General features: G+C 58.9%; 52 protein-coding genes (1 of these 52 running past the window's edge). 30 read left to right on the top strand and 22 right to left on the bottom strand.

Annotation, left to right across the window (positions count from 1 at the left end):
* From glpB to G5221_RS18765, 11 genes are all read left to right on the top strand, one after another.
* Nucleotides 1-755, top strand: partial view of a glycerol-3-phosphate dehydrogenase subunit GlpB gene (gene glpB / locus G5221_RS18815; RefSeq protein WP_421263700.1) — the 3' portion only. Its footprint begins 511 nt before the window's first position; only the last 755 of its 1266 coding nucleotides appear in the window; its start codon lies beyond the left edge, outside the window; the stop codon is at nucleotides 753-755.
* Nucleotides 756-806: 51 nt separating this feature from the next.
* Nucleotides 807-2009 carry an anaerobic glycerol-3-phosphate dehydrogenase subunit GlpC gene (glpC, locus tag G5221_RS18810; RefSeq protein WP_040069181.1) on the top strand — a complete coding sequence of 401 codons (1203 nt, stop codon included), beginning with the start codon at nucleotides 807-809 and terminating at the stop codon, nucleotides 2007-2009.
* Between the two features lie 625 nt (nucleotides 2010-2634).
* Nucleotides 2635-4080: an ammonia-forming nitrite reductase cytochrome c552 subunit gene (gene nrfA / locus G5221_RS18805; RefSeq protein ID WP_307895009.1), complete on the top strand. Its 1446-nt coding sequence runs from the start codon at nucleotides 2635-2637 to the stop codon at nucleotides 4078-4080.
* Nucleotides 4081-4133: 53 nt separating this feature from the next.
* Nucleotides 4134-4733, top strand: a complete 600-nt coding sequence (nrfB, locus tag G5221_RS18800; protein WP_421263699.1) for a cytochrome c nitrite reductase pentaheme subunit — start codon at nucleotides 4134-4136, stop codon at nucleotides 4731-4733.
* Nucleotides 4730-5422, top strand: a complete 693-nt coding sequence (gene nrfC / locus G5221_RS18795; RefSeq protein WP_421263698.1) for a cytochrome c nitrite reductase Fe-S protein — start codon at nucleotides 4730-4732, stop codon at nucleotides 5420-5422. The genes nrfB and nrfC overlap by 4 nt, the downstream gene beginning before the upstream one ends.
* 87 nt (nucleotides 5423-5509) lie before the next feature.
* Nucleotides 5510-6463: a cytochrome c nitrite reductase subunit NrfD gene (gene nrfD / locus G5221_RS18790; RefSeq protein WP_421263697.1), complete on the top strand. Its 954-nt coding sequence runs from the start codon at nucleotides 5510-5512 to the stop codon at nucleotides 6461-6463.
* 149 nt (nucleotides 6464-6612) lie between these two features.
* Nucleotides 6613-8580, top strand: coding sequence for a heme lyase NrfEFG subunit NrfE (gene nrfE, locus G5221_RS18785; RefSeq protein ID WP_421263696.1), 1968 nt, complete (start codon nucleotides 6613-6615; stop codon nucleotides 8578-8580).
* The gene (locus G5221_RS18780; RefSeq protein ID WP_421263695.1) at nucleotides 8577-9179 is read left to right on the top strand and encodes a DsbE family thiol:disulfide interchange protein; all 603 of its coding nucleotides are present in this window, start codon (nucleotides 8577-8579) and stop codon (nucleotides 9177-9179) included. The genes nrfE and G5221_RS18780 overlap by 4 nt, the downstream gene beginning before the upstream one ends.
* Complete coding sequence (nrfF, locus tag G5221_RS18775; RefSeq protein ID WP_421263694.1) at nucleotides 9176-10381, top strand: heme lyase NrfEFG subunit NrfF; 1206 nt, start codon at nucleotides 9176-9178, stop codon at nucleotides 10379-10381. The genes G5221_RS18780 and nrfF overlap by 4 nt, the downstream gene beginning before the upstream one ends.
* Before the next feature lie 91 nt (nucleotides 10382-10472).
* On the top strand, nucleotides 10473-11102 hold the full coding sequence (locus G5221_RS18770; RefSeq protein WP_021231308.1) for a DUF2268 domain-containing putative Zn-dependent protease: 630 nt from the start codon (nucleotides 10473-10475) through the stop codon (nucleotides 11100-11102).
* A 54-nt stretch (nucleotides 11103-11156) separates the two neighbouring features.
* On the top strand, nucleotides 11157-11609 hold the full coding sequence (locus G5221_RS18765) for an NUDIX hydrolase (protein ID WP_201987750.1): 453 nt from the start codon (nucleotides 11157-11159) through the stop codon (nucleotides 11607-11609).
* 98 nt (nucleotides 11610-11707) lie between these two features.
* On the opposite strand, the gene phnX is transcribed toward G5221_RS18765, so the two are convergent.
* From phnX to phnW, 3 genes are read right to left on the bottom strand one after another with little or no spacing between them, the layout of a single operon-like run.
* Nucleotides 11708-12547 (bottom strand): phosphonoacetaldehyde hydrolase, encoded by an 840-nt coding sequence (gene phnX / locus G5221_RS18760; RefSeq protein WP_421263693.1) that lies wholly within the window; start codon nucleotides 12545-12547, stop codon nucleotides 11708-11710.
* The gene (locus G5221_RS18755; protein WP_421263692.1) at nucleotides 12540-13979 is read right to left on the bottom strand and encodes an aspartate aminotransferase family protein; all 1440 of its coding nucleotides are present in this window, start codon (nucleotides 13977-13979) and stop codon (nucleotides 12540-12542) included. The genes phnX and G5221_RS18755 overlap by 8 nt, the downstream gene beginning before the upstream one ends.
* Entirely contained in the window at nucleotides 13976-15118 is a 1143-nt protein-coding gene (gene phnW / locus G5221_RS18750) for a 2-aminoethylphosphonate--pyruvate transaminase (protein ID WP_421263691.1), read from the bottom strand. Before phnW ends, G5221_RS18755 begins: the two co-directional genes overlap by 4 nt.
* Before the next feature lie 265 nt (nucleotides 15119-15383).
* Here phnW and phnR point away from each other — a divergent pair, with 265 nt between their 5' ends.
* The 8 genes from phnR (at nucleotide 15384) to G5221_RS18710 (ending at nucleotide 24098) form a co-directional block, all read left to right on the top strand.
* Nucleotides 15384-16091 (top strand): phosphonate utilization transcriptional regulator PhnR, encoded by a 708-nt coding sequence (gene phnR, locus G5221_RS18745; protein ID WP_005300236.1) that lies wholly within the window; start codon nucleotides 15384-15386, stop codon nucleotides 16089-16091.
* 120 nt (nucleotides 16092-16211) lie between these two features.
* Entirely contained in the window at nucleotides 16212-17231 is a 1020-nt protein-coding gene (locus tag G5221_RS18740) for a putative 2-aminoethylphosphonate ABC transporter substrate-binding protein (protein ID WP_421263690.1), read from the top strand.
* 272 nt (nucleotides 17232-17503) lie between these two features.
* Nucleotides 17504-18598 (top strand): putative 2-aminoethylphosphonate ABC transporter ATP-binding protein, encoded by a 1095-nt coding sequence (locus tag G5221_RS18735; protein ID WP_421263689.1) that lies wholly within the window; start codon nucleotides 17504-17506, stop codon nucleotides 18596-18598.
* Nucleotides 18595-20331, top strand: a complete 1737-nt coding sequence (locus tag G5221_RS18730; RefSeq protein ID WP_421263688.1) for a putative 2-aminoethylphosphonate ABC transporter permease subunit — start codon at nucleotides 18595-18597, stop codon at nucleotides 20329-20331. The genes G5221_RS18735 and G5221_RS18730 overlap by 4 nt, the downstream gene beginning before the upstream one ends.
* A gap of 18 nt (nucleotides 20332-20349) precedes the next feature.
* Entirely contained in the window at nucleotides 20350-21756 is a 1407-nt protein-coding gene (locus tag G5221_RS18725; RefSeq protein ID WP_421263687.1) for an FAD-dependent oxidoreductase, read from the top strand.
* 241 nt (nucleotides 21757-21997) lie between these two features.
* Nucleotides 21998-22186: a hypothetical protein gene (locus G5221_RS18720; RefSeq protein WP_421263686.1), complete on the top strand. Its 189-nt coding sequence runs from the start codon at nucleotides 21998-22000 to the stop codon at nucleotides 22184-22186.
* A gap of 552 nt (nucleotides 22187-22738) precedes the next feature.
* A complete protein-coding gene (locus tag G5221_RS18715) occupies nucleotides 22739-23386 on the top strand; it encodes a DarT ssDNA thymidine ADP-ribosyltransferase family protein (protein WP_421263685.1) in 648 nt (215 codons plus the stop codon).
* Nucleotides 23387-23393: 7 nt separating this feature from the next.
* On the top strand, nucleotides 23394-24098 hold the full coding sequence (locus G5221_RS18710) for a DarT1-associated NADAR antitoxin family protein (RefSeq protein ID WP_421263684.1): 705 nt from the start codon (nucleotides 23394-23396) through the stop codon (nucleotides 24096-24098).
* Nucleotides 24099-24243: 145 nt separating this feature from the next.
* Here G5221_RS18710 and sucD read toward each other — a convergent pair whose 3' ends face one another.
* From sucD to sdhC, 8 genes are all read right to left on the bottom strand, one after another.
* On the bottom strand, nucleotides 24244-25116 hold the full coding sequence (gene sucD / locus G5221_RS18705) for a succinate--CoA ligase subunit alpha (protein WP_005346088.1): 873 nt from the start codon (nucleotides 25114-25116) through the stop codon (nucleotides 24244-24246).
* Nucleotides 25116-26282 (bottom strand): ADP-forming succinate--CoA ligase subunit beta, encoded by a 1167-nt coding sequence (gene sucC, locus G5221_RS18700; RefSeq protein WP_005361097.1) that lies wholly within the window; start codon nucleotides 26280-26282, stop codon nucleotides 25116-25118. Before sucC ends, sucD begins: the two co-directional genes overlap by 1 nt.
* Nucleotides 26283-26453: 171 nt before the next feature.
* The gene (gene odhB / locus G5221_RS18695) at nucleotides 26454-27644 is read right to left on the bottom strand and encodes a 2-oxoglutarate dehydrogenase complex dihydrolipoyllysine-residue succinyltransferase (RefSeq protein ID WP_421263683.1); all 1191 of its coding nucleotides are present in this window, start codon (nucleotides 27642-27644) and stop codon (nucleotides 26454-26456) included.
* 33 nt (nucleotides 27645-27677) lie between these two features.
* Nucleotides 27678-30488, bottom strand: a complete 2811-nt coding sequence (sucA, locus tag G5221_RS18690) for a 2-oxoglutarate dehydrogenase E1 component (RefSeq protein ID WP_421263682.1) — start codon at nucleotides 30486-30488, stop codon at nucleotides 27678-27680.
* Nucleotides 30489-30603: 115 nt separating this feature from the next.
* Nucleotides 30604-31320 (bottom strand): succinate dehydrogenase iron-sulfur subunit, encoded by a 717-nt coding sequence (locus tag G5221_RS18685; protein ID WP_335844470.1) that lies wholly within the window; start codon nucleotides 31318-31320, stop codon nucleotides 30604-30606.
* Between the two features lie 16 nt (nucleotides 31321-31336).
* Nucleotides 31337-33103, bottom strand: a complete 1767-nt coding sequence (sdhA, locus tag G5221_RS18680; RefSeq protein WP_013723668.1) for a succinate dehydrogenase flavoprotein subunit — start codon at nucleotides 33101-33103, stop codon at nucleotides 31337-31339.
* A 1-nt stretch (nucleotide 33104) separates the two neighbouring features.
* The gene (gene sdhD, locus G5221_RS18675) at nucleotides 33105-33449 is read right to left on the bottom strand and encodes a succinate dehydrogenase, hydrophobic membrane anchor protein (protein WP_216953466.1); all 345 of its coding nucleotides are present in this window, start codon (nucleotides 33447-33449) and stop codon (nucleotides 33105-33107) included.
* On the bottom strand, nucleotides 33443-33820 hold the full coding sequence (gene sdhC / locus G5221_RS18670) for a succinate dehydrogenase cytochrome b556 subunit (RefSeq protein WP_005346101.1): 378 nt from the start codon (nucleotides 33818-33820) through the stop codon (nucleotides 33443-33445). The genes sdhD and sdhC overlap by 7 nt, the downstream gene beginning before the upstream one ends.
* Nucleotides 33821-33884: 64 nt before the next feature.
* On the opposite strand from sdhC, the gene G5221_RS18665 reads away from it, so the two are divergent.
* From G5221_RS18665 to G5221_RS18655, 3 genes are all read left to right on the top strand, one after another.
* The gene (locus G5221_RS18665) at nucleotides 33885-34073 is read left to right on the top strand and encodes a hypothetical protein (RefSeq protein WP_216953465.1); all 189 of its coding nucleotides are present in this window, start codon (nucleotides 33885-33887) and stop codon (nucleotides 34071-34073) included.
* Between the two features lie 189 nt (nucleotides 34074-34262).
* A complete protein-coding gene (locus G5221_RS18660; RefSeq protein WP_421207145.1) occupies nucleotides 34263-35549 on the top strand; it encodes a citrate synthase in 1287 nt (428 codons plus the stop codon).
* A gap of 92 nt (nucleotides 35550-35641) precedes the next feature.
* Nucleotides 35642-35962, top strand: a complete 321-nt coding sequence (locus G5221_RS18655) for a DUF4377 domain-containing protein (protein WP_127006559.1) — start codon at nucleotides 35642-35644, stop codon at nucleotides 35960-35962.
* 78 nt (nucleotides 35963-36040) lie between these two features.
* Here G5221_RS18655 and G5221_RS18650 read toward each other — a convergent pair whose 3' ends face one another.
* A complete protein-coding gene (locus G5221_RS18650; protein ID WP_421263681.1) occupies nucleotides 36041-36481 on the bottom strand; it encodes an acetyltransferase in 441 nt (146 codons plus the stop codon).
* Nucleotides 36482-36538: 57 nt separating this feature from the next.
* Entirely contained in the window at nucleotides 36539-37384 is an 846-nt protein-coding gene (locus G5221_RS18645) for a DUF5718 family protein (protein ID WP_368191805.1), read from the bottom strand.
* Between the two features lie 338 nt (nucleotides 37385-37722).
* On the opposite strand from G5221_RS18645, the gene G5221_RS18640 reads away from it, so the two are divergent.
* The 3 genes from G5221_RS18640 to G5221_RS18630 all read left to right on the top strand — a co-directional run bounded on the left by G5221_RS18640 (nucleotide 37723) and on the right by G5221_RS18630 (nucleotide 40129).
* The gene (locus G5221_RS18640; protein ID WP_201973355.1) at nucleotides 37723-38115 is read left to right on the top strand and encodes an NUDIX hydrolase; all 393 of its coding nucleotides are present in this window, start codon (nucleotides 37723-37725) and stop codon (nucleotides 38113-38115) included.
* A gap of 91 nt (nucleotides 38116-38206) precedes the next feature.
* Nucleotides 38207-38713: an N-acetyltransferase family protein gene (locus tag G5221_RS18635; protein WP_368191807.1), complete on the top strand. Its 507-nt coding sequence runs from the start codon at nucleotides 38207-38209 to the stop codon at nucleotides 38711-38713.
* Between the two features lie 297 nt (nucleotides 38714-39010).
* Nucleotides 39011-40129, top strand: a complete 1119-nt coding sequence (locus G5221_RS18630) for a glycerol dehydrogenase (RefSeq protein WP_421263680.1) — start codon at nucleotides 39011-39013, stop codon at nucleotides 40127-40129.
* A 106-nt stretch (nucleotides 40130-40235) separates the two neighbouring features.
* Here the strand turns inward: G5221_RS18630 and pdxY are convergent, their stop codons facing one another.
* The 3 genes from pdxY to G5221_RS18615 all read right to left on the bottom strand — a co-directional run bounded on the left by pdxY (nucleotide 40236) and on the right by G5221_RS18615 (nucleotide 42696).
* A complete protein-coding gene (gene pdxY, locus G5221_RS18625; protein WP_019446110.1) occupies nucleotides 40236-41099 on the bottom strand; it encodes a pyridoxal kinase PdxY in 864 nt (287 codons plus the stop codon).
* Nucleotides 41100-41272: 173 nt separating this feature from the next.
* Nucleotides 41273-42049 carry a DUF429 domain-containing protein gene (locus G5221_RS18620; RefSeq protein WP_421263679.1) on the bottom strand — a complete coding sequence of 259 codons (777 nt, stop codon included), beginning with the start codon at nucleotides 42047-42049 and terminating at the stop codon, nucleotides 41273-41275.
* An 83-nt stretch (nucleotides 42050-42132) separates the two neighbouring features.
* Nucleotides 42133-42696 carry a VC2662 family protein gene (locus G5221_RS18615; RefSeq protein WP_368191813.1) on the bottom strand — a complete coding sequence of 188 codons (564 nt, stop codon included), beginning with the start codon at nucleotides 42694-42696 and terminating at the stop codon, nucleotides 42133-42135.
* 260 nt (nucleotides 42697-42956) lie between these two features.
* Between G5221_RS18615 and ybcJ the strand changes: the two genes are divergently transcribed.
* Nucleotides 42957-43190, top strand: a complete 234-nt coding sequence (gene ybcJ, locus G5221_RS18610) for a ribosome-associated protein YbcJ (RefSeq protein ID WP_421263678.1) — start codon at nucleotides 42957-42959, stop codon at nucleotides 43188-43190.
* Nucleotides 43191-43223: 33 nt separating this feature from the next.
* On the opposite strand, the gene G5221_RS18605 is transcribed toward ybcJ, so the two are convergent.
* The 4 genes from G5221_RS18605 to G5221_RS18590 all read right to left on the bottom strand — a co-directional run bounded on the left by G5221_RS18605 (nucleotide 43224) and on the right by G5221_RS18590 (nucleotide 50318).
* Nucleotides 43224-43697, bottom strand: coding sequence for a DUF4442 domain-containing protein (locus tag G5221_RS18605; RefSeq protein WP_368191815.1), 474 nt, complete (start codon nucleotides 43695-43697; stop codon nucleotides 43224-43226).
* 165 nt (nucleotides 43698-43862) lie between these two features.
* The gene (locus G5221_RS18600) at nucleotides 43863-45614 is read right to left on the bottom strand and encodes an ABC transporter transmembrane domain-containing protein (RefSeq protein ID WP_421263677.1); all 1752 of its coding nucleotides are present in this window, start codon (nucleotides 45612-45614) and stop codon (nucleotides 43863-43865) included.
* Complete coding sequence (locus G5221_RS18595) at nucleotides 45611-47347, bottom strand: ABC transporter transmembrane domain-containing protein (protein ID WP_421263676.1); 1737 nt, start codon at nucleotides 47345-47347, stop codon at nucleotides 45611-45613. The genes G5221_RS18600 and G5221_RS18595 overlap by 4 nt, the downstream gene beginning before the upstream one ends.
* Before the next feature lie 166 nt (nucleotides 47348-47513).
* Nucleotides 47514-50318 carry a response regulator gene (locus G5221_RS18590; RefSeq protein ID WP_421223189.1) on the bottom strand — a complete coding sequence of 935 codons (2805 nt, stop codon included), beginning with the start codon at nucleotides 50316-50318 and terminating at the stop codon, nucleotides 47514-47516.
* Between the two features lie 167 nt (nucleotides 50319-50485).
* Between G5221_RS18590 and trxC the strand changes: the two genes are divergently transcribed.
* Both trxC and G5221_RS18580 read left to right on the top strand, forming a co-directional pair.
* Nucleotides 50486-50920 (top strand): thioredoxin TrxC, encoded by a 435-nt coding sequence (gene trxC, locus G5221_RS18585; protein WP_421263675.1) that lies wholly within the window; start codon nucleotides 50486-50488, stop codon nucleotides 50918-50920.
* A gap of 161 nt (nucleotides 50921-51081) precedes the next feature.
* Nucleotides 51082-52467, top strand: coding sequence for an SLC13 family permease (locus G5221_RS18580; RefSeq protein ID WP_266134832.1), 1386 nt, complete (start codon nucleotides 51082-51084; stop codon nucleotides 52465-52467).
* Between the two features lie 366 nt (nucleotides 52468-52833).
* Here the strand turns inward: G5221_RS18580 and G5221_RS18575 are convergent, their stop codons facing one another.
* Both G5221_RS18575 and G5221_RS18570 read right to left on the bottom strand, forming a co-directional pair.
* Entirely contained in the window at nucleotides 52834-55308 is a 2475-nt protein-coding gene (locus G5221_RS18575) for a glycogen/starch/alpha-glucan phosphorylase (RefSeq protein ID WP_216978915.1), read from the bottom strand.
* 375 nt (nucleotides 55309-55683) lie between these two features.
* Entirely contained in the window at nucleotides 55684-55881 is a 198-nt protein-coding gene (locus G5221_RS18570; protein WP_005333612.1) for a DUF4250 domain-containing protein, read from the bottom strand.
* Nucleotides 55882-56111: 230 nt separating this feature from the next.
* Here G5221_RS18570 and G5221_RS18565 point away from each other — a divergent pair, with 230 nt between their 5' ends.
* Both G5221_RS18565 and G5221_RS18560 read left to right on the top strand, forming a co-directional pair.
* Entirely contained in the window at nucleotides 56112-56597 is a 486-nt protein-coding gene (locus G5221_RS18565) for a cell division inhibitor (RefSeq protein ID WP_257690327.1), read from the top strand.
* Between the two features lie 412 nt (nucleotides 56598-57009).
* The gene (locus G5221_RS18560) at nucleotides 57010-57444 is read left to right on the top strand and encodes a YcgN family cysteine cluster protein (protein WP_005361134.1); all 435 of its coding nucleotides are present in this window, start codon (nucleotides 57010-57012) and stop codon (nucleotides 57442-57444) included.
* Nucleotides 57445-57671: the final 227 nt, after the last annotated feature.

Below are 57671 nucleotides of genomic sequence, written 5' to 3'. Positions count from 1 at the left end.
GCCTGCCCCAGCTGGCCGAATTCAGCCGCAATCCCCACGAGTTTCGCTCAGCCGACATCGCGCGCCTCTGTGACAAGCATCATCTGGTGGCCGATCTGGCCCGCGAGATCAGCCGCATGGTGCAGGAGAGCGGTGTACCCGGCTGCCGCCATATCGTGCTGCCCGCCTGCCTGTCGCTGGGGCTGGTAGGCCCGCGTCTGGCGGAGCTGGAGCAGCGTACCGGCTGTACCATCAAGGAGGTGGCCACCATGCCGCCATCGCTGATCGGGATGCGGATGCAGGAGGCGCTCAAGCGCCGCTTTATGGCCCTTGGTGGCACCTTCCTCACCAGCGAGCGGGTACTGGGAGCCCGTTACGAAGGTGACCGGGTGGTCGGCGTACATACCCAGAATGGCGATGATCAGCTGTTTGAGGCGGACAACTTCGTGCTTGCCTCCGGCAGCTTCTTCAGCCGCGGACTGGAGTCCCGTCTGCGCGGCATTCGCGAGCCCATCTTCGATGCCGATGTGTTGAGTCTGGAAGAGCGCGATGCCTGGGCCGGTCGCCGTCTGTTCGACCACCACCCTTTCATGGGCTTCGGGGTCAAGACCGACGACAAGCTCAGAGTGCTGCGTGGCGGCAAGCCGCTCGCCAACCTCTATGGCACGGGCAGTGTCTTGGCCCATTACGACCCAATTCGTGAAGGTTCCGGCTCCGGCGTTGCCGTTGCCACCGGCTGGCAGGCTGCCGGCCATATTCTGGGCGCGGCCCAATGATTACTACGTCCCATATCCCGTGTCTTCATCATCGCCGGGAGGAGAACTGACATGCTACTGGATCACGCCAACCAAACTTTCGATCAGTGCATCAAATGCACCGTCTGTACCGCCTACTGCCCGGTGGCCAAGGCCAACCCCGCCTACCCCGGCCCGAAACAGGCGGGCCCGGATGGCGAGCGGCTGCGCATCAAGAGCCCGGAGCTGTTCGATAGCGCCCTCAAGCACTGCACCAACTGCAAACGCTGCGAAGTAGCCTGCCCGAGCGGGGTGCGCATCGGCGACATCATCGCCAAGGCCAAACACCAGTACAGCGGCTTCAAACCGGGGATCCGCGAGTTCGTGCTCTCCCACACCGATCTGATGGGCAGCATGTCTACCCTGATGGCGCCGGTGGTCAACTTCACCACCGGCCTCAAGCCGATGAAACTGGTGCTGGACAAGGCGCTGGGGGTCTCATCCCACCGCGACCTGCCCAAATACTCCCAGGGCACCTTCCGCGGCTGGTACAAGAAGCAAAAAGAAGCGCAGGCCCGTTATGAGCGCCAAATAGCCTATTTCCACGGCTGCTATGTCAACTACAACCATCCTCAGCTTGGCAAGGAGCTGGTGCAGGTGCTCAACGCCATGAACATCGGCGTGCAGTTGCTGGAGCGGGAGAAGTGCTGCGGCGTACCGCTGATTGCCAACGGCTTTATGGACAAGGCCAAGCAGCAGGCGGCCTTTAATATCAAGCAGATGGAAAACTCCCTGCTGGGCAACGAGATGCCGCTGCTGGCCACCTCCTCCACCTGTGGCTTCACCCTGCGCGATGAATACCCCCACCTGCTGGAGCAGGACAACCACAAGGTGCGGGATCGCATCTCGCTGGTGACCCGCTTCCTGTGGAACGAGTTCTACAAGGGCAACAAACCGGCGATGAAGCCGCTCAATCTGCACATCGCCTACCACACCCCCTGCCACATGGAAAAAATGGGGGGCGTCATCTACACCCTCGAATTGCTGCGCGCCATTCCCGGGGTCAAGGTAACGGTACTGGAGTCCCAGTGTTGTGGTATCGCCGGCACCTACGGCTTCAAGTCAGAGAACTACCAGACCAGCCAGACCATCGGCGAGGGGCTGTTTGATCAAATCAACCGCCTCTCCCCCGATCTGGTGATCACCGATTGCGAGACCTGCAAATGGCAGATCGAGATGAGCACCAGCTTCCGCTGTGAGCATCCCATTCATCTGCTGGCCCAGGCTCTGGCATAAGATGAGCGTGACCATATCCGCTGGTGTAAACCCCGAAGCCGGGGTATTCGTTGGTTCACCACCATGCCTTTGGGGCTGCAACCCAAACAGTATCTGATCACGATAAGACCTGAGAGGAGCCGGCATTGCCGGCTTCTCTCATTGATGTTGCCGACCATCTCGCCCATCGGCGGAACGCCCGGCCCGTACAGACTGTAACCGACAGCCCTCTCAAAAAAAGAATATTTATTCATTTGTTATTTTTGTACCCATAAATAGATAATTGATATGACAGATAACCCTGCATGCCTTGCCAAATAACACAGGCATACCTCAGGTGTCGCTCCGTCCCGCCACAGAGACTCATTACACTTCCAATATTCTGACTTTCTTAATAATTTAACCGGGATCTCATTTCTGTCTGTTGGTGCTCTCGGTAATTGATCTAGCGCAAGCCCCCCTCTGATAAATCATCATTCTTTTTACCCATTTGGTAATATCCAGCTCGAGCAATCGCATAAAAAACATGGGTTTTATTCACTAATAACAATGAAGCGGCCTGCCTGCTCCTGCTTGGCGGGGGCGAACCAATGCCCACATACAGGATGGAACTGTCAGGTCTGGCAATGAGATCGATTAGGGAGTGATGATCGTGAGTTCACGCAACAGACAGATCAAGCTGGGCCTCGCCGCCCTGCTGCTGACTACCAGCCTTGGCACCAGCGGCTGGGCACAGGCAGCCGATGAGACGCAACCCAAAGGCAAGATAGAGGCGCGCAGCGAGCTGTTCGCCAAGGATCACGCCGATCAGTTCACCAGCTGGCAAGCCACCAGCGAAAGCAAGGAGCGCACCGACGCGCTGGCGGAAGATCCCAATATGGTGGTGCTGTGGGGCGGTTACCCCTTCGCCAAGGATTACAACAAGCCGCGGGGCCACTTCTATGCCCTGACCGATGTGCGCGAAACCCTGCGTACCGGCGCCCCGAAAACAGCCGAAGATGGCCCCCTGCCGATGGCCTGCTGGAGCTGCAAAGGCCCGGATGTGGCCCGCGTCATCGACGAAAGAGGCGAGGATGGCTACTTCAAGGGGATGTGGGCCAAGGGTGGGCCAGAAGTAGTCAACACAATCGGCTGCGCCGACTGCCACGACACCGCCTCGAAGGAGTTCAAGGAGGGTAAACCGGCCCTGCACCTCTCCCGTCCCTATGCCGATCGGGCCATGACCGCCATCGGCAAGCCGTTCAAGGATCAGGGGCGCTTTGATCAGCAGTCCCAGGTGTGCGGCCAGTGCCACGTGGAATACTACTTCAGCGGCCCCACCAAGGCGGTCAAATTCCCCTGGGACAAGGGCACCACGGTTGAGCAGATGGAGGCCTATTACGATGAAATCGGCTTTGCCGACTGGACCCATGCCCTCTCCAAAACCCCCATGCTGAAAGCCCAGCATCCCGAGTACGAAACCTGGCGCGCAGGCATCCACGGCCAGAACAACGTCGCCTGTGTCGACTGCCACATGCCCAAGGTGCAGAACGAACAGGGCAAGGTCTATACGGATCACAAGGTGGGCAACCCCTTCGATCGTTTCGAACAAACCTGCCGCAACTGTCACACCCAGAGCAAGGAGATGCTGCAAGGGATCGTCAAGCAGCGCAAAGAGGCGGTAATCGAGACCAAGCTGAAGGTCGAGAAGCAGCTGGTACACGCCCACTTTGAAGCCAAGGCGGCCTGGGATGCCGGCGCCACCGAGGCAGAGATGAAGGATATTCTGCAGGACATCCGTCACGCCCAGTGGCGCTGGGACTACGCCATCGCCTCCCACGGAGTGCAGATGCACGCCCCCGAAGTGGCACTCAAGGTACTTGGCAGCGCGTTGGATAAAGCCGCTGACGCCCGCACCAAGCTGGCGCGCCTGTTGGCCAGCAAGGGGATCAGCCACGAAATCGCCATCCCCGACATCTCCACCAAGGAGAAAGCGCAAGCGGCTCTTGGCATGGATATGAAGCAGTTCAACAGCGACAAGGCCCAGTTCCTCAAGACCACGGTCCCCGCCTGGGATGCCGAGGCCAAAGCGGCCGGACGGCTGGCACAGTAACGGCGCCTGCGGGTCCGGCGCCAAGTCGGGCCCGCAGCGGATGGAGGCTTCCTATGGGTGATTTAACGATGGATTTTTTACGACTGATGCTGATGGCAGCCATGCTGCTCACCAGCCTGCAGAGTCAGGCGGCCGAGCCGGCAGCAGCCCCTGTTCCAGCTACACATGAGGTGGAATTTTTACGCAATCCCGACAAGGCCTGTACCGACTGTCACAAGGAGCAGAGCGAGGGGATGCACGGCAAGCATGGTCAGGCGACCAATCCCAACAACCTGGCACCTGTCACCTGCACCAACTGCCACGGCCAGCCCTCCCCCCAGCACCGGGAAGGGGTCAAGGATGTGATGCGCTTTAGCGACAGCTTCAATAACAAACAAAGCACCGAGAGCTACCCCATCGCCGAGCAGAACGGGGTCTGCATGAGCTGCCACGAGCCCAAAGTGCTTCGCGAGGCGCTCTGGGCCCACGATGTGCACGCCTCCAAGCTCACCTGCACCAGCTGCCACCAGTTGCATCCGGTCAAGGAGCCCATGGTGGGGATCCCGGAAAAATCCCGCATCAAGCTCTGCGTCGACTGTCACAGCAAGCAACATGAGGCCAGCAAGGCCCGGCAGGAGCAGTCCAAATCGGCTACCGGCAAGGAGGCATCATGAGCTGCTCTCGCCGTCACTTCATGGCGGGGATGAGCGCGGGGGCCCTCATCATGATGACGGGGGCTGCTCGTGCCAACACCCGATCCCTTGCCACCACCCTCGCCCACAGCCAGACCATCGACGGGATACGCTATGGCATGATCCACGATGAGACGGCCTGCATCGGCTGCACCGCTTGCATGGATGCCTGCCGGGAAGTGAACAAAGTGCCAGAAGGGGTCTCGCGCCTCGAGATCATCCGCTCAGGCCCCATCGGTGAATTTCCAGACGCCGAGTACCGCTTCTTTCGCAAGTCCTGCCAGCACTGCGACAACGCCCCCTGCGTGCATGTCTGCCCCACCGGCGCCTCCCATATCCGCAAGGAGGATGGCATCGTCGATGTCGACGCGGATCTCTGCGTCGGTTGCATGTATTGCCTCGCCGCCTGCCCCTATCAGGTGCGCTTTATCAACCCTGTGACCAAGGTTGCCGACAAGTGCGACTTTTGCCGCAAGACCAACCTGGCGGCGGGCAAGGAGCCAGCGTGCGTGGAATCCTGCCCCACCAAGGCGCTGGTGTTCGGCAATCTGGATGACCCGGACAGCCCCATCGCCAAACGGCTGGTGAAGGAGACCACCTATCGCTACAAGCAGGCGCTCGGCACCTCCCCCAAGATGTACCGCGTGCCCAAAGGGGAGATAACGTCATGACCATACAAGCGGCATTTCACTTCCCTTCCCTCGTGTGGGGATTTGTCCGATCGCCATCTACCGCAGTAACAGAAGGAGGAATGGATCATGTTGCATGACGCATTTCACTTCCCTTCCCTTGTCTGGGACTGGCCCATCGCTATCTATCTCTTTCTGCTCGGCATCTCCGCTGGGGCCACCACCCTCTCGGTGCTGTTGCGCCGCAAGGGAGCAGGCAGCGAGAGCGGCATCATCAAGGCGACCGCCATTCTGGCGCCGGTGAGCGTGGTGCTGGGGTTACTGATCCTTATCTTCCATCTGGCCCGCCCCTGGACCTTCTGGAAGCTGATGTTCCACTACCAGTTCGACTCAGTGATGTCGATGGGGGTCATGCTGTTTCAGTTCTATATGGCGGTGTTGTTCGCCTGGCTGGCGGTGGTGTTTCGGGCCGAGATCGAGACAATGCGCAGCCGGTTGCTGAAAGAGAAGTTCGCTTTTGTGGATGGGCTGATTGGCGGGCTCGCCCGCATCGAGCGGCTGCTGGCGCCGCTGTTGCTGCTACTTGCCGTGCTGCTGGGGGCCTATACCGGCTTTCTGCTCTCGGCGCTCAAGACCTATCCGCTCTTGAACAACCCGGTGCTGCCGGTGCTGTTTTTGGTCTCGGGCATCAGCTCAGGTATCGCCTCCACCATCTTGCTGGCGGTGACGCTCTTCAAGGAGAACCATCACAGCCAGGGGGTGAGCTTCGTGCATCGCTTCGAGCGGCCGGTGCTGGCGGTGGAGGTGCTGCTGCTGGTCTGCTTCTTTACCGGCCTCTACTTCGGTGGCGGCCAGAAAGAGGTGGCCATGTGGGCCGCCATCGGCAGCGGCTTCTGGGCTCAGGTGTTCTGGGTCGGCGTAGTGGGCATCGGCATGCTGCTGCCCCAGCTGCTAGCTCTGCTGACCCCGGCGCCGCTGCGGGAGCGAAACGGCCATCTGGTGCTGGTCTGCAGCCTGACCCTGGTGGGGATCCTGCTGCTGCGCTACTTCGTGCTCTACGCCGGCCAGATGACGGTCGTATAACGGTATGATCACCAGCGCCAGCCACCCTCGGGTGACTGGCGCTTATTTGTTGCGATTGGTTATTTCTAGAAATGTGGATGTTATCCCCCAGCGCCGGTACGGTGCAGACGCTGCGGCATAACATAGACGAATGATTGACTGGAGGTTGTGTGCTGGCGGAGCTCGGCTATCTCTCACTGTTGCTGGCGACCGGGCTCGCCCTGCTGCAAGGCACCCTGCCCTGGCTGGGGCTGCGGCTCGCCTCACGCCCGCTGCTCGGCTGCGCAACGCCGCTGGGCCTCCTGGTCGCGATCCTGCTCGGGGCCGCCCTGCTGCTGCTCGCCAGCTGTTTTGGCCTCGATGACTTTACCCTGGTCTATGTGGCCCAGCACGCCAACAGCGCCCTGCCGCTGGGCTTCAAGCTGGCGGCGGTGTGGGGCGGCCACGAGGGCTCCATGCTCTTCTTCGTCTTTGCGCTGGGGCTGTGGGGCGCCCTGGTGGCCCTTTGCTCCAGGCGGGTCGATCCGCTGATTACAACTCGGGTACTGGCCATCATGGGGCTGATCGTCGGGCTGTTCGGCCTCTATACCCTGATCTTCTCCAGCCCGTTTGACCGTCAGTTCCCGGGGCCGCTGGAGGGGCGCGACCTCAACCCCATGCTGCAGGATATCGGCCTCATCATCCACCCGCCCCTGCTCTATCTCGGCTATGTCGGCTTTGCGGTCAACTTCGCCTTCGCCATGGCGGCGCTGCACTCGGGTCGGCTCGATGGCGCCGTGGCCCACTGGAGTCGCCCCTGGGCACTCGGCTCCTGGGTCTTTCTCACCGCCGGTATCGTGCTGGGCTCCTGGTGGGCCTATTACGAACTGGGCTGGGGCGGCTGGTGGTTCTGGGATCCGGTGGAAAACGCCTCCCTCTTACCCTGGCTGCTCGGCACTGCATTGCTGCACGCCCTGGTGGTGTGCGAGAAGCGCGGTGCTTACGGCCATGCCGTGCTGCTGCTCTCCATCTTTACCTTTTCGCTGAGCCTGCTCGGTACTTTTGTGGTGCGCTCCGGGGTGCTCACCTCGGTGCACGCCTTTGCGGTCGACCCCAGCCGCGGCCTCACCCTCTTGCTGCTGCTCGGTTTGCTATTGACCTGCGCCCTCACCCTGTTTGCCCTGCGGGCAGACATTCGCGCCCCCTATGCCCGCTTTGGCTTGCTGTCAAAAGAGGGGCTGCTCGGCGCCACTATCCTGCTGCTTTGCGTGGCCTGCGCCAGCGTGCTGCTCGGCACTTTCTACCCCATGGTATTCCAGTCGCTCCATCTGGGCTCGCTGTCGGTGGGCGCCCCCTATTTCAATACCATCTTCGTGCCGCTGGCCCTCTGCCTGATGGGGCTGATGACCCAGCTGCCGCGCCTGCGCTGGCAGGAGCTTGCGCCACATTCCCGACTAAACGTTCTGTTACCACCGCTGTTTGGCCTGCTTGGCGGCGGGCTGCTTAGCCTTGCCTATCTGGAACAGGGAGCGGTTTCCGGTAGCTGGATTGGCATCCTCGCCAATATGGTGAGCCTCTGGCTGATAGCCAGCCTGCTGCTCCCGCTCTTGCAACCGACGTCGCTGCGCGAGCTCACCCTCAATCGGCTCGGCAGCCTGCTGGCCCACCTCGGGGTGGCGGTGTGCGCCCTCGGCATTGCGCAGGTGAGTCACCACAGTCAGGAGGGGGGCGCCGTGCTAAGTGCCAACCAGCCCTACCAGCTCGGTGCGTTCGAATTTCGCTATGAGGGACGCGAGCCGGTGATCGGCCCCAACTACACCGCCGAGCGGATCACACTTAGCGTGCACAAGAACGGTAAAGAGGTGGCACAGCTGACGCCTGAGCGGCGCCACTACAGCGTGCGCACCATGAACATGAATGAACCCGGCATCGCGTGGGGAATGCTCGGCGATCTCTACGTGGTGCTGGGTGAGAAGATGGGACCAGATGCCTATGCCATGCGGCTGCACTACAAGCCACTGGTGCGCTGGATCTGGCTCGGCGGCCTGTTGATGATGGCGGGCGGCACCCTGCGCCTGCTCGCCCGTCGCCCCTTGCTTGCCTCCCGTCCCGTTGAGGTTGGCACCTCCCATCCCCGGCTCGAACAGGAGGCGTTATGAGATCCCGCCTGCGCCTCTTTCTTCCACTGCTGCTGACCCTGGGCCTCGGCGCCCTGCTTTGGCTCGGCCTTGGCAACAACCCCTACAGCCAGGATGAGGCGACGCTCGGCCGTACCCTGCCTGCGTGGCAAAGCGACAATCTGCTGGATGGGAGCCAGATCCAGACCACCAGCCTCAAGGGGGAGCCCTTTGTGCTTAACGTCTGGGCCAGCTGGTGCGCCAACTGCCGCGCCGAGCATCCGCTGCTCAGCGAGCTCGCGGGCACCGTGCCCCTCTACGGTCTCAACTACCGGGACAAGAGGGATGCCGCCCGCGCCTGGCTTATCCAGGCGGGCAACCCCTATCGCGCCGTACTGGCCGACCCCGACGGCAAACTCGCGCTGGAGCTCGGCGTCTACGGCACGCCGGAGACCTATCTGTTTGATGCCGATGGTGCCCTGCTCGCCCGCCACACCGGCGAACTCACCAAAGGGATCTGGCAACGCCAGTTTGCCCCCCTGCTCGACAAGGCGCGAGCGGATGGGCAGATAAAGGCCGCCACAACGTTACCCACGATTGCGCCATCTATTGCAACATCAGCTCAGGGGACACAGCCATGATGTGCCGTTCTCTTGCCTGCACCCTGCTGGCCCTCGGCATGCTGCTGAGTGCAACTGCATATTCCAGCGGGGTCGATACCTATCAATTTCGCCATCCCGAGCTGCAAAATCGGGCGCAAGAGCTGGCCCGCGCCCTGCGCTGCCCCCAGTGCCAGAACCAGAACCTGGTGGAGTCCAACTCCCCCATCGCCCGGGATCTGCGGCTAGAGGTCTACCGCTGGGTGGACGAGGGGCAGTCTGATGAGCAGGTGATCGCCCGCATGACGGAGCGCTTCGGCGATTTCGTCCGCTACGATCCCCCCTTCAAGAGCAGCACGGCGCTGCTGTGGGGCGGCCCCCTGCTGCTGTTGGGGCTGGCACTGTTGATCCTGTTTCACCGCCTGACACGCACAAAGGCGCACCCCATCCCTGCCGTTAAGGCCATCGATGAGGCCCCCCCTCAACCCGCCGCCGATCCGCGCAGCGAATTGAATTTGCTGATCATGTACGGGGAGCAGGCAGGCCTCTCCCCCGACCAACCACTCTACAGGAAGCTGAGCGCCGCCCGTTTGGCCAACGCCATCCCGGCGGCTGAGCTGGCCCTGCGCACGCAACTGGCCAGCCAGCGTGACAATCGCGGCCGCAATAACCAGCACGGGCGGACCTTGTTGCTGCTTGGCATCATGGCCATCGCGGCCGTTGCCGCTGTGTATTTCAGCAGCGGCCGCTATCAGGCATGGCAGGATTATGCATCCCGTCCCGATCCGCTGGCGGGGTTGAGCCCGCGGGATCTTCAGGACAAGGAGCTGGGGAGTCTGCATCAGAAGCTTCAACGCAGCCCCGCCGATCTCGACAGCTGGGCGGCGCTCGGCCAGCTCTATCTCTATCGGGGTGAATATGACAACGCCCTGCTCGCCTACCAACGTCTCGCTCTGCTGGAGGGAGGCGCCAGCGCGGCGACCCAGGCCGCGCAGGCCACCGTGCTCTACTATCAGGCGGGCCAGCAGCTGACTTCCGAGGCAACACGCCTGCTGGAGAGCGCCCTCAAGCAGGACGCGGGGGAAGTGAGCGCCCTGATGCTGCTGGCCTCCGATCACTTCCTGCATGGTCGCTACAGTCAGGCCATTGCGCTGTGGCAGCAACTGCTCGATGGCGAGCGCCCTCGCATCAACCGGGCTGCGCTGATTGAGGCGATCCAGACGGCAAGCATAATGGGCGGGTAACCCCTTGATTGAAGGAGGGTAATCGTGGTGATATGGCGCCGCGACCACGCAAGTGGCTCAGCACTCTCTTTCAATAGACAAGGATGTCTGGATGCAACTCACCCTGTTAAACGACTCGGGTAAATTCGATGGGCTCGATGACACCATTAGGCACGTTTTTGCCGAGACGGCGCACAAATTGAATGCCTTGTTCGATCTCTCCCAACTGGATGTCACCTTCAGCCCTTTTGCCGAGGGGGATGCTCCCGATTCGGGTATCGGTGGCTGGGCCATCAACATGTATCGGATAGAACTCCAGCTTGATCTGGAACGGCCCGATATCAAAGAGGTGATCATCACCGAATTGCCTGCCGTGCTGGCCCACGAAGTCCACCATATCGTGCAAAAGAAGAACAAGGTGGAAGCAGAAACACTGGCCGAAAACCTGATTTTTGAAGGGCTGGCCTGCTACTTTGAGCAGAGGTTCAATGGCGGCACCCTCCCCTCGCTGTTCAAGGAGTCTCATCACCATGACTGGCAATCGCTCCTGGCAGAGATGACGCCCCATCTATCCAGCAAGCAGTTCAACTATTTAGACTTTTTCTACTGCCGTGATAACCGGCCATTTCCCAAATATGCCGGTTACTGGGTGGGGTTCAATCTGGTGGCCAACTATCTGGCCAAAAATGGCCTGAATGAAATAGAGGTCATGGGCCTGCCCGCCGAGGCGTATTTCAATTAACACGCCTTCACACTGTTCGTGGCTATCACAGAGCCCAAATCCTGAGAGAAGATCATGATCCCCATTCGCTGCAAGGCCGTCTCTGGCGTTGCCCTTACCACTGTCGATGGCGAAACCAGATTGCTGGTGATGAAACGGGTCAAGGGGGGCTTCTGGTGTCATGTGGCAGGCACGGTGGAGGCGGGTGAAAGCGGCTGGCAGACCATTATTCGGGAGTTTGGCGAAGAGACGGGGATCCGGGTCACCGAGCTCTACAACGGCCAGTATCTGGAGCAGTTTTACGATGCCGCCTTGAATACGGTGGAGGTGGTACCGGTTTTTGTGGTCTATTGCCCGGCCAATCAGGCGGTGACCCTCAACGATGAGCACACAGACTATCGCTGGTGTTCCCTGGCCGAAGCCAAGGCGCTGGTGAGTTTCCCCGGCCAGAAGGCGCTCTACGACCATATCTGGCACCACTTTGTCGACAACGCCCCCTCTCCCCTGATGCGGGTCGATATCCGCTGACCGCACACGGCTTCCCCCTGTAAATGCAACACGCCCCCGGATGGGGGCGTGTTGTATCTAAAGCCAGTCAAGCGCTTTTGTTAGACCAAGCAGATGGCCTATGGCCGCTCGCCAGCGGCCAGACGGCGGTTGATATCGGCGATAACCGAGGCGATGTCGGCCAGGGTATCAATCACATAGTGTGCCCCCGCCGCCCGCAGTTTGGCCTCGGCCGGTGCGCGCCGGGCGGCGATCTCCGCCTCGCTCATGGCGGCAAACTCTTCCCAGGTGGCACCAAATTCGTTGCCGGAAACCGACAATCCCACCGTCCACATGCCCGCGTTAAGCCCTTCGCTGATACCCGGCACGGCGTCATCCACCTTGATGCAGCGATGCACCGCGCTCACTCCCAGCTCAATTACGTTGGCCAGCGCCATCCAGGGACCGGGGCGACCACCAGCCTTGAGATCGTCGGTGGCGACCCAGTGATCCGGGCGGTAGCCGTGATCGGCCGCAGCAGGTACCAGCGCCTCCATCACCGGACGGGGATAACCGGAGCAGGAGCCGATTTTCATCCCCTGCCCCCGCAGAGCGTCCAACATCGCCAGCACACCGGGGATGGGGGCGGCAAAGCGGGTCACGGCGGCAATCTGCAGCGGCATAAAGGTGTGATAAATGTGGTCCACCTCGGCGTGGCTCATAGGATGGCCGAAGCGAGCCTGCCAGCGCGCATCCACCGAGGGCAGACGGCCCAGCGCGGCGATATGATCCCACTTGCCAAGACCCATGGGCTGGCGCGCTTCGTCCAGGGTCACTGGAAAGTCATAGGCGCGGGCGAAGGCCTCGACGAAGATGGAGGTGGGGGCGAAGGAGCCGAAATCGACGACGGTGCCGGCCCAGTCGAGGATCAGCGCCTCCACGTCGGTGGTCGGGTCTACAACAATCTGCAAGTCAGTCATGGTGATGTTCCTGTTTCGGTGAAAGTGCGATCTCGCCGAGGGCGCGATCGAGAATGGCGATGGCGCGCACTAGATCGGCGCGGGCGATATTGAGCGGTGGCGAGAGCTGGATGACGTTCCCTTGGGAGACCTTGAAGCTGAGCCCCAGCTCCAGACAGCGGTAGAGCAGCCGCTCGGCGGCCTTGCTATTGCGGGTGCGACTCTGGTGATCGACCACCAGATCGAGTGCCCAAAGCATACCGATACCGCGCACCTGCCCGATCAGCGGGTGACGCTTAGCCAACTTGCCGAGCTCGGCCGCCATAAAACGGCCATCCTCCTGCGCTTTTGCCAGCAATCCCTCTTCACGGATGGTCGCGATGGTAGCGAGCGCCGCCGCGCAGCCGATAGGGCTCTTCTCGTGGGTGTAGTGACCGAGCGAAATAGCTGCGGCCTGATTGAAACGGTCGCGGGTAATGAGCGCGGCAAACGGTACCACCCCGCCCCCCACCCCCTTGCCCAGACAGATGATGTCAGGCTCGATGCCAAACTCTTCAAAGCTGAACCAGTGGCCGGTGCGGCCCAGAGCATTGGGGATCTCGTCGACGATCAGCAGCACCTTGTGGCGATCGCAGATCTCCCTTACCCGCTGCCAGTAGGCCTTCGAGGGCACCTGCACATCGGTGTTGCGGATGGGCTCGGCGATAAAGGCGCCTATTCCTCCCTCCTTCTCGATGACGTACTCCAGATAATCGGCGTAGTGCAGGTCATCCCCCTCCCCGCGGTACCAGACGCCGCGATAACGGGTGGGCGGTGGAATGCGCTCCACGCCGGCCATCAGCGGGCCCATACCAGCGCGAAAACAGGCCTCGCCGCCAACCGAGATGGCATCGAGGGAGGCGCCGTGAAAGGCATCCCACAGGGACACCACTTTGCTGTTGCCGGTGATGAAACGGGCGAGCTTCAGGGCAATCCCCACCACCTCGCTGCCGCCGGGGGCGAACAGCACCCGGTTGAGATCGCCGGGAGCCAGTTCAGCCAGGGTGCGGGCGCAGTCGATGGCAACCTGATGGGTGTAGCGGCGGGGTGCAAACGGCAGATCGGCGAGTTGCTGCTGCACCGCGGCCACCACCCTGGGGTGACCGTGACCCAGCTGATGAACGCTGTTGCCGTGAAAATCGAGGTAACGCTTGCCCGATACACTGGTCAACCAGCTCCCCTGCGCGCGCTCAAGCAGATCCAGACAGGGGGTAGAGAGTGCCTGATGGAGAAAGTAGCGGCTATCCTCCGCCAATCCGGCCTGCACATCTTCGCTCTGGCCCGCCCACCAGCGCGCCCGCCCCTCGCCGAGGTTAATATCCCCTTCGCTGTCGGCGCGGCCGCTGCCGTGCAGCTTATGGTCATGCAAATCGCGGCCACGCAGATCACGACCCTGAGCCAGCATGCTGGTCATCGCGCGTCCCCTTGCCAGTAGCAAGCGCTGGCCATGGCGGCGAGCAGATCGCGCACCCGCACCGGGGTCACGTCGCCGATATTGCCAATCCGGAAGCAGTCGGCCTGGGAGACCTTGCCCGGGTAGATGACAAAACCCTGTGCCTTGAGCCGCTGGTAGAAGTCGGCGAAGCGGTAATCAGGGTGGGTCGGAGAGTAGAAGGCGGTGATGATGGGGGATTGCCACTGTTCTGGCAGCAGCGGCGCAAAGCCAAGCGCAGCCATCCCCGCCACCAGGGTGCGCTGATTTTCACTGTAACGCTGATGACGGGCTTCAATGCCCCCCTCTTCGTCCAGCTCGCGCAGGGCCTGGGCAAAGGCAAGCACGGTATGGGTGGGCGAGGTAAAGCGCCACTTGCCCCCTTGCTGCTCCATGGTCTGCCACTGAGCATGCAGGTCGAGGGAGACCGAGCGAGCACGACCGGCGCAGGCCGTCAGTGCGGCGCGGCGGGCGATGACAAAGCCAAAACCCGGCACCCCCTGAATGCACTTGTTGGCCGAGCTGATGAGAAACTCGATGCCAAGGTGTCCCATGTCGATGGGTATACCGCCAAAGCTGCTCATGGCATCGACGATCAGGCGAATGCCGCGGCGCTGGCAGAGCGCAGCCACCTCCTCAAGGGGGTTGAGCATGCCGGTGGTGGTCTCGCAGTGCACCATGGCCAGATGGGTGATCTCGGGGTGGCGCGCCAGCATCGCCTCGATGGCGGCGGGCTCCGGGCGGGTGGTCTCGCCGCAGTCCAGCTCGTGGTGGCGCAGGCCAAGGCAGCGGGCCATCTCCCCCATGCGGGCACCGTAAGCGCCGTTGTTGATGATCAGCAGACACTCGTCGACGCCGATCGCCGAGCCCAGCACACTCTCCACCACATAGCTGCCGCTCCCCTGCAGCAAGACGGCACTGTAGTCACTCTCATATTCAGGGCCGGTGGCGAGGCGCACCAGCTCGCGGCGGATGGGCTCCACCACGCCCTGGTTGTAGTCCGCATCCCAGGTACAGCTGTCTTGCAGCATGGCGGCGCGCACCGTGGCTGTGGTCGAGAGGGGGCCAGGGGTCAGCAGCAGGTAATCGACGGCGGCGGGGGCCGCAGGAATATGGGTCATGATCTCGCTCCTATTGGTATATACCAGAATGAGCGCATTGTGGGTAACTGCCCCGCCAAGGTCAAAGGGGTGGCGCTACGTGCAACAAAAAATTCATTTTCAGCGCCGGGATCGCGATAATCTAGGAAGCCTGAACAACAGGGGCGATGCTGGTATCTACCAATGCATGTTGATGTTGCCCTTTAACGACCGGGCAGGTGTCCTGCCCTGTGCCCAGCCCATTGCCCAACTCATTGCACAACTTATTGCACAATCAGGGATTTTCATGAGCAAACCGCAATATCTGCAGATCAAGGATGCCCTCGCCAACCAGATCCTGGCAGGGGGGCTGGCCCCCAACGACAAGCTTCCCTCCGAGCGGCTGCTGGGGGAACTCTATGGCACCACAAGGGTCACCATTCGCGAGGCACTGGTTCAGCTGGAGGCAAACGGCCTTATCTATCGGGAGGATCGCCGCGGCTGGTTCGTCACCCCGCCGCGCTTTCGCTTGAACCCCAGACGCACCTCCAACTTTCACCAGATAGTGCGGGAGCAAGGGGGTGAGCCGCGTACCGAGCTGCTGGAGAAAAGCCGCCAGGCGGTGCCGCCCGCGTTGATGGCGCAACTGCAGCTCAAGCCGTTCGACAGCCTGTTTCTGCTAAAACGGCTGCGCTACGCCAACGGGCGCGCCATCTGCTACTGCGAGAACCACTGCCTGCCTGAACGAGTACCCGGCCTGCTGGAGCTGGATCTCAACGGCAGCCTGACCGAGATCTATCAGGCCCATTACGATCTTCATTATGCCCGCATGCAGGTACGTTTCTTCCCCACCGCCCTGCCGGACGAGGTAGCCAAGGCGCTGGGGGCCACCGCCGGTCTGCCCGCCCTGCGCCTCGAGCGACTCAACTTCGATCAGCATGGCCGGGTGCTCGACTTCGATCTGGAGTACTGGCGCCACGACAGTCTGGAGATCGAAGTGGATACCCAAGATTAGTCACGGACAAATCAGGGACGGCAAAACGTCACGGGGCTGTCACGGTCACGTCATAAAGATCCCCTAGCCTCTCTCTCGACCAATCTGGTTTATACCAAACCAATTTAACTGGAGAAGAGGATGAAACAGGGAACCCATCTGCTGGCCGCCGCCGTGCTGGCTGCCATGACCGCCCCGGCACTGGCCGCGACCGATCTCACCGTCTACACCGCCTTCGAACCGGAGCAGCTCAACGAGCTGAAAACCGCGTTCGAACGCCAGCATCCGGATATCAACATCAAGTGGGTGCGTGACTCCACCGGCGTGGTCACCGCCCGCTTGCTGGCAGAAAAAGCCCAGCCCAAAGCGGATGTGGTATGGGGACTGGCGGCTACCAGCCTGATGCAGCTCGATCAGCAGCAGATGCTCAATGCCTATGCACCGAAAGGGCTGGATAAGCTCGACAGCCGCTTTCGCGACAGCAAGGCCGAGCCGCACTGGATCGGTCTGGACGCCTTCTTCAGCGCCATCTGCTTCAACAAGGTAGAGGCGGAAAAACAGGGGATCCCGGCGCCCACCAGCTGGGCCGACCTCACCAAGCCCATCTACAAGGGCAAGGTGATCATGCCCAACCCCAGCTCCTCCGGCACCGGTTACCTGAGCGTCGCGGGCTGGCTGCAGACCATGGGCGAAAAGCAAGGCTGGCAATTTATGAACGGCCTGCACCAGAACATCGACCGTTACACCCACTCGGGCTCCGCCCCCTGCAAGCTGGCCGCCAGCGGCGAGACGGTGATCGGTATCTCCTTCGACTTCCCGGCCACCAGCCTCAAGGCCAAGGGGGCCCCCATCGAGGTGGTGTTCCCGAAAGAGGGGTCGGGCTGGGATATGGAAGCCGCCGCCATCATCAAGGGCACCCCCAAGCTGGAAGCAGCCAAACAGCTGCTCGACTTTGCCGCCACCGAACAGGCCAACGCCCTCTACAACAAGTCGTTCGCCGTGGTCGCCATCCCCGATGTGGCCCAACCGAGAGCGGGCTATCCGGCGGATATCAAAGGCCAGATGATCAACAACGACTTTAGCTGGGCAGCCCGCGAGCGTAACGCCATCCTGGCCCAGTGGAGCGCCAGCTTCGACGGCAAGACCGAAGCCAAACAGTAAGCGTGAAGGGCGGCGGTTTGTTCACGCCCCACACACTGCCGCCAATAAACTGCCAGTCGAAGGCCAACAGGTGTTGGCCTTCACTTTTTGGTTTTAACTTCCCGAGTTTGCATTGCCTTCAATTAGCGATGCTTAGTCCATTCGCACAGTGCCCAGCCACTTGCTGGTGACCCGATCTCATTTGACTGTCATCAAGCTGTCATCCCCCGATCACCTGACCGTCACACTTCACCCGCAAACTGGTATATACCAAATCAGTAGCGAGTCGAACCATGACCCAGCCCTATCTGGACATTCAACATCTCAACAAGCAGTTCGGTGCTTTTCAGGCCCTTAAAGGGATCTCTCTGACCATTGAGCCGGGAGAGTTTATCTGCTTTCTCGGCCCCTCCGGCTGCGGCAAAACTACCCTGCTCAGAGCCATCGCCGGGCTGGATCTCCCGGACAGCGGCGAGATCTGGCAAGGGGGACGCAATATCTCCCAGCTGCCGCCCCAGCAGCGCGACTTTGGCATCGTGTTTCAGTCCTATGCTCTCTTCCCCAACCTGACGGTGGCGCAGAACATCGCCTTCGGCCTTGAGAATCAGGGGTTGGCGCGGGATCTCATCAAGGAGCGGGTGGACCACTGGCTGGGGCTGGTGGATCTCACTGCCCAGTCCCACAAATACCCGAGCCAGATCTCTGGCGGCCAGCAGCAGCGGGTGGCGCTGGCCCGGGCCTTGGCCCTCTCCCCCGGTCTGTTGTTGCTGGACGAACCGCTCAGCGCGCTGGATGCGCTGGTGCGCACCCATCTTCGCAGCGAGATCCGCGCCCTGCAGCAGCGCCTTGGCATCACCACCATCATGGTGACCCACGATCAGGAAGAAGCGCTGACCATGGCCGATCGCATCGTGGTGATGGAGGGCGGCCGCATCGTGCAGATAGGCACCCCGCAGGAGATCTACCACCAGCCTGCCAGCCGCTTTGTGGCAAGCTTTGTCGGCACCATGAACTTCCTCGACACCCTGGTGCTGAGCCCCAATCAGGTGCGCCTCAACGAACAACCGCTGCAACTCGCCAACCAGGCCGCGGCCGGCAGCAAATTGCAGGTGGCGATCCGCCCCGAGGCAATCACGCTAAGCGCGCCGAGCGAGCCGTATCTTGGTCAACATGGCATTGAAGCAACCATCGATCAGGTGGAGTTTCTCGGCGCCGCCCAGCGTCTTATCTGCACCGCCGACACCTATCTGGGCCCACAGCAAATTCTGGTGGAGCGCCCGACCCACGAGCTGCCCCGCCACGAACAGGGTGGCTGGCGCAGCGGCATGCACTGCTCGCTGCACTGGCCCGCCGCGGCGATGCAACTGTTTGAAGGAGATCGCCCATGACAGCCCCCTTCACGAACTCCTCCCTGTTGCCGCCCACGACAGCCCGGCAAGACGCCCGCTGGCAGCGACTCTGCCGTGGCTGGAGCCGGGATCAGCTGCTGCAACTGATCCTGCTTGTGCTCGGCATTGCCCTGCTCACCGGCGGTTTGCTGCTGCCGCTGCTGACCATGCTGCAAAAGAGCCTGCAAGATGAGAACGGCCTCTGGATAGGCCTTGCCAACTTCAGCGCCTACTTCGACTCCCCTCATCTGGGGCGCACCATCGGCAACACCCTCTGGCTCGGGGTGCTGATCACCGCGCTGGTGGTGACCATCGCCTTTGGCTACGCCTATGCCCTCACCCGCACCTGCATGCCGGGCAAGCCCCTGTTTCGTCTCATCGGCCTTATTCCGCTGTTGATGCCCTCCCTGCTGCCCGCCATCAGTCTGGTCTACTGGTTTGGCAATCAGGGGATCGCCAAGGGGCTGCTCGGCGGCGAGAGCATCTACGGCCCTATCGGCATCGTCATTGGTCTGGGCTTCTGGTGCTTCCCCCACGCCCTGATGATCCTTATCACGGCGCTCGGCCAAAGCGATGCCCGCCTCTATGAAGCCTCCCGGGTGCTGGGCAGCAGCGGCTGGCGCACCTTTGTCACCGTCACCCTGCCTACCGCCCGTTATGGCCTGCTCAGCGCCGCCATCGCCATCTTCACCCTCACCATCTGCGACTTCGGGGTGGCCAAGGTGATTGGCGGCCAGTACAGCGTGCTGGCCACCGACATCTACCGGCAGGTGATCGGGATGCAGAACTTCTCGCTGGGCGCCGTTGCCAGCGTCACCCTGCTGCTGCCGGCACTGTTGAGCTTTGCCCTGGAGCACAGGGTGCGCAGCAAGATGCAGGAGCAGAGCAGCACCAAGGCGGTGCCCTATCAACCCAAACCCCATCGGCTGCGGGATCTGCTGGCGCTCGGCTGGTGCACGCTCTGGGCCCTGCTGTTTCTGGCGCTGGTGGGGATGGCCGTTTACGGATCCTTGGTACAGTTCTGGCCCTACAACCTCACTCTGACGCTGGATCACTACGCCTTTGACAGCAACAGCGTCTATGGCTGGCAGCCCTTTACCAACACCTTGCAACTGGGCTTCTATACCGCGCTGATCGGCACCGTGCTGGTGATGGTGCTGGCCTGGGCGCAGGAGAAGGGGCGCCACTTCGCGCCGCTGCGCCAGCTGTTGCATCTGCTTGCCATGCTGTCGCTGGCGGTGCCCGGCATGGTGCTGGGACTGGGTTACATCTTCTTTTTCAACGGCAATCCGCTCTTTGGCGGCCTATACGGCACCCTGCCACTAATGGTGCTCTCTTGCGTCATCCACTACTACACGGTGGGTCATATGACGGCGCTGACCAGCCTCAAGCAACTGCCCAAGGAGCTGGAGCTGGTGGCCATCTCATTGCGCATTCCGCTCTGGAAGGCGTTCTGGCGAGTCACCCTGCCCGCCTCCTTGCCCGCACTGCTGGAGATCTTTATCTATCTGTTCGTCAACGCCATGACCACCACCTCGGCGGTGATCTTCCTCTACTCGAGCGACAGCGTGCTCGCCTCCATCGCCGTGCTGAACATGGAGGATTCCGGCGATACCGCCGCGGCTGCCGCCATGGCCACCCTGATCCTGCTGGCCGCCGCCACCGTCAAGCTGCTCCAGCTCTTTTTGAGCCGCGCCCTGCTGGATCGCACCCAGCGCTGGCGCCACCAATAACCTTATCGAGGAGTCATCATGTCCACTCTCCCCTTCTGGCTGGCCGAGGCGCTCGCCGCCGAACAACCCGCACCGCCCACGCCCCTAGTCGGCAGCCACGAGGTCGATGTCTGCATCGTCGGTGGCGGCTTTACCGGGCTGTGGAGCGCCATCGCCCTTAAACAGGCCGAGCCACACTTGCGCATCCTGGTGCTGGAGAAAGATCGCTGCGGCAGCGGCGCCTCCGGGCGCAACGGCGGCTGCCTGCTCACCTGGTCGGCCAAATACCTGACCTTAAAACGCCTGTTTGGCGAGCAGCAGGCTGCCTGGCTGGTACAAAGATCCGAGCAGGCGGTACACGAGATCGCCCGCTTCTGCGAAACGCACAATATAGAGGCACAGCTGAGGGTCGAGGGCACCTGCTACACCGCCACCAGCGAGGCCCAGCGCGGCCTGATGGAGCCGGTATTGCAGGAACTCAAGCGAGCCGGTCTTAACCAGTGGCAGGCTGTTGAAGAGGGTGAACTGGCGAGCCAGAGCGGCTCCCACGTTCATCTGGAGGGGCTCTACAGCCCCCACGCGGGTTCGGTGCAACCGGCACTGCTGGTGCGCGGCCTGCTGCGGGTGGCGCGGGAACTGGGGGTCGAGGTTTATGAAGGCTCTCCCATGCGGCGCCTTGAGGCGGGTCAGCCTGCGCGGGTGCAAACGCCGCAGGGTGAGGTGCGTGCCCGCAAGGTGGTGCTGGCCCTCAACAGCGCCATGGTGCAGCACTTTCGCGAGTTTCGCCGCAGTATAGTGCTGGTCTCCTCCGATATGGTGATCACAGACCCCGCGCCGGATGCACTGGCCGCCCAGCAGCTTGAGCACGGCCGCTCCGTGGTGGATGGCCGCACCTTTGTCCATTACTACCGCTCCACCCCGCAAGGGCGGCTGATGCTGGGCAAGGGGGGCAACACCTTCGCCTTTGCCAACCGTCATCTGGCCGAGTTTGATGCGCCGAGCCGTTATCTTGCTCCCCTCACCCGCACCCTGCGCCGCTTCTTTCCGGCGCTCAAAGAGGTGCCCATCGCCGCCAGCTGGTGCGGCGCCTCCGACCGCTCGGTAGATGGCCTCCCCTTCTTTGGTAACTGGCGAGGGCAGCCCAATATCGTCTATGGTCTCGGCTACTCCGGCAACGGGGTGGCGCAGAGCTGGATGGGCGGACAGATCCTGGCGGCCCTGGTGAGAGACGAGATGCGAGAGGAGGACAAGCCGTGGCGCGAATGCGCCCTGGTCAGCGGCCCGCGTGGCTATTTTCCGCCCGAGCCATTTCGCTGGCTGGGCGCCATGGCGGTGCGCAATGCCATCCGGCGCAAAGAGCGGGCGGAAGATGAGAACCGCCCGGTGGCCTGGTATGACAAACAGCTTGCCAAACTTGCCGATGCGGCGGGCAAGGCGGATAAATAGCCCGGCGATAGAGAGCAACAATTTCCCATACTGTTCGCCCCACACCCTATTTCTTGAAAATGCCGACCCGAGGGTCGGCATTTTTACAGGTGAAATCTGAGGGGGCATTATCGCCAAGCGTGATCAGCTGATGGTCCCAGCGGCGGCAGGATTGATATAGCGTGAGTTGTAGATTGGCGCAGAGCGTAGCGAAGCCCAACAGGCGAGCATGATTATGCCAATCAGAACGGGATAAACAAGGATGTGGCTGAACCATAAAACAGATTTACAGACATATTTCACGGTAAACGTTGGGCTTCACTTCGTTCAGCACCAACCTACCCTTTTTAGCCCAACATACGAGATGGTCGCCAGCGGCAAACCGGAGCAGATCGCCGATACCAACGTCACCCGCACCGTCTTTCGCGGGCAGACGGTCTTTAGCCAATAGGCTCAAGGCGCAATGGCGAGTGTGAGGATCGCGTCAGCGGCGCTCTGAGCGAATGCCGCAAGCACAGCGCCTTGTAAAAGCAACATGCCGACCTTTTGGTCGGCATTTTTACTTCGGGAAGTGATAGCGAGCCCTGATGGCAAGGAGCGCGGTGCAAGGGTCAATAGCGGGAGCCAACCCGCGTTCGGCTTGGTACTTTGCCTCAAATCGGAGGGGCATTGGCAACCAGTATGGCCAACTGACTTTCCCGAGCGGCGGCAGGATTGATTCACCAGCGCAACAGCATTAGCCAACTTGGTTGCAACAGCGTAACAATCTTGGCCTGTTGGATTCTGCCTGTAGACAAAGGCTGTGGCATACTCCCCCCCCCCCGATCGTCCGAATACGCTTCGCTATTCGAAACTATGGAATCTCTCATTCCCACCAGAATTAAACATTAATAAAAAATGCATCAATAAAATGTGAATTCAAACACATGCGAAATACATGAAGCCTCTTGTCTAAAACATCTAAAAAAGTGCATTATTAATTAAATCAACACAAGGATGAGAGATGTTTTATATGTCACAACATATTATTGAAAGTTATGCAAGAGAAATTGGAATACCATATTTATTGCACTTCACCCGAGCAGTTAACCTTCCATCAATAATGAAGCATGGTATTTATCCTGTTAGTCGCGCACATGAGGTGGGCGCAGTTCCGGCTATCAATGATAACTATCGATTAGATGGTCATAGTGACAGCACTTCTCTATCTATTGGATTTCCAAATTGTCAGATGCTGTACAAGTATCGAAAGTTAGACGCTACTGTTGATTGGGTTATTCTAGTTCTTCACCCTTCAATTCTCTGGAAAAAAAATTGTGCCTTCTGTTGCCATAATGCTGCCGATGGACGTATTAGTTCTCAGCCCCTTACCAACCTTATGACTCCTCAAGCATTTTCAGGTATGTATCAGGAGCTGACAGATATCCCTTCTCGGGAGGAACAGAAGCTAAAAACCTATGACCCATCGGACGTACAGGCTGAAGTGCTGGTATTTGATGTCATTGAGCCGCATTATATAGCTAGTGTAGTTTTCGAGAAAGCAGCAGCACGAGATGCATATGCAGAGTACCTCGGAGACCGGAAAATGTACCTTCATGCAAACAACAAAGGCATGTTTGCATCACGAGGATACTCTCGTAAGTATGAGTAGGCACCCCATGGCAAAAAGACCCGTATTCATTCCGACTACAGAAGGCCCCGTTTTAGTAAGGACAGAGTCTATTGACTTCCAATGGTTTCCTGGGATGGCTGTATCGCAGAAACAAAAGTCTATCGATTCTCTTCATGCTTCAGCCTGTAAAAGAATTGGTATCAATAGCGCACTAGAGGTGTCCAGTAAATCACGTGAAGAGCTAGGCATCGCCCTTAGCGCCTTCAACCTCACCTTTACCACTATCAAATACAACCGTACAACAAGTGTTGAGTGTGCATTTCAGGGGAGTAAGGTTTTCGAACACGGTGGTCCATTTTTAGACATTTTCGACATGACCTCACGTGAAGCAAAAAAGGACGAGAGGATTCGTTCGTCTGGTCGTCTAATTGGATTCCGTTTTTTTGGCGTTGAATGGGGTCTAGAGCCACAGACAGCTTTCTATGATTGGCTATATATTAACGCGTTGAGAAAACACCCTAGTCTGACAGAAAAACTATTGAATTACTCTGCCTTCACAGATATAGAGTTCAACCCCGAGCGTTCGATAAACTGTCAGGCCTACTCCGTTGCACTCTACATGTCGCTTCATAAACGAGGCTTACTTGAGAAGGCTATCTCTTCAAAAGAAGCTTTCCTACAGATTGTAGGAAATGCTCCTGTTTGCAACGCTCGTGAAGACGAGACTATACAGGGCTCATTACGCCTTTGAACATTTCTTTCTCACTGCTCTAAAGAATAAATTTTAGATCATCATTAGTTTTTATTTATCATACCTATGTGAAAACAAAATATATAGTATAAAAAATGCCGCCCATCGGGCGGCACTTTTATTAGAGATAACGGGCTAACAGGAATTACCAGCCGGTTACTTCGCGCAGGGCCTTGCCGATATCGGCCAGGGAGCGGACGGTTTTCACGCCAGCATCTTCCAGCGCGGCAAACTTCTCGGCGGCGGTACCCTTGCCACCGGAGATGATGGCGCCAGCGTGGCCCATCCGCTTGCCGGGAGGGGCAGTAACACCGGCGATATAGGAGACCACCGGCTTGGTGACGTGGGCCTTGATATAGGCGGCAGCGTCTTCCTCGGCGTTGCCGCCGATCTCGCCGATCATCACGATCGCTTCGGTCTGCGGGTCGTTCTGGAACATCTCCAGAATGTCGATAAAGTTGGAGCCCGGGATGGGGTCGCCACCGATACCGACGCAGGTGGACTGGCCAAAGCCCTCGTCAGTGGTCTGCTTGACCGCTTCGTAGGTCAGGGTGCCGGAGCGGGAGACGATGCCAACCTTGCCCGGCTTGTGAATGTGACCCGGCATGATGCCGATCTTGCACTCACCCGGGGTGATCACACCCGGGCAGTTGGGGCCGATCATCCGCACGCCGGTCTCTTGCAGCTTCACTTTGACGTCCAGCATATCCAGCGTCGGGATGCCTTCGGTGATGGTGACGATGAGCTTGATGCCCGCGTCGATCGCTTCCAGGATCGCGTCCTTGCAGAACGGTGCCGGCACATAGATGACGGTGGCGGTGGCGCCGGTCGCTTCGACTGCGTCACGGACGGTGTTGAACACCGGCAGGCCCAGATGAGTGGTGCCCCCCTTGCCCGGGGAGACGCCGCCGACCAGCTGGGTGCCGTAAGAGAGCGCCTGCTCGGAGTGGAAAGTACCCTGACCGCCGGTAAAGCCCTGGCAGATGACTCGGGTGTCCTTGTTGATCAGTACGCTCATCAGTTGGCCTCCGCTGCTTTGACGACTTGCTGCGCGGCATCGGTCAGACTCTTGGCCGCAATGATGTTGAGGCCGCTCTCGGCCAGCTTGATACCACCCAGCTCGGCGTTGTTGCCTTCCAGACGGACCACGACGGGCACCTTGACCCCCACTTCCTTGACCGCACCGATGATGCCTTCCGCGATCATGTCGCAGCGCACGATGCCGCCGAAGATGTTGACCAGCACCGCTTTGACGTTGCTGTCGGAGAGGATGATCTTGAACGCCTCGGTTACGCGCTCCTTGGTGGCGCCACCGCCGACGTCAAGGAAGTTGGCCGGCTTGCCGCCGTGCAGGTTGACGATGTCCATGGTGCCCATGGCCAGACCGGCGCCGTTGACCATGCAGCCGATGTTGCCATCGAGGGCCACATAGTTCAGCTCCCACTGGGCGGCGTGCGCTTCGCGGGGGTCATCTTGTGACGGGTCGTGCATTTCGCGCAGCTTGGGCTGACGATACAGGGCGTTGGCGTCGATGTTGATCTTGCCATCCAGGCAGTGCAGGTTGCCCTGCGCGGTGATCACCAGCGGGTTGATCTCCAGCAGCGCGAAATCGCAATCCAGGAACATCTGGCCCAGACCCATGAAGATCTTGGTGAACTGTTTGATCTGATCGCCGACCAGACCCAGTTTGAAGGCCAGTTCGCGGGCCTGATAAGCCTGCGGACCCACCAACGGATCGATAGCCGCCTTGTGGATCAGATGGGGGGTTTCGTGGGCGATCTTCTCGATATCCACGCCACCTTCAGTCGAGGCCATGAAGACCACGCGGCGAGAGCCACGGTCAACCACGGCGCCCAGGTAGAGCTCTTTGGCGATGTCGGTGCAAGATTCCACCAGGATCTTGGTGACCGGCTGGCCGTTGGCATCGGTCTGGTAGGTCACCAGATTTTTGCCAAGCCAGTTTTGGGCAAAAGCACGGATCTCATCCTTGCTCTTGGCCACTTTCACGCCTCCCGCTTTACCGCGGCCACCGGCGTGTACCTGGCATTTGACGACCCAGGTATTGCCGCCAATCTTGTCGGCCGCTTCGGCCGCTTCTTGTGGGGTAGCACAGGCATAACCTTCGGAGACCGGCAGGCCATACTCGGCAAACAGCTGTTTTGCCTGATATTCATGCAGATTCATAGATGCTCTATCCGTGTTGTAGGTATTTCCGTCCGGGGCTGGTGTTTCTCAATCCCCTGTGAATGGGGGCCTGGGCGGCCCCTCGTTATCTTTCAATCGCTCGGGTATTACTCAAACGTCCAGCAGCACATCCGGCTCGGGGCGCAAACCCCTTGCCCGGGTGCCACAGGCTTAGACGTCCAGCAACAGACGGGTCGGGTCTTCCAGCAGCTCCTTGACGGAGACCAGGAAGCCTACCGATTCGCGTCCGTCGATGAGACGGTGATCGTAGGAGAGCGCCAGATACATCATCGGCAGGATCTCGACCTTGCCGTCAACGGCCATCGGGCGATCCTGGATCTTGTGCATGCCCAGAATGGCGCTCTGGGGCGGGTTGATGATCGGGGTGGACATCAGGGAGCCGAACACGCCACCGTTGGTGATGGTGAAGTTGCCGCCAGTCAGTTCATCCACGGTCAGCTTGCCGTCACGGCCCTTGCCCGCCAGATCCTTGATGGCCTTCTCGATGTCCGCCAGGCTCATGTTGTCGCAGTCGCGCAGCACCGGCGTCACCAGACCACGGGGGGTAGAGACGGCGATGCTGACGTCGAAGTAGTTGTGGTAAACCACGTCATCACCATCGAGCGCCGCGTTCACTTCCGGATAGCGCTTGAGGGACTCCACCACCGCCTTCACGTAGAAGGACATAAAGCCGAGCTTGATGCCGTGCTTCTTCTCGAAGATCTCGCCGTACTGCTTGCGCAGATCCATGATGGGCTTCATGTTGACCTCGTTGAAGGTGGTCAGCATGGCGGTGGTATTTTTCGCTTCCAGCAGACGCTCGGCAATGCGCTTGCGCAGACGGGTCATCGGTACCCGCTTGTCGGTGCGACCACCCAGCGGAGTAACCTTGGCTGCCGGAGCGGCAGCGGCGACCGGTGCGGCTGCCGCAGGCTGGCTCTTGGCCTTGATGAAGGCTTCCACATCATCCTTGGTGATGCGACCGCCCTTGCCGGTGCCGGTCAGCTTGGCCACGTCGATGTCGTGCTCGCCAATCAGACGGCGCACGGAGGGGCTCAGGCCATCGGCACCATCATCGGCAACCGCTTCGGCCGGCTTCTCCTTGGTCTCTTCACCGGCCACGGCAGCCGCCTTGATGGTGGCGATCAGCTGGCGGGAGAGGACGGTTGCCCCCTCTGCCTGCAGGATGTCGCCCAGCACGCCAGCTTGCGGTGCCGGCACTTCCAGCACCACCTTGTCGGTTTCGATGTCGACCAGCACTTCATCACGGGCAACCAGATCACCCGGCTTCTTGTGCCAGGTGGCGATAGTGGCATCCGCCACTGATTCCGGCAGGTCCGGTACCTTGATCTCGATAGTCATCTAATCAGTTCCTTGTTACTTCTTGTTCAGGGCTTAGGCCAGAGTAAGGGCATCTTCCACCAAGGCTTTCTGCTGCTTGGCGTGGACAGACATGTAACCAACCGCCGGCGAGGCGGACGCCGGACGACCGGCATAACGCAGGGTGGCTCCGGTCGGCAGCACGTCATCGTAGTTGTGACGGGTGCAGTACCAGGCGCCCTGGTTTTGCGGCTCTTCCTGACACCAGACAAAATCGGTGACGTGGCTGTAATCGGCCAGAATGGCTCGCACTTCCTCTTCCGGGAAGGGGTAGAGCTGCTCAATTCGCACCAGTGCCACATCTTGCTGCTCCGCCTTGCGACGGGCTTCGAGCAGGTCGTAGTAAACCTTGCCGGAGCAGAAGACCACCCGCTTGACCGCTTTCGGATCCAGCGCGTCGATCTCGCCAATGGCGTTCTGGAAGGTGCCTTCTGCCAGATCTTCGAGCTTGCTGACCGCCAGCGGGTGGCGCAGCAGGGATTTGGGCGTCATCACGATAAGCGGACGGCGCATCGGGCGCACGACCTGACGGCGCAGCATGTGGAATACCTGAGCCGGGGTTGAGGGTACGCACACCTGCATGTTGTGCTGAGCGCACATCTGCAGATAACGCTCCAGACGGGCGGAGGAGTGCTCCGGCCCCTGCCCCTCGTAACCGTGCGGCAGCAACATGGTCAGGCCGCACATCCGGCCCCACTTCTGCTCACCAGAGGAGAGGAACTGATCCACCACTACCTGGGCACAGTTGGCGAAATCGCCGAACTGGGCTTCCCAGATGGTGAGGCCAGCCGGCTCGGCGCTGGCGTAACCATATTCAAAGGCCAGTACCGCGTTCTCGGTCAGCACAGAGTCATATACCTCGAACGGGCCTTGCTCGTCGTGCAGGTTGCACAGCGGAGTGTAGGTGCTGGCATCGGTCTGGCTGTGCAGCACGGCGTGGCGGTGGAAGAAGGTGCCACGGCCGGAATCTTCACCGGTAAAGCGGATGCGGGACCCCTTGTCCACCAGAGTGGCGTAGGCCAGGGTCTCGGCAAAGCCCCAATCCACCAGCTTCTCGCCAGCGGCCATCAGACGGCGGTCTTCATAAATTTTCTCGACCTGACGCTGCAGCACGTGGGTCGCCGGATACTGGCTCACCCGCTCGCCGAGGCTCTTGAGGTGATCCATCGGCACGGCACTCTCATAGGCCATGTTCCAGTCGTGGCCCAGATAAGGGGTCCAGTCGACGGAGTGCAGCTCCATCGGCCGCCACTCCTTGCTCACCCGCTCGCCGCGATCCAGCGCTTCACGATACTCGTTGACCAGTTCGGTCGCCCGCTCCTGAGCGAGGCTCCCCTCGGCCACCAGCTGATCGGCGTAGATCTTGCGCGGGGTCGGGTGCTGCTTGATCTTCTGGTACATCAGCGGCTGAGTCGCGCTCGGCTCGTCCGCTTCGTTGTGACCGTGACGACGGTAGCAGACCAGTTCGATCACCACGTCGCGTTTGAAGGTATTGCGGTAATCCAGTGCAATCTGGGTCACCAGCACCACGGCTTCCGGATCATCCCCGTTGACGTGCAGCACCGGCGCCTGCACCGCCTTGGCGATGTCGGTGCAATATTCGGTGGAACGCAGGTCACGGATATAGGAGGTGGTGAAACCAACCTGGTTGTTGATGACGATGCGCACCGTCCCGCCGACGCCATAGGCACGGGTCTGGGACATGTTGAAGGTCTCGGCCACCACGCCCTGACCGGCCATGGCCGAGTCACCGTGAATGGTGATGGGCAACACGCTGGAGCCATCCTTGTCACCGCGACGATCCATCCGGGCACGGACCGAGCCGATGACCACAGGGTTGACGATCTCGAGGTGAGAGGGGTTGAACGCCAGCGCCAGGTGGACGTTGCCACCCGGGGTCGCGAAGTCGGAGGAGAAGCCCATATGGTACTTCACATCACCGGTGCCCCAGGATTCGCCATGCTTGCCGGCAAACTCGTCGAACAGGTCCTGCGCACGTTTACCGAGCACGTTGATCAGCACGTTGAGACGACCGCGGTGTGCCATACCGATAACGGCCTCTTTGCAGCCCTGCTCACCGGCGCGACGGATCAGCTCCTTGAGCATGGGGATCATGGCGTCGCCACCTTCCAGCGAGAAGCGCTTGGCTCCCGGGAACTTGGCACCCAGATATTTCTCCAGCCCTTCGGCGGCGGTCAGGCTCTCGAGGAAACGGGTCTTCTCTTCGAGGGTGTAGCTCCCCTTCCCTTCAATGGATTCGAGACGCTGTTGCAGCCAGCGCTTCTCTTCCGTGGAGGTGAGGTGCATGTAGTCGGCGCCGATGGAGCCGCAATAGGTCTTCTTCAGCGAGGCGTAGAGGTCGGAGAGCACCATGGTCTCGCGACCGATGGCGTAGGAGCCCACATTGAAGGTGGCCTCCATGTCTGCGCCCTGCAGGTTGTGGAACGCAGGATCCAGTTCGGCAACGGTTTCACGCTGCCACAGGCCCAGCGGGTCCAGATTGGCATTCTGGTGACCACGGAAACGGAAGGCGTTGATCAGCTGCAATACCCGCACCTGCTTGGCATCCACTTGCGGATCGGAGACAGGCGCGCTGTAACGGGAGGGATCCTTGGCCAGACGACGGAAATAATCGCGGACCTGGGAGTGGGGTTGTTCAACCGCATGGCCATTGACCTGGGGCAGCTCGCTAAACAGGCTGCGCCACTCGTCGGACACGGAGTCAGGATTTTCCAGGAAGGATTCGTACAAATCCTCGATATAGCTTGCATTCGCACCAGCCAGGTGAGATGACTCCAACCAGGCCTTCATCACGCCGTTATGCATTTCTATCCCTTGTACTTCTTGTTACTGCTGCGCAGCTTGTAGGGGTCAAATAGCCATCCTGCCACGGGTGGGATGGCTATCCAGAGGTCGGGCCAGCACCTGGCCGGCCCTGATACTAAACAGCCCGATTGAGCAACATCGACTTGATCTGACCAATCGCCTTGGTCGGGTTCAAGCCTTTCGGACAGACGTTCACGCAGTTCATGATGCCATGGCAGCGGAACACGCTGAATGCGTCGTCCAGATTCCCCAGTCGTTCGGTGGTCGCGGTGTCGCGGCTGTCAGCCAGCCAGCGGTAGGCGGCGAGCAGCCCGGCCGGACCGATGAACTTGTCGGGATTCCACCAGAAGGAGGGGCACGAAGTGGAGCAGCAGGCACAGAGAATGCACTCGTACAGGCCGTCAAGCTTGGCGCGCTCTTCGGGGGATTGCAGGTGCTCACGCACCGGCGGCAACTTGTCATCGTTGATGAGGAAGGGTTTGACCTTCTCCCACTGGGTGTAGAACTGGGTCATGTCGATCACCAGATCACGGATCACCGGCAGGCCGGGCAAGGGGCGGATAACGACGTTATTGCCCTTCTTCAGCAGGTCGGAGAGCGGGGTGATACAGGCAAGACCGTTCTTGCCATTCATGTTGAGACCGTCTGATCCACAGACCCCTTCGCGGCAAGAGCGGCGGAAGGCGAGCGTGGGATCCAGCTCTTTCAACTGGATCAGTGCATCGAGCACCATCATGTCGGAACCTTCAGGAATATCAAGATGATAATCCTTCATATGGGGGACGTTATCAACATCCGGATTGTATCTGTAGACAGAGAATGTGACGTTCATAGGGCTGGCTCCGCAATCAGTAAGTCCGAACCTTGGGCGGGAACGCCTCACGGGTCTTGGGTGACATGTTGACAGCACGACGGGTCATGGACTCGGTGTCCGGATGATAGAGGCTGTGGCACAGCCAGTTCTCATCGTCGCGATCCGGGAAGTCGAAGCGGCAGTGAGCACCGCGACTCTCGGTACGGAAGTTGGCGGCAACCGCCGTGGCAAACGCCGTCTCCATCAGGTTGTCCAGCTCCAGGCACTCGATGCGCTGGGTGTTGAACTCTTTGGAGGTGTCATCCAGACGGGCTGACTTGAGGCGCTCGCGGATAACTTTGAGCTCGGCCAGCCCCTCTGCCATCGCAGCCCCTTCGCGGAACACGGAGAAGTTGTTCTGCATGCAGCGCTGCAGGTCTTTGCGGATCTGCACCGGGTCTTCCCCGTCACGGCAATTTTCCCAGCGGTTGAAGCGGGCCAGTGCGGCATCCAGATCCGACTCAGAGGCATCGCGACCATGTTCCATCTCGCCCAGAGTGTTGACCAGATGCATGCCGGCCGCGCGGCCGAACACCACCAGATCCAGCAGGGAGTTGCCACCCAGACGGTTGGCGCCGTGCACCGAGACGCAGGCAATCTCGCCCACCGCAAACAGACCGACCACCGGCACATCGTTGCCGTTCTTGTCCTGGGTCAGGCACTGGCCATTCACGTTGGTCGGCACGCCACCCATCATGTAGTGGCAGGTCGGGATGATCGGGATCGGCTCTTTGACCGGATCCACGTGGGCGAAGGTGCGAGAGAGCTCGCAGATCCCCGGCAGACGGGATTCCAGCACCTCTTTGCCGAGGTGATCCAGCTTGAGCTTGATGTGCGGGCCCCAGGGACCGTCGCAGCCACGGCCTTCACGGATCTCGATCATGATGGAGCGGGCCACCACGTCGCGGCCGGCCAAGTCCTTGGCGTTCGGGGCGTAACGCTCCATGAAGCGCTCGCCATCTTTATTGAGCAGATAGCCGCCTTCACCACGGCAGCCTTCGGTTACCAGCACCCCTGCCCCGGCGATGCCGGTCGGGTGGAACTGCCACATTTCCATATCCTGCACGCCGACGCCAGCACGCAGCGCCATACCGACACCGTCACCTGTGTTGATGTGGGCGTTGGTGGTGGACTGGTAGATACGACCGGCGCCGCCAGTGGCCAGCACGGTGGCCTTGGCCTTGAAGTAGACCACTTCACCGCTCTCCATATCGATGGCAGTACAACCCACCACATGGCCATCCTGGTTTTTCACCAGATCCAGCGCATACCACTCGGAGAAGACGGTGGTCTTGTTCTTGACGTTCTGTTGGTAAAGGGTGTGCAGCAGGGCGTGACCGGTACGGTCGGCGGCCGCTGCGGTACGAGCAGCCTGCTCGCCACCGAAATTCTTGGACTGACCACCAAACGGACGCTGGTAGACAGACCCGTTATCGAAACGGGAGAAGGGCAAGCCCATGTTCTCCAGCTCATAGATGGCTTCGGGGCCGGTCTTGCACATGTACTCAATGGCTTCCTGATCACCGATGTAATCGGAACCTTTTACCGTGTCATACATATGCCACTGCCAGTTGTCATCGTGGGCATTGCCCAGCGCAACCGTGATACCGCCTTGGGCGGAAACAGTGTGAGAACGGGTTGGAAAAACCTTGGACAACAGAGCGCAGCTCTTGCCGGACTGGGCAATCTGCAACGCGGCGCGCATACCGGCACCACCGGCACCAATCACCACAGCATCAAATTCACGAGTTGGAATAGTCACCTTACACACCCCACAGCACGACGAAACCCGTCATCAGATAGACAAACAGCACCACGACCAGAGCAAATTGCAGCGCCCCGCGCAGCCCTACCGGCTTGATATAGTCGGTCAACACCTGCCACAGACCGATCCAGGCATGGATCAGTACGCAGAGCAGGGCCAACAGGGTGAATACCTTGGTGAAGGTATTGGCGAAGAAACCTGTCCACACCTCGTAGGTGATGTCGTTGAACGCGACAAAACTCACCAGATAGAGGACATAGCAGGTCATGATGAGGGCGGTGGCGCGGATCAGGATGTAATCGTGAACGCCGCTGCGCCCAAAAGTTGCAGAATTGGTTACCATACAAGCACTCCCGCTAATACAGCCAGGATCGCGGTGATCACGAAGGCCACACGGGCACTCTGATTACCGGATTCCAGCTCTTCCCAATAGCCCATGTCCATGACCAGATGACGCAAACCGCCCACAATGTGGTAAGCCAGCGCAGTCAGGATCCCCCACAATACGAATTTGACCAGGAAGTTGTCCATGATGGACACCACGGTCTCAAATCCTTCGGGAGAGGCGAGTGAAGTGCCAAGCATCCACAGCAAGATGCCCAGTGCAACAAAGGTAATAACCCCTGAAACACGGTGCAGGATGGAGGCGATGGCAGTGACAGGAAAGCTGATCGTTTGTAGGTCGAGGTTGACCGGTCTCTGTTTGTTTTTCACGCTTGCCCACTCAGCTCTATTGAGCACGTTAATTATTGTTTTAACTCACACTTGAGGGCACGGGATGGTGATTGTTGGCTATTTATTACCAAAACACTCTGAAAAAGCCAAAACGCGAATTTTTGGTTTCACATCAGGCTTTGCCAAAGCGTTTCAAACACCAGCAGCCATGACCCACGTGGCGCAGTATATCGACGGCCTTAACCGAAGACAATCAAACAGCTACAAAGAAAACACAAAACCGCAAACTTGATCGCATATTTAATTTAACATTCCGTTAATGCCTTTAATGCCGCCCCAGCAAAATTGACATTGATAGGGAACTCTGTTTCAAATAGGGCGCTCCAGCCACCTCGGTATGGGTAACAACCTTTGCCAGCGTCATAAAAGTCGTAATAGAGTAGGACTGGAACCAAATTATAAAGAGCAAAGGAGACGTGCTATGGCTGATAAGATAGCCACCCTACACCTGCCCGGGAAAGATCCGGTTGAACTGCCGATCCTCTCTGGAACCGTTGGACCGGATGTTGTCGATGTTAGAAAGCTGGGTGGGCAAGGGTATTTCACCTTTGACCCGGGCTTTATGGCGACCGGTTCTTGCAAATCTGCCATCACCTACATTGACGGGGATCAGGGTGTCTTGCTGCACCGTGGCTACCCCATCGCCCAGTTGGCCAAAGAGTCCAACTACCTCGAAGTCTGCTATATCCTGCTGTACGGCGAGGCGCCCACCAAGGCACAGTTTGCCGATTTCCAGCGTACCGTGACCCGCCATACCATGGTGCACGAGCAGATTGCCTTCTTCTTCCGCGGCTTCCGTCGTGACTCCCACCCCATGGCCATCATGTGTGGTGTGGTGGGCGCACTCTCTGCCTTCTATCACGACGCCCTGGACATCAACAACGAACAGCACCGCGAGATCTGCGCCTTCCGCCTCATCTCCAAGATGCCGACCCTGGCGGCCATGTGTTACAAGTACTCCATCGGCCAGCCGTTCATGCATCCGCGCAACGCCCTCTCCTATGCAGGCAACTTCCTGCATATGATGTTTGCGGTACCGACCGAGGAGTACAAGGTCAATCCGGTGGTCGAACGCGCCATGGACCGCATCTTCACCCTCCATGCGGATCACGAGCAGAATGCCTCTACCTCAACCGTCCGTCTGGCTGGCTCCTCCGGTGCCAACCCGTTTGCCTGTATCGCCGCAGGTATCGCCTCCCTGTGGGGTCCGGCCCATGGTGGTGCCAACGAAGCCTGCCTGCGCATGCTGGAGGAAGTAGGCTCGGTGGATCGCATCCCCGAGTACATCGCCAAGGCCAAGGACAAGAACGATCCGTTCCGTCTGATGGGCTTCGGTCACCGTGTCTACAAGAACCATGACCCTCGTGCCACCGTGATGCGCGAAACCTGCCACGAAGTACTGACCGAGCTGCAGATCAAGGATCCGCTGCTGGACGTGGCCATGGAGCTGGAGCGCATCGCGCTCTCCGACCCCTACTTCATCGAGAAGAAACTCTACCCGAACGTGGACTTCTACTCCGGTATCATCATGAAGGCGATCGGTATCCCGATGAACATGTTCACCGTGATCTTCGCCATCTCCCGTACCATCGGCTGGATTGCCCACTGGAACGAGTTCCACTCCGATCCGGATAGCAAGATCGGCCGCCCGCGCCAGCTCTACGTGGGCCACCCACTGCGCGAGTTCACTCCACTCGAGCAGCGCTAACCACTGCGCTGATATGGTTTGTTACAAAGGCGGTCATTGACCGCCTTTTTGTTTGCCGCTCTAATGCCCCCTTTCGCGTTAAGGAGTCCATTATGAAACCACTGTTTATCAGCGCAGCCTTGCTGCTGACCGCCTGCCAGAGCGCCCCCGCCCCGTCACAGGAAGAGACCCTCTATATCAACAGCCAGCTGGTCGATTGCGTCGGAGTTGGCCCAATGCAGTGCATGCAGGTTCGCAGTGATGAGCAGCAGCCCTGGACGCTGTTCTACCAGAATATTGAAGGCTTCCAGTTCGAGCCGGGCTACCGGTATCAGCTCACAGTCAGCAAAGAGCAGCTCACCGATGTGCCGGCCGATGCCCCCTCCCTGCGCTATCAGCTGATCAAGGTAGTGAACAAGGTCGCCAGCAAGTAACAAACACGATCAAAAAAACGGGGGATGGCTGATGCCATCCCCCGTTGGTTTATGGGTACTGCGCCTCATCAGGCACGATCAGGTCGGCGCCAGCGCCATATGCAGCAGCGGATAGGGCTTGCCCTGACCATCCAGCGGCGAACGACCCGTCACGGTGAATCCCATCTTCAGATAGAAGCCCACCGCCTGTTCGTTCTGCTCGTTGACGTCAACCTGCGTCGCGCCGCCCTGTTCGATGGCATGCGCCACCAGCAAACGCCCCACGCCACTACCGCGCGCCTCGGGAGCCACAAACAGCATCTCCAGCTTGCCCTCGTGCACTCCGCTAAAACCCGTAATGTACCCCTCTTCTGTGCGGGCACTGCGCAGTGTCACCGCATCGAAGTAGTGCTCCAGAATAAGCGGTTTAAGCGCGAGGATCTCGGCCTCGGGCAGGAAGTGGTGGGTCGCCCGAACAGAGGCCTCCCACAGGTTGATCAGGGCCGGATAATCGGCCCGGGATACCGGAACAATCGTCATGAAATAACTCGATATGATAACCAGCGGGAAGAGACATCTTCCCACTGGCAACGGTGATTAGCGCGCCTGCACCGCCTGCAGCAGCACGGACATATCAGCGCCAACGTTGCGGCTGCGGATCGCCTCGCGGATATCCGCTTCGCTATAACGGCTGCCCGGGTAAACCACCACGCAGGAAGTGTCGCCCGGTTTGAGGAAGTGGGTCTCGCCAAACGGGGTATAGCGGGTGGCGCCGATACTGATGAGCGCATGGGGAGGATGTCCCGCCTGCGCCAGCAGCCCCTGAATGTGCTCCGCCGGCCCCTCATCCTGCTGATGGTTGAACTTGTCGATGGCCCAGTCGAGCAGCTTGCCGTGGAAGTAGCTGTAGTCGATGGCGGCGCTGTCTACCCCGTAGGCGTGCAGCTCGCCATCGCGCTCCAGATAGCAGGCGATACGATAGTCATCGAGCTCGCAACCGGCGGCAAAACCGGAAAGCGGCAGCAGCTTGTCCGCCAGCCCCTTGCTCTCTTCGCCCCAGTTCTTCTTCTCGCTGATCTTCTTGGCGTTGGGACGACGGATGGAGCAGTCGTTATAGGCGCCAAAGGCGCGGGGATGGATCGCCACCACCTGCTTGTCGGCATACTCCAGCTCGCACCAGAGGGCTACTTCCGGCTCGATCTGCACCTTCTCGTCACCACTGACCGCCGCTTCCGGCAGGAAGATCGCCTTGTCGCTCAACGGGAATACCCCGAGCTGACCCGGATGGCCCGGCACGAAGAAGGGGAACAGCGCCTTGGGCGCCGTGGTATCGCGCACCACGACCGCTACGAAGTCGGACGCTTCACCCGCCTGCTCCAGATGACCGGCGAAATTGCCCGCGACCCCGAGTCCGATAAACTTGCTCTCTGCTGCTATTTGCATCTTGCTCACCTGCATCTTGCCAACGCAAGGTAGCAGGCTCGTCGCCTACTACCGCTAAAGTGGCAAGATTAAACCACAAGGACCCCGCCTTCGCCCAGTCCGGCCCTGTCGTGATGTGCGCCAGTCCGCTTTTTTAGGGACGAGAAGGCTGTGGTGAACCAGCCATTGCGCACTCATTCAGCTACGCGGTGACCGCGCTGGAAACAGTGCGTTTCCGGCATCTCCCCTCTTTCTCCTTGGGACTCAACTTCATCTTTGTTAGGCTGCCGGCATGCAAAACAACTGTGCGCTTGAATGCGCCACTGCTCATCACGGCAACCCCATTGGAGAGAAAACGGATGATCGACAAACTCGCCTGGCTCACCTTTAAAGATCAGCAGCTGCTCTGCGCCCGCTCCCACGGCAAGGACATCTATTACATCCCAGGCGGCAAGCGGGAACCGGGCGAGAGCGACGAGGCGGCGCTGATCCGCGAGATTGAAGAGGAGCTGGCTGTCACCCTGCAGCCCGATACCCTGCGCTTTGCCTGCGAGTTCAGCGCCCAGGCCGATGGCAAACCGGCAGGAGTCGAGGTGCGACTGCGCTGCTACACCGGCGAAACAAGCGGCACCCCGATCGCCTCGGCAGAAATTGCCGAGCTGCGCTGGCTCGACAGCTCTCACCTCGATGAGCTCTCCCCCGTCTCCCGCCTGCTGTTTGTCTGGCTGGTTGAGCAGGGGCTGATCCGCTGACAAGCCGTACTCGCGGCGAGCATAAGTACCTACCTCATATGAACCAACGGTGGCAATCAGCCACATAACAGCGCAATGACAAGGATGTCAGATGAACATTGTGGAAGTTAAGAGCGCAGCAACCTATCAAAGTGCGCTCATCACCCTGCTGCAAGATTGTGTCGATAGCGGCGCCTCGGTCGGTTTTTTACCGCCGCTGACCACGGAGGAATCTACCCGCTACTGGCAAGGAGTTGAAGCGGATCTGGCGGCAGGTCACCGAAAGCTGTGGCTTGCGCTTGAGCAACAACAGCTCGTGGGAGCGATTCAGCTCGCGCTCTGTGGCAAGGCCAACGGTCGCCACCGGGCCGAGGTGGAAAAACTGATGGTACTGCAAACGGCGAGAGGCAAAGGTGTCGGTCATGCGCTGATGCAGGCAATGGAACAAGGCGCCCATGCCGCGGGCCGTTCGCTGCTGGTGCTCGATACTCGCGCCGGTGATGTGGCCTCCCACCTCTATCGTCAACTCGGCTATCTGGAGGCGGGCCAGATCCCGATCTTTGCGCGCAACGCAGATGGCACTCTTGCTGCGACCGTCATCTTCTACAAACCGCTCTGACCATCCCCTATCTCTTATCCACATACAGCAGGGCCGCACCAAGCGGCCTTGCTTGTTGCCCGCGTGACTGTTTGTTGCAGCAATATGGCTTGCGACGGATTGCCACGATACGGCCAGTGCTCCTGTATGCCTCAACACCGCCAATCGCCGCCCCAAAATACAGCCAAACAAATAGAAAGATTAATTAATGATTAAAACGCCCCCCTTTTCTTCTTCATCTATTGCCTCATCAGGCGTATCGTAAGAGACCCATTTGATAATCAATTTTATGTTATTCACTGCCTTGAGGAATAATGGATGCCCACTTTGCCCCGTACAGTTACCTCCCCCAAAAAGTTCATCATCGGTCAACACCTTCTCCCGCAACTCCATGAGCACGTTAAAGATTTTGGTGACTATGCGTTGCTCATCAGCGATGAGTTCATTCTGGAGCGGGTACGGGAAGAAGCTTTGGCGGGGCTCCTGCAGGCAGGTCTCAGGGGAGTGGTCGACAAGTTTCGCTACGAATGCACCGAACAGGAGATCCACCGCCTGACCCACCTTGCAGAGCAATATGGTGCGAACGTAATTGTCGGGATCGGCGGCGGCAAGACGCTGGATGTCGCCAAGGCCGTGGCCTTCTATCTGCGCCGTCCGGTTGTGCTGTTCCCGACGATTGCCTCCACGGATGCCCCCTGCACGGCACTGGCGGTGATCTACAACCAGGCGGGTGAATTTGAACGCTATCTGTTCCTGCCGCAAAATCCGGACGTGGTGCTGGCTGACACGGCCATCATTGCCGCCGCCCCTCCCCGCTTCTTTTCCGCAGGCGTTGGCGATGCCCTGGCCACCTATTTCGAGGCGCGCGCCTGCTATCGGGCGGACGGGCTCAATCTGGTCGGCAAGCGCCCTTCACGCACAGGCCTTGGTCTGGCAAAGCTCTGTTACGAGCTGCTTGGTGAAAACATCGAGCTGGCCATGGATGCAATACGCCACCATGTCTCGACTCCGGCGCTGGAGCAGGTTATCGAGGCCACCATCTACCTCAGCGGGGTCGGCGCAGAAGCCGGTGGACTGGCCGCCGCTCATGCCGTCAACAACGGCATGTCACTGATCCCGGAGCTCCATCGCGCCCAACATGGCGAGAAGGTGGTCTTCGGCCTGCTGACCCAACTTGTGCTTGAGCGCGCCCCGCAACATGAACTTGATGAGGTGTTTCGCATCATCGACTGTGCAGGTCTGCCCATGACGCTGCAAGAGTTGGGGCTCACCCACTTTGATGAAAGCGAGTGGCGCAAGGTGGCGCAGCTGGCCTGCGATCCCCTCGATACCATGGGCAACATGCCGATGACCGTGAGTGAACAGGATGTCTACGCCGCCATGGTGGCAGCTAATGCTATGGCTGAGCGTTATCGCCTCCGCCATCCCCGCACCTGATTGCTTACCGCACTAAACAGGCAAACAGTCAAAAGGCTTGCCCATTGGCAAGCCTTTTTTATCTGCAGCCCATCGCTTGTCTAGATAGACGAAAGCCTGCGCAGTATCAGGGCAGTTTCACCGCTCGCACTGCAACCTCTGGCAGGGCGAAGGCATCTTGCGCGGCGATGAGTTGCAGCTCGTAAGCCTGCTGGCGCCAGGTCTCCTGCAGCACCGCATCCACCGAGGCGTTGGTGCGCTCGAACGCGCTGACCGCATCGTGACCGGCCAGCAAATTGGCCAGCATCAGGGCGCTGATAAGATCGCCCACCCCCACCGGCTGGCGGGCAAAGTCATAGAGCGGACGGGCAATCAGATAATCCCCTTGCGGCGTTGCCAGCAGCATCTCGAAGCGGCTGGAGTCCTGCGCCGCACGACCGAGATGCTTGACCAGCACCAGCTTGACGCCGCGGGCCAGCAGCTGATGGGCAGCCGCGCGGGTCTGATCCAGATCAGCCAGATGGGTATCGCAGAGGGTCTCCAGCTCCAGCAGGTTGGGGGCCATCATGTCGGCCACCGGCAGCGCCTGCTCGGTCAGGAAACGGGTGACGCCGGGGGCAACGATGCACCCCTTCTCCGGGTGACCCATCACAGGGTCGCAGAAGTAGATGGCATCGGGGTTGGCCGCCTTGACGGCGTTGACCACGGTCAGGATCTCGTCCCCCTGCTCGGCGGAGCCAAGGTAGCCGCTCAGCACGGCGTCACACTGGCTCAACACCTCGATATTGCCCAATCCTTTCACCAGCGCACTGATATGACCCGCCGGCATCGCCATTCCCTGCCACCCCTGGGCATATTGGGTGTGGTTGGAAAACTGCACCGTGTTGATGGGCCATACATCCATACCGAGGCGGCGCATGGGGAAGACGGCCGCGCTGTTGCCGGCACAACCAAAGACCACGTGGGACTGAATAGAGAGAACGGATTTCATCGGGAATACCACAGCAAAGGATCAGCAAGGTGGGCAATATATCGGATGAAGATAACGATGCGCCACCTTGGCGCGGGATGAACAGGCAATTTCCTGACTAAAGACAGGTTTTTTGCGCCATTTGGCCCGCGTCCACAGGGTGAGCGGCGCCGTGATGTGCCGCGTCCCCGTCGTCACATGCCGCTGTGCTCTACAGCATGATGGGCAAAGTGATAGACCCATCCCTCATCACACGGCATGTCACTGGGTGGCGAAATCAGCTCAGGCAATACCGTCACCTTGCCACCAGCGGCATATTGCAGCGCCATCAGGGCGCAGAGCGCCGCATCGTAGCGATCGGTGCCGACCAGCACGTCCGCAGGCAGTAAGGCCGCCAGCTCGGGCCGTGCCGGGGAGGCCTTGCCGCCCACTTTGGCCAATGCCGGATAGACCTCCAGCACGGCACGACTGGCCTTCGGGGCAACGGTCGGCACCAGTTGCAGATCAGAGAGCTGCGGCAGCATAGAGAGCGCCAGAGTGGCGTTGTTGCCGAGCCGGTCGAAGGTGGCCGACAGCGGCTTTTTGCCGTACTGCTGATACAACCAGCGCTCGCAGTCGCGATAGGCGTAGGGGTTGTCTATCTCCCGTTCGGGCACGGCGCAGCTATGTGGCTGGCCGTTGAGCAGATCCCGCAAGGCACGGGGAAAGGCGAGCGGCGCATCGATGCCGAGCGCCAGTTGCGGGAAGGCTTCTACCTGCATCAGGGTCAGCTCGTTTTGCAGGGCCGGACGCAGCAGGGCGGCCAGATCCGGCGCCACCCGCGAGCTCAGGCGAAACAGCGGCGACACCCCGAGCCAGTGCAGGCTGTTGGAGTCGGCCTGCCAGCCCACCACGGCCACCGCCTGGGCACTGCCCTGCCAGCCACGCACATCCCAGCCGATCCCGATTGCACTCATTTGCCCTGCCGTCATCAATTACCTCTGTTCGCCTGTCACAAGTTGCAAGAGACACAGGGTAATCAGCAGAGGCCCTTAACGCAAAGCGAACCGCCCACTCAGAACGATTTCTGGAAGTTCACCAGCGGCAGAATGGGGAACACGCCGTTGGCGGCATAGTTGGCCAGCCCGATCTGCAAGCCGTCGAGGTGCTTGGTCGCATTGATAAAGCCAATCTGGAACGTGGTACGCTCGGCATAGTTGACGAAGCCAACGTTGGCCAGCGCATTGCCCTTGACGATATTGACCGCCCCCCAGTTGAGCCCCTGCACATTGTTGGTCAGATTGACCAGCCCCAGATTGACGCCGGTATCCTGCCCTTCGTGCCAGTTGATGGCGTTGATGGCGACCCCGCCAAACTGGTGGCGCACCCGGCCAGCACCGAGGAAGATCCCGAGCTGCAGGCCGCTGAACTGATCCACATCGGAGAGGGCGAAGATCGGCAGATCAATACCCTTCACCTGACCGGTCCGACCGTAGAGCAGCGAGGCGCGCGCCCCTTCCACCTGATGGGACGCGGGCAAATTGACCCCGGGCAGCGAGACCTGCACCGGAGTACTGGCCTGCGCGACACCGCACAGAGTCAGGGCGCTGCATGCCAGCAGCAGGCGGGAGAGTGTCATGGGAAGTTCCTTGGGCCATTGAGAGTGGCCCGATCCTAACAGTCAGGGGAGAGTGTGGGCACACCAGCAGGGACGAGGTGCGTCACGATACGTCACGGGTGGCCCTCTCACATCTCTATCAGGTCTTGCGAAAGCGCCACCTCAAGGACAATCGGCCACTTTTTCGCAGCGAGTGGCCCCTCTTCCTTTCTTTGCCTGAGCGAACTGCCTAAAATAGTCGCCCTGCTGTATCCGGCATTCATCCATCTAGAGGATTTCCCATGGAGACGTTTCTGCTCGAAGGTCACCCCTTCGTTGCCTTGTGTGACCTTATCAAACATCAGGGGTGGGCCGATTGTGGCGGCGCCGCCAAAGCCCTCATTGCCGAAGGGCTGGTCGAGGTGGACGGTCAGGTGGAGACCCGCAAGCGCTGCAAGATCGTGGCCGAACAGGTGGTCAACTTCAACGGCATGAAGGTCGTGGTGAAAGAGGGCGTCAGCCCGAAGATTGGCTAAACCCGTTTCGGGGAGCCACTCTCCGGCAACCAGCTAGTTGGCCTTGATCGACAGGGTCAGCACAAAACGCGCCATCGCCTCATCCCCGTTCAATGACGGACAGGTGGCCACCACCCGGATGGGGCGATTGATGCGCTGACCGCTTGCCAGCGATTCGTCGATCATGGCGTCAATCTCCTCCCCCGCTGCGCAGTCGAACTGCACATCCCCCTCCGGTCGTTTCAAAAACTCCCCCTGCACATCCTTGAAGGCGAAGTGCACCTTCTTGCGCCGCTGCCGCCCCTTCTCCATCACCAGTAGACCACCTACCAGATCGGCGCCGGTCGCCAGCGCGCCAAAATACATGCTGCCCAGGTGGTTGCGGGTACGCCATCCAAGGGGAATGCGAATGCGCAGCGCCTTGGCGTTCATCTCTTCGATGATCGGGGCACAAAACCCGATGACGGGAATATAGCGCCAGGCAAACAGCCGGAGCGCCAGATTGGCTTTGAAGCGTTGCAAATCCATATGCGAACTGATCCGATGAGTTAATGTAAACAACATGTTGCCTGCATCTGCGCCATTCGACAAGCACAGGGATCACGCTTACGACCTTTTGCCCGGCGCAAAAAAGAGGGAACCACACCGGTTCCCTCTTCTCGTTCATCTCACTGTTAACAGCAAATCTGCCGCTCAGGCGCGCTTCTCTTCGAGCCAAGCCCCCTGACTCTGCATCTCGAACAGCTGGGCATAGTGACCGCCGAGGGCCATCAGCTCGCTGTGGCTACCCCGCTCGCTCACCTGACCGCGGGAGAGCAGCAGGATCTCGTCCGCATCGACGATGGTCGAGAGGCGGTGGGCGATGGCGATGGTGGTGCGGCCACGACGGGCGGCAGAGATCGCCTGCGACAGCGCCAACTCGGTCTGGGAGTCCACGCTGGCCGTCGCTTCATCCAGAATGAGGATACGCGGATCCCCCACCAGCGCACGGGCAAAGGAGAGCAGTTGCCGCTGACCGGCGGAGAGGTTCTTGCCACCCTCCTCCATCAGGGTGTTGATCCCCTGTGGCAAGCTGCGCACAAACTCGGCCAGCTGCACCTCGCTCAGCGCCTGCCAGAGCCGCGCGTCATCTATGCCGGCGCGGCCGAGACGCAGGTTCTCCGCCAGGGTGCCGACAAAGATAAAAGGATCCTGCTGCACTAGCCCGATGCTGCGGCGCACCGCCGCCAGCGACAGGGTATCCAGTGCGTGATCATCGAAGCGGATCTGCCCCTGATCCAGCGGATAGAAGCCCATCAGCAGGCTGATGATGGTGGACTTGCCGCTGCCGGTATGGCCCACCAGCGCCAGCATCTGGCCCGGTTTTGCGGCAAAACTGACCTCCCGCAGCACCTGTTGCTCACCATCGTAGGAAAAACTCACCCGCTCGAAACTGACCCGTCCTTCCAGCGGGCGCAGCTCGCCCTCGGTGCTCTCGCGGGTTTCATCGAGCAGGGCAAAGACCCGCTCCCCCGCCACCATCGCCTGCTGCAACTGGTTAAGCTGGTTGGTCATCTCGATGAGCGGCTCGATCATCCGGCCCAGATAGCTGATAAAGGCATAGAGCACCCCCACCTGAATAGCATCCGCGTGGCTCCCCCCCTCATGGGCAAACAGCGCCAACAGGCCGATCAGCACCATCATGTAGAAGAGATCGATGAGCGGACGCAGCAAAATGCCGTTGATCTTGAGGCTCTTGATCCGTGCCGACCAGTGCTGCTGGTTCACCTCGGCAAAGGCGTTGGCAAAGTGGCGCTCCTGCACCATCGCCTGAATGACCGGCATCCCCTGCAGCGACTCGTTGAGGCGGCTGTTGATGTCGGAGAGCAGACTGCGGGTCGCTCGCACCACCGGCACGCTCAGTTTCTGGTAGAGCCACATCACCCCGCCCACTGCGGGCAGCAACAGGGAGCAGACCAGCATCAGCCGCAGATCCAGCAGCGCCATGGAGATGAGGATGCCGCACAAGAGCACCACCTTTTGCACCAGCAAGCCGATCACCTGCACATAGAGGTTCATGATCGCCTCGGTGTCGTTGGTGATGCGGGAAATCAGCGAGCCGGAGCGATGCTTGTCAAAGTAGCGGGCCGGCAAGCGGATGGCGGTGGCAAACACCTGCTCGCGCAAGGTTTGCACCACCGCCTGAGCGATGCGATTGAAGCGCAAGGATTGCAAATAGAAACCCGCCGCCGACAGCACCTGCAAACCCAGATAGCCCGCTGCAATCAGGGCTATGGTGGGCAGCACGATATTGCGAGGCGCCAGATAGTCATCGATAAAGAGCTTGATCAGCAGCGGCCCGGCCACTTCGGCGCCGGTCGCAAGCAGCAGGCAAATCCCCGCCTGGATCAGCCAGCGAGGATACTGGGCGCAGTAGGCGAGCAGTCGTTTAATGGTCGGATTCACAGGCTCTCCTCCACCGCTTCTTCGAGTCGCTGATAACGCACCATATCTGCATACCAACCATTGTGCGCCATCAGGGCACCGTGATGACCCCGCTCGCTGACGGCCCCCTGCTCCAGCACCAGGATCTCGTCGGCCTGCTCCACCGCCGTCATGCGATGGCTGACCAGGATCAGGGTGCGACGATGGGCCTTGAGGGAATGCAGAATTTGCTGCTCGGTGTGGGCATCCACCGCCGAGAGCGCATCATCGAGCACCAGAATGGGTGCATCCAGCAGCAGGGCGCGGGCAATGGCCAGCCGCTGTTTCTGGCCGCCGGAGAGGGTCACCCCTTTCTCCCCGACCTCGGTTTCATAACCCTTGGGGAAACGCACGATATCATCGTGGACACAGGCAATGCGTGCCACCCGTTCGACCTCCTCGCGGCTCGCATCGGGTTTGCCGAGGGCAATATTGGCAGCGATGGTGGTGGAAAACAGGAATGGCTCCTGCGGTACATAGGCAAACTGGCTGCGCAGTGTGGCGAGCGACAACTGGTCAATCGGTACGCCCCCCATGGCTATCGAACCGTGAGTCGGATTGGCAAGGCGCATCAACAGCTTGAGCAGGGAGCTCTTGCCTGCCCCTGTGCGCCCCACCACCCCGAGCATCCCCCCTTGCTTGAGGGTAACGTCGATATCCGCAAGCAGGGTGCGCTGCTCAAGTTGATAGCTCACCCCTTTGATCTGTAAAGGAAACGCAGAGGTAAACGCGGCCGGCCGGGCGGGCTCTTCGATATCGCTGCGCTCCCCCAGCAGGCTCTCGATGCGGGAGTAGGCGGCGCTGCCCCGCTCGATGATGTTGAACAGCCAGGCGATGGCAAACATCGGCCAGATCAGCTGGCCGAGGTACATGGTGAAGCTGGTGAGCTCACCCAGAGTCAGCTCATCGCGCAGCACCAGCACACTGCCCCCCGCCACCGCGAGGAAGTAGGAGCAACCGATACAAAGGTAGATGACCGGATCGAACTTGGCATCGATGCGGGCCACCGCCATATTGCGCTCCCCCGCCTGTTTGGTCAGCTCGGCAAAGCCTTCATCTTCCAGCGATTCAACCGCATAGGATTTCAACACCCGCACGCCGGAAAGGGCCTCCTGGGTCTTGTTGTTGAGCCTGGAGAAGGCCCCTTGCGCCGCCTTGAACTGGGTGTAGATCTGGGTGCCGAAGCGGTTCATGAAATAGGCCATCACCGGCAGCGGCAGCAAGGAGACCAGCGTCAACTGCCAAGAGTACTGGCTGCACATGATGGAGAGCACCAATACCCCGACCATGATGGAGTCCACCAGAGTCAGTACCCCTTCGCCAGCGGTCATCTCCACAGCCTGAATGTCATTGGTGGCATGGGCCATCAAATCGCCGGTACGGTGGCGCTGATAAAAATCGGGGCTCATCCGGGTGAAATGGCTGAAAAGGCGATTGCGCAACACATAGGCCAGACGGTAAGAGGCACCGAACAGCATCACCCGCCAGACGTAGCGCAGCAGATAAATCAGCACACCCAGACCAAACAGCCCCGCCAGATAGCGCATCAGGGTACCATTGTCGAGACCGCCCTTGGTGATGCCATCAACCACCCAGCCCACCACTTTGGGCGGAATAACGGTCAACAGGGCCACCATCAGCAGCAGGGAGATGGCAGCCAGATAACGGGGCCACTGCTCCTTGAAAAACCAGCTCAATCGTAGAAATACGCTCACACCACCAACCTTTAGCGCTCTCTGCCCGTGACCGCTCCAAGGAGCGGCCATCAGAGAAGCCACGCAGAAATAGAACAATGAAAACAATCGCCTCCGGCTGGAGGCGATTTGAACGAAAGCTCATCATATCCCGAACCGGGATGGTTGAGAATAATTACTATTTAATTCACTGTGACATGCGATCATCCCCTGATGAATAGGGATTATACGAATTTTCATGCTGCTCACCGGTCAACAGGAAGTGTGACACCTCTTCCCGGGTCTGGCTGAAGACCTGTTGCAACTGCTCCAGATCCGCCTCGCTCAGCACCTCGTTTTGCCGCAGGCGCCACTCCAGCTCGCCAGCCACCAATTGCAGACGGGCCGCCGAGATATTGGCAGACACCCCCTTGAGGGTGTGCAGCAGCTTGCTGGCCACCTCGGGCTGCTGACGGCGCAAGGCGGAACGGATCTCCCACAGATCGTCCTTGTGCTCCGACATAAACAGCTTGAACAGGATCTGCAATGCCTCCTTGTCCTGCTCCAGCCGCTTGAGGGCATCCTGCAGATCGAGGATCCCCATCATATCCGGCGGTTTCACCTCCATGATCCCCGCCTGCTCCACCCCTTGCGGCTTCACCCACTGCAGCAGGTTGTTGTAAAGATCCAGCTTGCTCACCGGCTTGGTGACGTAACCATTCATCCCCACCCCCAGGCAGCGCTCCTTGTCTCCATGCATGGCGCTGGCAGTGAGGGCTATGATGGGCACATCGTGCTTGTCGACCATTTTGCGGATCTGGCGGGTGGCATCGAGTCCGTCCAGCACCGGCATCTGCAGGTCCATCAGGATCACGTCAAAAGGCTGCTCGGCAACCCGCTCCACCGCCTCGCGACCATTGTTAACCACGCACACTACCGCATCGACCCGACGTAGATATTCGATGATGAGCTGCTGATTGACCCGGTTGTCTTCGGCCAACAGCACTCGGGTACCCTGCAACAGGGATTTGAAGTGCTGCTGATCCCCCTGAGCCTCTGCCTTGCGCAGATTGAGTTCATAAGAGCTGCCATTGAGCAACTCGTCCACCTTGGCCAGCAGGGCATTCTCGGTCATCGGCTTGGGCAGAAAATGGGTCAGCCCCATGCTGTCCATCCGGGCGTGCAGCCCCTCTCTGGCCCAGGCGCTGATCATCAGGATGGGTATCCGCCGCCACTGGCTGTGCTGATACATCTCCAGCGCCAGATCGAGTCCATCCTCCTGCCCCATGCGCCAGTCGAGGATTGCCAACCGCAGATTGGGCCCCTCTTCACGCAATAATTGACGGGCACGGGAAAGGGAGTTGACCGGCAGCACTCGCACACCCGCCCGAGTCAGGATGTCCCGAGCCAGATCCAGCACCAGTTCGTTGTCATCCATCACCATCACCAGCGGCTGGTTTTCGAAGAAAACTTTCCGTCCAGCCACACCGTAGACCGCCTGCGCCATCGGGATATCGAACTTGAACAGAGAGCCGACGCCAGGCTTGCTCTCTACGGTGATCCGCCCCCCCATCAGCTCCACCAGCCGCTGGGAAATATTGAGCCCAAGACCCGAGCCGCCATATTTGCGGGTATTGCCCGCCTCCAGCTGGGTAAACGCCTGAAACAGTTGGGTCTGCTTCTCTTCGGCAATGCCGATGCCGGTATCGCGCACACTGAAGCGGATCCGCATTGGATGGGAGTTGGCCAGATCGATGGAGACTTCGACCTCACCACGTTCGGTGAATTTGATGGCATTGTTCACCAGATTGACCAGAACCTGCCCCAGCCGCAGAGGATCCCCACGCAAGAAGACAGGCACCTCCGGCGATTTGCGAATGATCACCTCCACATGTTTGCGCTCCGCCAGATCGGCAAACATGCCCGCCAGCGAGTCGAGCTGCTCGCTGAGATCGAAGTCGATCTCCTCCAACGTCAGCTTGCCGGACTCCACCTTGGTCAGATCGAGAATGTCGTTGATAAGCAGCAGCAAGGTATCTGATGAAGACTTTATCTTGCCCAGATAGTCCCGTTGTTGCTGATCCAGCTCGGTCTGCAGTGCCAGTGAGCTGAAACCGATGATGGCATTCATGGGGGTGCGGATCTCGTGGCTCATATTGGCCAGAAAATCGCTTTTGGCCTGTGCCAGCAAGGCCGTCTGACGGGACAACTCGCTCAACTTCTGATTACGACGCCATAGGGTATAGGCCACCAGCACAAAACTGATCAAGGCACCGCCAAGCACCATTAAATAGAAGCGGTTCAGCAATGATGAAGCCCGCTCCAGCTTATCCATCTTCCAGCGCACCAGGTTATCGCTCACCTGCATATCGATGAGACGATGGCGCAGGGTATGATAAGCCATCACCTGACGACTCAAATCCTTGCTCAGGTTAACCAAGGTGATCACCTCGGGTTGCGAGCCGTAATGGGAAGCAAGAGCACGCTGCAACAAGCTCAGCTGTTGCTGATACTGGTTATCGGCGCTGTGTTGCAAAAAATGGCTGAGTTGGGCCAACTCATTGAGATCACGATGCAAGAGGCTCTCTGCCGGCGTGATAGCGCGTACCTTCTCAAGCTGATGCTGAAAGGGTTGCACGATATATTCCACCGCCTTTTCCATGCTGTACAGTCTGGCCAGCTCCATCTGGTAGAGATCCAAATCCTGCAGCAACCTCTGTGAAAGAGGCGTTTGCTCAACCTCAGCATCACTACGAACCCTGTGAACAAAGCTATCGAGGATACCGGATAACTGGACGAGCCGTTGCTGAACATTGCTATCATTGGCACTCTCACGACCAAGCAGGTAAACACTGTCGGTGTTGATCCGGTTCAGCACTGCCTCCGCTGCCTGATTCAGGCTGTATGCACGCTGCTGTTGACTAAGCAGTTGCCAGCAAAGAACCGAGAAGCCGAGCAACAAGGCAGCAACAAGCAGCAGTACCACAGGGCTCTTCCGTGATCCTTTATTCATCCCGTTTTGACTCTCTACTTATAATGGCCGCTGAATTGTCCGGCTTGAGCAGAGCTCGGAGTGGAAGTGTCCACCCCAGCCGAGCGCTGTGTTAACGTTATTTCACTATTTTAACTCTGGCACTATTTTCATCACAGCCACCAGAACCGATCTTCAAGGAGACTATTATGTCATTTATCACTACTTATTGTAGCCACTGCTTTACAAGAAACCGCCTGCCCTCCACCCATGTAACCCACTCCGCCAAATGTGGGCACTGCAAGGCGTCCCTGTTCAGCCAAACCCCTTGCCTCGGGAAGGCGGATAACTTCGATACCCTGATCAACTCCGATATTCCGGTCGTTGTCGATTTTTGGGCCAGCTGGTGCGGCCCTTGCCAGCAGTTTGCTCCAGTATTTCATGATGTTGCCCATGAACTCGAACCACGGATGCGCTTTGTCAAAGTCGATACCGAGCAGCAGAGCACCATTGCCGCCCGTTACGCCATTCGCAGCATCCCCACCCTGATGGTCTTCAAACAGGGTAAAGTGGTGAACCAGATAAATGGATCCCTGCCCAAGAACATGTTCAAGCAGTGGCTGGAACAGTTCATGGGTGTTTAACTTATGTTTCAGAAATGTTTTATTTATGTATTTATTTCCTCATTTTTATCAATGAGTGTGTGAGTAGAGACTGATTTTCAATATGTGAGCCTGTTTCAAACAAGTGAATGGATGTAATCTCGGCAACACAAAAACAACCATAAATTAACCGAGAGAACGATATGCACACATCGGCTGTACCCGCTACTCCATCTCGTTGGCTGGATATCAAGACCGGGATCGTGATCATGGATCTGCTCCTGCTATGCATCATGCTCGCTTGGCTCCCTTTTGATCCTATGGTCAACAAGGGGCTGGGCATTCTGGTCTTTATAGCTATTCTCTGGCTGACCGAAGCGGTCAACATCACTATCACCGCGATCTCCATCCCGGTACTTGCCACCCTGCTCGGGGTGTTTGATATGAGCAAGTCGTTGACCGACTTCGCAAACCCGGTGTTGTTCCTCTTCTTTGGCGGTTTTGCCCTGGCGGCAGCGCTATCCAAACAGGGGCTAGACACCCAGATTGCCGGTAAGGTGATGCAGCTCGCCAAGGGACACCTCGGCTGGGCTGCCATCGTACTCTTCAGTATTACTGCGGCACTCTCCATGTGGATCAGCAATACCGCTACCGCCGCCATGATGATGCCGCTGGCCCTTGGCATGCTCAAAGGTCTCGACATTCACAAGGAGCGCCGCACACTGGTCTTCGTATTGCTTGGTGTTGCCTACAGCGCCAGTATTGGCGGCATCGGCACCCTGGTAGGCAGCCCGCCCAATGCCATTGCGGCCGCCCAGATGGGGCTGGGCTTCACTGACTGGCTGAAATTTGGCATTCCTGTTGTCCTCATCTTCATGCCAGTAGGCATCGGGCTGCTCTATCTGGTAACCCGCCCCAACCTCTCACATCAGGTCAGCACAGAGCGAGTGACCATAGAGTGGACCGGCCAACGCAAGGTGACCATGCTGATATTTCTGACCACAGTGCTGTTGTGGATTGGCTCCCAGCCTATTGCCCAGGCGCTGGGAGGAATACCTCAATTTGATACACTGATCGCCATGGGAGCCATCATCGCCATCGCCGTCAGCCGGGTAGCTAGCTGGGATGACATCAACCAGAACACCGACTGGGGAGTACTGATGCTGTTTGGTGGCGGCTTGACCCTGAGCGCCATCCTTAAGCAGACCGGGGCCAACGCCTTCCTGGCGGAGCACCTATCCAACGGTCTGGCCACCATGCCGATCTTCGTCATCCTGCTCTGTCTTGCCACCTTCGTGGTGTTCCTGACCGAGCTGGTATCCAACACCGCTACCGCCGCTCTGCTGGTTCCACTGTTTGCCGGAGTCGCAGAGGCACTGGGAGTCTCTCCCATTGTCGTATCCGTGCTGATCGCTGTCGGTGCCTCATGCGCTTTCATGCTGCCAGTGGCTACCCCGCCCAACGCCATTGTCTTCGCCAGCGGCCATATCCAGCAGCGTGAAATGATGCGGGCCGGCCTGGTGCTGAACCTGGTCTTCACCGTCATTTTGACCCTGCTTGCCTATTTTATGGGCGACATACTGCATTGATGGCTGGTGGCTCGCTCGCCGGGCTCCTCAATCAACACCAGGTTCCAACAAAGCCCCGTATCATCGGGGCTTTCTCTTTTCCTGCACCCCAACGGCCATCTGTCACATCCCTGACCATCGTCAGCTTGTGCCATGCGACAGCAGCGAGAGTACACATGATGATGACTTCAGACTTATGAGCGATACGGGTGCCATGAGATGAGGTGTTCCCGGGAAAGGCTGGTAATAACGACATTAAAATAATATGTGATGCCCTGTACATCTATCACAGATGATCAAGCTTTTTGCAAATGGTGTACAAATATTTACGAATCCAAGCAGCTATAAAAAAACCCCGCATAGCGGGGTTCTCATATTAAGAGGTGATCAACCGATGTTGCAGGGTTTCAGCTTCCAGATACGATCCACATAGTCCTGGATGGAACGGTCTGAGTTGAACTTACCCATGGTGGCCGAGTTGATGATAGCCTTCTTCGCCCACAGTGCCGGATCCCGATACCAGGTATCGATCAGCTTGTGTGCATCCGAGTAGGACTGGAAGTCCGCCAAGGTCAGGTAAGGGTCTCCCCCTTCCAGCAAAGAGCGCTTGATGGAGGCCAGCTCACCCGGACGACCCGGCGTGAAGTAGTCGGTATCAAACCAGTCCAGCACGGCCTTGAGCTCGGAGTTGGCATAGTAGAAGTCGTACGGATTATAACCGCGCGCCTTCAGCGACTTCACTTCGTCCACGTTCAGACCGAAGATGGCACAGTTTTCGGCCCCCGCCTCTTCGGCGATCTCGATGTTGGCTCCATCCAGCGTCCCGATGGTGATTGCTCCGTTGAGTGCCATCTTCATGTTGCCGGTACCGGATGCTTCGTAACCAGCAGTAGAGATCTGCTCGGAGACATCTGCCGCCGGGATCAACTTCTCGGCCAGACTCACGCGGTAGTTCGGCATGAACACCACTTTCAGCTTGCCCTGGATACGAGCATCGTTGTTGACCCGATCCGCCAGCTTGTTGATGGCATAGATGATGTCTTTGGCCAGCTTGTAACCGGGCGCCGCTTTGGAGCCGAAGATAAACACACGCGGATGCATGTCATAGTCCGGGTTGGCCAGCAGACGACGATAGAGTGCCATGATGTGAATAAGGTTCAGTTGCTGGCGCTTGTACTCGTGCAGACGCTTGATCTGAACGTCAAAGATCGCCTCGGCACTGACATCGATACCGGTTTCGTCTTTGATGACCTTGACCAGCTTCTCTTTGTTATGACGTTTGATGGTCATGAACTGCTGCTGGAACGCCTTGTCGTCGGCAAATTTCACCACGCCACGCAGTTTGTCCAGTTGCAGCGGCCACTCCTTGCCCACCACTTCGTTGTAGAGACCCGCCAGCTCCGGGTTGCAGGCCAGCAGCCAGCGACGCGGGGTTACCCCGTTGGTCACGTTGCACATTTTTTCCGGCCACAGCTCGGCATACTCGGGGAAGAGATCTTCCTTCACCAGCTTGGAGTGGATCTCGGCCACACCGTTCACCTTGGACGAACCGATCACGCACAGGTTGCCCATGCGAACCTTGCGCACGGCCCCCTCTTCGATGATGGAGAGCTTGGCCTTGATGGCGTCGTTGCCCGGCCACTTGGGCTCCACCAACTCGTTCAGGAAGCGGGCGTTGATCTCGTAAATCACCTCCAGATGGCGAGGCAGTACTTTCTCGAACAGGCTGACCGACCACTTCTCCAGCGCTTCCGGCAGCAGAGTGTGGTTGGTATAAGAGAAGACCTGATAGCAGATGGCCCAAGCGGCATCCCAGTTCAGATCTTCCTCGTCAACCAGTACCCGCATCAGTTCCGGGATGGCGACAGTCGGGTGAGTATCGTTGAGCTGAATGGCAATTTGCGCGGCAAAGTTGCTGAAGTCGGCGCCATGCACCCGCTTGTAGCGGCGCATGATGTCCTTGATGGAGCAAGCACAGAAGAAGTACTGCTGGATCAGACGCAGCTCTTTACCAGCATCGGTCTCATCGTTCGGATAGAGTACCTTGGATATGGTCTCGGCCTGGGCTTTCTCAGCCTGGGAGTCGATGTAACCACCGGCGTTGAATACGTCCCAGTCGAAAAACTCGGAGGCGCGGGATTCCCACAAACGCAGGATGTTGACGGTGTGACCGCCAAAACCGACCACCGGAATATCCCAAGGCACCCCTTTAATCTTGCGACCGGCGTGCCACACCTTCTTCAGGCCGCCATTGTCACCAAACACGGTCTCGACGTAGCCATAGAGCGGCACTTCTTGCACCGACTCGGGACGGCAGATCTCCCAGGGGTTGCCATATTCACGCCAGGAGTCTGGGCGCTCAATCTGGCGACCATCCTGAATTTCCTGACGGAACAGACCGTGTTCGTAGTGGATACCGTAACCAACCGCCGGATAGTTCAGGGTGGCCAGCGAGTCGATAAAGCAGGCAGCCAGACGACCCAGGCCGCCGTTGCCAAGTGCCATATCCGGCTCTTGTTCGCACAGGTCGGTCAGTTCCAGGCCGAGTTCGCCCAGCGCCTCTTCGCAAGTCTTGTAGAGGGAGAGGTTGTGCAGGTTGTTGGAGGTCAATCTTCCCATCAGGAATTCAGCAGAGAGGTAGTGAATCGCACGAGTATCTTTCTTGAAATGAGTCTGCTGAGTGCGGGTCAGGCGCTCGTACACCTGTTCATTGACGGCCGCCGCAGTGGCTTTCCACCACGCTTCGGGAGAGGCTTTCTGTTCGCTTGTTCCCAAGGTAGAACGCAGGTGACGCACGATACTCGCCTTGAGCTGATCTTTATCCAGTTGGAGATCCTGGTCTGTCTTCTTCTTGGTAGCCATAAACCATATTCCTTCGTTACAAATAAAATTGTTATCCCGCTTGCGGGACCGGCGCTGTTGTTATCTCAAAATATGTACCGGCGTGAGAATACTAACTAAAGCGGCAGAATTAAAAGTTAACGCAAGTCACACTTTAACCGATAAAAACAGCCTGAAAAGCTTGAAAACCCTTTCCTTAAATTGATCGCACAAAAACAAACATTCCCTTTATTATCATAAGCTTAATGAAAAAATAAAAATATTCTGGCATGAATAGGTTTTCAGAGATTGCCAAGCCTTGAAAATCCCTGAAAATAGGCAGCAAGACGGCACATTGAAACCGGTTTCAATGTGCCTGAAAAATTACCGTATAAATATGAAGCAATCATTGCATCCTTAAAGATGTGCTTTGAACTGATTGCTCAATGGATCGTAATGGTACCCAATCTGATCCAGACGTCCTGCCAACTGCTCTTCACTCATATCGTAATAGGCCAGCAGCTCCTCCAACCCGTCACACTCAAGCCTTAGCTTCTCATTGATGATGCCCAGCAAGATGTTGGCATCAAGACGTTGCAAGGTACTGATATCCATGGCGGCACCTCCTGTAAATGACCTGTATAACCATGGGCGGTTACGCAAGGTTTGTCCATAGTACGAAAAACACCCAACCAGCTTTATATTAAATAGTGTTTAAAAACATAACCTTACTAACGACACATGCCAACACCATCACATTTTTCAGCAAAAACACCTTGTCACTGCCACAGGATAGAACTACTGTATACACATACAGCTTGGATATTCATACAGGAACCCCATATATGAACCAGCCCCTGCACTCACTGCCCTTTGCGATGAATCGTGTCATGAGCAAGCCCTGGCCAACCAGAACCGCCTGCAAAGCGGAGTTTGCTCATGATGGTGTGACTATCCAGTCTGATGATCAGTTTCTGAGCGAGCTGACCAAGCTTGGGGAGGCTCATACCGGCTGGATCTTGTTGATCGCCCCGCCGGGACGCCCCACAGTCAGCCGTCTGGAAGAGCGAGGTATCGATCCCAAGAGAGTGCTGGTGGTACATAGCCCCAAAATCAAGAACTGGCAGCAAACCCTGGAGCGCAGTCTGGGCAATGGTCACTGCGCCGCCGTATTTACCTGGCTACCCGAGCAGATCGAGCTGGATCACGTCAAGCTGCAGCGACTGGGACAGCAATCTGGCGTACTCACCCGCTTCTTTGGCGCGAAACGGACTAACCTCGGCACACCTCTGCTGGCCTATTCAGAGCAAGATATCTATCTCAATCATTAAGACAAAAAACGAACGCCTACGCAGGCTCTCCCGCGGGTCGCAGCGACAGAAGGGCGCAAACAATATGTGACCAGCGGCTTTATTTGAAAGACAAGCGTGCAACAGCCTGACGGTAGGCATCGGAGATCATTTGACCCTGCTTGCTGCAAGCAGACAAACATCAAAAGATGTAACGGATCAAGAAGCAGAAAATAAAACCTGAACTGGACAATCATGCAGCCCAAGTATTCAAACCTGTGGGACTTCCTGCCCACCAGCGAACCCGTTTGAGCAATATGATGAGGCTGAAAGTCATTGCATTCATTTGAGCTGATCACGACAAATTTCCCCCCGGAGTGACCCTCTCCTTGAAATACCGGGTAACAAGGGGTATAACCACGCGTTTTATCAGGTGTAATAAGTGAGCGGTATGATGCAAGCCCCCTTTTGGCAGACCAAGAGTCTGCAGCAGATGACTGAATCCGAATGGGAATCCCTCTGCGATGGTTGCGGAAAATGCTGCCTCAACAAGCTGATAGATGAAGATACCGACGAACTGGTTTTCACCAATGTCGCCTGCAATTTGCTTAACACCAAGACCTGTCAGTGCTCTGATTACGCCAATCGTTTCAAAAAAGAGCCTGACTGTCTGCAGATCACCCATGACAAGATCACCGAATATGACTGGCTCCCCTCAACCTGCGCATATCGCCTGCTGTCTGAAGGTGACGCTCTTCCAGAGTGGCATCCTCTGCTGACCGGCAGTCGTTCCGCGATGCATCAGGCTGGTCAATCCGTCCGTGGCAAAGTCATTCACGAGGATCAGGCGGGTGAATGGATCGATCACATCATCACCTGGGCCAGCTGACACGCTCAACCCGCTATTCTCCAGAGACAAGGGCTGCACAATGTGCAGCCCTTGTTGTTTCTGCAAGCAGGGTTTGTAGCTTCACACATATCTGGCTGGCTAAACCAAACCACCTCCAAGCTGCGCATTGAGAGAGATAGAGATAGAGGCAGAGGCAGAGGCAGAGGCAGAGGCAGAGGCAGAGGCAGAGGCAGAGGCAGAGGCAGAGGCAGAGGCAGAGGCAGAGG

Source organism: Aeromonas sp. 602200 (assembly GCF_049173895.1).
GTDB classification, from domain to species: Bacteria; Pseudomonadota; Gammaproteobacteria; order Enterobacterales; family Aeromonadaceae; genus Aeromonas; species Aeromonas veronii_A.
This window is presented reverse-complemented; position numbering and strand designations above follow the sequence as displayed.

Excerpts from the sequence above, each read along its gene's own strand:
- glpC (WP_040069181.1), top strand. The coding sequence starts at position 807 with ATGCTACTGGATCACGCCAACCAAACTTTCGATCAGTGCATCAAATGC.
- nrfA (WP_307895009.1), top strand. The coding sequence starts at position 2,635 with ATGATCGTGAGTTCACGCAACAGACAGATCAAGCTGGGCCTCGCCGCC.
- nrfB (WP_421263699.1), top strand. The coding sequence starts at position 4,134 with ATGGGTGATTTAACGATGGATTTTTTACGACTGATGCTGATGGCAGCC.
- nrfC (WP_421263698.1), top strand. The coding sequence starts at position 4,730 with ATGAGCTGCTCTCGCCGTCACTTCATGGCGGGGATGAGCGCGGGGGCC.
- nrfD (WP_421263697.1), top strand. The coding sequence starts at position 5,510 with ATGTTGCATGACGCATTTCACTTCCCTTCCCTTGTCTGGGACTGGCCC.
- G5221_RS18780 (WP_421263695.1), top strand. The coding sequence starts at position 8,577 with ATGAGATCCCGCCTGCGCCTCTTTCTTCCACTGCTGCTGACCCTGGGC.
- nrfF (WP_421263694.1), top strand. The coding sequence starts at position 9,176 with ATGATGTGCCGTTCTCTTGCCTGCACCCTGCTGGCCCTCGGCATGCTG.
- G5221_RS18770 (WP_021231308.1), top strand. The coding sequence starts at position 10,473 with ATGCAACTCACCCTGTTAAACGACTCGGGTAAATTCGATGGGCTCGAT.
- G5221_RS18765 (WP_201987750.1), top strand. The coding sequence starts at position 11,157 with ATGATCCCCATTCGCTGCAAGGCCGTCTCTGGCGTTGCCCTTACCACT.
- phnX (WP_421263693.1), bottom strand. The coding sequence starts at position 12,547 with ATGACTGACTTGCAGATTGTTGTAGACCCGACCACCGACGTGGAGGCG.
- G5221_RS18755 (WP_421263692.1), bottom strand. The coding sequence starts at position 13,979 with ATGACCAGCATGCTGGCTCAGGGTCGTGATCTGCGTGGCCGCGATTTG.
- phnW (WP_421263691.1), bottom strand. The coding sequence starts at position 15,118 with ATGACCCATATTCCTGCGGCCCCCGCCGCCGTCGATTACCTGCTGCTG.
- phnR (WP_005300236.1), top strand. The coding sequence starts at position 15,384 with ATGAGCAAACCGCAATATCTGCAGATCAAGGATGCCCTCGCCAACCAG.
- G5221_RS18740 (WP_421263690.1), top strand. The coding sequence starts at position 16,212 with ATGAAACAGGGAACCCATCTGCTGGCCGCCGCCGTGCTGGCTGCCATG.
- G5221_RS18735 (WP_421263689.1), top strand. The coding sequence starts at position 17,504 with ATGACCCAGCCCTATCTGGACATTCAACATCTCAACAAGCAGTTCGGT.
- G5221_RS18730 (WP_421263688.1), top strand. The coding sequence starts at position 18,595 with ATGACAGCCCCCTTCACGAACTCCTCCCTGTTGCCGCCCACGACAGCC.
- G5221_RS18725 (WP_421263687.1), top strand. The coding sequence starts at position 20,350 with ATGTCCACTCTCCCCTTCTGGCTGGCCGAGGCGCTCGCCGCCGAACAA.
- G5221_RS18720 (WP_421263686.1), top strand. The coding sequence starts at position 21,998 with ATGTGGCTGAACCATAAAACAGATTTACAGACATATTTCACGGTAAAC.
- G5221_RS18715 (WP_421263685.1), top strand. The coding sequence starts at position 22,739 with ATGTTTTATATGTCACAACATATTATTGAAAGTTATGCAAGAGAAATT.
- G5221_RS18710 (WP_421263684.1), top strand. The coding sequence starts at position 23,394 with ATGGCAAAAAGACCCGTATTCATTCCGACTACAGAAGGCCCCGTTTTA.
- sucD (WP_005346088.1), bottom strand. The coding sequence starts at position 25,116 with ATGAGCGTACTGATCAACAAGGACACCCGAGTCATCTGCCAGGGCTTT.
- sucC (WP_005361097.1), bottom strand. The coding sequence starts at position 26,282 with ATGAATCTGCATGAATATCAGGCAAAACAGCTGTTTGCCGAGTATGGC.
- odhB (WP_421263683.1), bottom strand. The coding sequence starts at position 27,644 with ATGACTATCGAGATCAAGGTACCGGACCTGCCGGAATCAGTGGCGGAT.
- sucA (WP_421263682.1), bottom strand. The coding sequence starts at position 30,488 with ATGCATAACGGCGTGATGAAGGCCTGGTTGGAGTCATCTCACCTGGCT.
- G5221_RS18685 (WP_335844470.1), bottom strand. The coding sequence starts at position 31,320 with ATGAACGTCACATTCTCTGTCTACAGATACAATCCGGATGTTGATAAC.
- sdhD (WP_216953466.1), bottom strand. The coding sequence starts at position 33,449 with ATGGTAACCAATTCTGCAACTTTTGGGCGCAGCGGCGTTCACGATTAC.
- G5221_RS18665 (WP_216953465.1), top strand. The coding sequence starts at position 33,885 with ATGGTGATTGTTGGCTATTTATTACCAAAACACTCTGAAAAAGCCAAA.
- G5221_RS18660 (WP_421207145.1), top strand. The coding sequence starts at position 34,263 with ATGGCTGATAAGATAGCCACCCTACACCTGCCCGGGAAAGATCCGGTT.
- G5221_RS18655 (WP_127006559.1), top strand. The coding sequence starts at position 35,642 with ATGAAACCACTGTTTATCAGCGCAGCCTTGCTGCTGACCGCCTGCCAG.
- G5221_RS18650 (WP_421263681.1), bottom strand. The coding sequence starts at position 36,481 with ATGACGATTGTTCCGGTATCCCGGGCCGATTATCCGGCCCTGATCAAC.
- G5221_RS18645 (WP_368191805.1), bottom strand. The coding sequence starts at position 37,384 with ATGCAAATAGCAGCAGAGAGCAAGTTTATCGGACTCGGGGTCGCGGGC.
- G5221_RS18640 (WP_201973355.1), top strand. The coding sequence starts at position 37,723 with ATGATCGACAAACTCGCCTGGCTCACCTTTAAAGATCAGCAGCTGCTC.
- G5221_RS18635 (WP_368191807.1), top strand. The coding sequence starts at position 38,207 with ATGAACATTGTGGAAGTTAAGAGCGCAGCAACCTATCAAAGTGCGCTC.
- G5221_RS18630 (WP_421263680.1), top strand. The coding sequence starts at position 39,011 with ATGCCCACTTTGCCCCGTACAGTTACCTCCCCCAAAAAGTTCATCATC.
- pdxY (WP_019446110.1), bottom strand. The coding sequence starts at position 41,099 with ATGAAATCCGTTCTCTCTATTCAGTCCCACGTGGTCTTTGGTTGTGCC.
- G5221_RS18620 (WP_421263679.1), bottom strand. The coding sequence starts at position 42,049 with ATGACGGCAGGGCAAATGAGTGCAATCGGGATCGGCTGGGATGTGCGT.
- G5221_RS18615 (WP_368191813.1), bottom strand. The coding sequence starts at position 42,696 with ATGACACTCTCCCGCCTGCTGCTGGCATGCAGCGCCCTGACTCTGTGC.
- ybcJ (WP_421263678.1), top strand. The coding sequence starts at position 42,957 with ATGGAGACGTTTCTGCTCGAAGGTCACCCCTTCGTTGCCTTGTGTGAC.
- G5221_RS18605 (WP_368191815.1), bottom strand. The coding sequence starts at position 43,697 with ATGGATTTGCAACGCTTCAAAGCCAATCTGGCGCTCCGGCTGTTTGCC.
- G5221_RS18590 (WP_421223189.1), bottom strand. The coding sequence starts at position 50,318 with ATGAATAAAGGATCACGGAAGAGCCCTGTGGTACTGCTGCTTGTTGCT.
- trxC (WP_421263675.1), top strand. The coding sequence starts at position 50,486 with ATGTCATTTATCACTACTTATTGTAGCCACTGCTTTACAAGAAACCGC.
- G5221_RS18580 (WP_266134832.1), top strand. The coding sequence starts at position 51,082 with ATGCACACATCGGCTGTACCCGCTACTCCATCTCGTTGGCTGGATATC.
- G5221_RS18575 (WP_216978915.1), bottom strand. The coding sequence starts at position 55,308 with ATGGCTACCAAGAAGAAGACAGACCAGGATCTCCAACTGGATAAAGAT.
- G5221_RS18570 (WP_005333612.1), bottom strand. The coding sequence starts at position 55,881 with ATGGATATCAGTACCTTGCAACGTCTTGATGCCAACATCTTGCTGGGC.
- G5221_RS18565 (WP_257690327.1), top strand. The coding sequence starts at position 56,112 with ATGAACCAGCCCCTGCACTCACTGCCCTTTGCGATGAATCGTGTCATG.
- G5221_RS18560 (WP_005361134.1), top strand. The coding sequence starts at position 57,010 with ATGCAAGCCCCCTTTTGGCAGACCAAGAGTCTGCAGCAGATGACTGAA.